The organism is Streptomyces pseudoechinosporeus (genome assembly GCF_054783935.1).
This window is the reverse complement of the sequence record NZ_BAAGPS010000009.1, coordinates 516935-572307: the sequence shown is the minus strand read 5'-3', so window position 1 is coordinate 572307 and position 55373 is coordinate 516935. Positions and strand designations below refer to the sequence as shown.

The 55373-nt window shown below is 70.0% G+C and carries 52 protein-coding genes, 2 pseudogenes and 1 riboswitch; of the genes and pseudogenes, 37 read left to right on the top strand and 17 right to left on the bottom strand.

The features are described 5' to 3' along the window. The first annotated feature begins 331 nt into the window (after positions 1 to 331). A riboswitch (cyclic di-AMP (ydaO/yuaA leader) is annotated at positions 332 to 498 on the top strand. 3 nt (positions 499 to 501) lie between these two features. Then, a complete protein-coding gene (locus ACYVO6_RS14110) occupies positions 502 to 975 on the top strand; it encodes a C40 family peptidase (RefSeq protein WP_461060960.1) in 474 nt (157 codons plus the stop codon). A gap of 77 nt (positions 976 to 1052) precedes the next feature. After that, positions 1053 to 1637, top strand: a complete 585-nt coding sequence (locus ACYVO6_RS14105) for a DUF6328 family protein (RefSeq protein ID WP_461060958.1) — start codon at positions 1053 to 1055, stop codon at positions 1635 to 1637. Positions 1638 to 1651: 14 nt separating this feature from the next. Here the strand turns inward: ACYVO6_RS14105 and ACYVO6_RS14100 are convergent, their stop codons facing one another. Next, positions 1652 to 2275, bottom strand: coding sequence for a LysE family translocator (locus ACYVO6_RS14100; protein WP_461060956.1), 624 nt, complete (start codon positions 2273 to 2275; stop codon positions 1652 to 1654). A 100-nt stretch (positions 2276 to 2375) separates the two neighbouring features. Between ACYVO6_RS14100 and ACYVO6_RS14095 the strand changes: the two genes are divergently transcribed. Next, complete coding sequence (locus tag ACYVO6_RS14095; RefSeq protein WP_461060954.1) at positions 2376 to 3293, top strand: LysR family transcriptional regulator; 918 nt, start codon at positions 2376 to 2378, stop codon at positions 3291 to 3293. 3 nt (positions 3294 to 3296) lie between these two features. On the opposite strand, the gene ACYVO6_RS14090 is transcribed toward ACYVO6_RS14095, so the two are convergent. Continuing rightward, the gene (locus tag ACYVO6_RS14090) at positions 3297 to 3749 is read right to left on the bottom strand and encodes an ATP-binding protein (protein ID WP_461060952.1); all 453 of its coding nucleotides are present in this window, start codon (positions 3747 to 3749) and stop codon (positions 3297 to 3299) included. A gap of 286 nt (positions 3750 to 4035) precedes the next feature. On the opposite strand from ACYVO6_RS14090, the gene ACYVO6_RS14085 reads away from it, so the two are divergent. Next, a complete protein-coding gene (locus ACYVO6_RS14085; RefSeq protein WP_461060950.1) occupies positions 4036 to 4893 on the top strand; it encodes a helix-turn-helix domain-containing protein in 858 nt (285 codons plus the stop codon). A 9-nt stretch (positions 4894 to 4902) separates the two neighbouring features. Further along, entirely contained in the window at positions 4903 to 5130 is a 228-nt protein-coding gene (locus ACYVO6_RS14080; protein ID WP_461060948.1) for a DUF397 domain-containing protein, read from the top strand. On the opposite strand, the gene ACYVO6_RS14075 is transcribed toward ACYVO6_RS14080, so the two are convergent. Next, positions 5111 to 6247 (bottom strand): 8-amino-7-oxononanoate synthase, encoded by a 1137-nt coding sequence (locus ACYVO6_RS14075; RefSeq protein ID WP_461060946.1) that lies wholly within the window; start codon positions 6245 to 6247, stop codon positions 5111 to 5113. The two genes, ACYVO6_RS14080 and ACYVO6_RS14075, sit on opposite strands and share 20 nt — an antisense overlap. 199 nt (positions 6248 to 6446) lie before the next feature. On the opposite strand from ACYVO6_RS14075, the gene bioB reads away from it, so the two are divergent. The 4 genes from bioB (at position 6447) to ACYVO6_RS14055 (ending at position 10385) form a co-directional block, all read left to right on the top strand. Continuing rightward, on the top strand, positions 6447 to 7577 hold the full coding sequence (gene bioB, locus ACYVO6_RS14070) for a biotin synthase BioB (protein WP_461060944.1): 1131 nt from the start codon (positions 6447 to 6449) through the stop codon (positions 7575 to 7577). Then, positions 7570 to 8850 carry an adenosylmethionine--8-amino-7-oxononanoate transaminase gene (locus ACYVO6_RS14065; RefSeq protein ID WP_461060942.1) on the top strand — a complete coding sequence of 427 codons (1281 nt, stop codon included), beginning with the start codon at positions 7570 to 7572 and terminating at the stop codon, positions 8848 to 8850. The genes bioB and ACYVO6_RS14065 overlap by 8 nt, the downstream gene beginning before the upstream one ends. 26 nt (positions 8851 to 8876) lie before the next feature. After that, positions 8877 to 9596, top strand: a complete 720-nt coding sequence (gene bioD / locus ACYVO6_RS14060; RefSeq protein ID WP_461060940.1) for a dethiobiotin synthase — start codon at positions 8877 to 8879, stop codon at positions 9594 to 9596. A 108-nt stretch (positions 9597 to 9704) separates the two neighbouring features. Continuing rightward, positions 9705 to 10385 carry a class I SAM-dependent methyltransferase gene (locus ACYVO6_RS14055; protein WP_461060938.1) on the top strand — a complete coding sequence of 227 codons (681 nt, stop codon included), beginning with the start codon at positions 9705 to 9707 and terminating at the stop codon, positions 10383 to 10385. A gap of 198 nt (positions 10386 to 10583) precedes the next feature. Here the strand turns inward: ACYVO6_RS14055 and ACYVO6_RS14050 are convergent, their stop codons facing one another. Beyond that, positions 10584 to 10928, bottom strand: coding sequence for a fic family toxin-antitoxin system, toxin component (locus ACYVO6_RS14050; RefSeq protein ID WP_461061389.1), 345 nt, complete (start codon positions 10926 to 10928; stop codon positions 10584 to 10586). Between the two features lie 37 nt (positions 10929 to 10965). Continuing rightward, positions 10966 to 11193 carry a hypothetical protein gene (locus ACYVO6_RS14045; RefSeq protein WP_033324966.1) on the bottom strand — a complete coding sequence of 76 codons (228 nt, stop codon included), beginning with the start codon at positions 11191 to 11193 and terminating at the stop codon, positions 10966 to 10968. Between the two features lie 196 nt (positions 11194 to 11389). Between ACYVO6_RS14045 and ACYVO6_RS14040 the strand changes: the two genes are divergently transcribed. The 3 genes from ACYVO6_RS14040 (at position 11390) to ACYVO6_RS14030 (ending at position 15860) form a co-directional block, all read left to right on the top strand. Then, entirely contained in the window at positions 11390 to 12292 is a 903-nt protein-coding gene (locus ACYVO6_RS14040; RefSeq protein WP_461060936.1) for an ABC transporter ATP-binding protein, read from the top strand. An 11-nt stretch (positions 12293 to 12303) separates the two neighbouring features. Then, the gene (locus ACYVO6_RS14035) at positions 12304 to 14871 is read left to right on the top strand and encodes an ABC transporter permease (protein WP_461060934.1); all 2568 of its coding nucleotides are present in this window, start codon (positions 12304 to 12306) and stop codon (positions 14869 to 14871) included. A gap of 83 nt (positions 14872 to 14954) precedes the next feature. Then, complete coding sequence (locus tag ACYVO6_RS14030; RefSeq protein WP_461060932.1) at positions 14955 to 15860, top strand: LLM class F420-dependent oxidoreductase; 906 nt, start codon at positions 14955 to 14957, stop codon at positions 15858 to 15860. On the opposite strand, the gene ACYVO6_RS14025 is transcribed toward ACYVO6_RS14030, so the two are convergent. Further along, positions 15796 to 16503 (bottom strand): nucleoside/nucleotide kinase family protein, encoded by a 708-nt coding sequence (locus tag ACYVO6_RS14025; protein ID WP_461060930.1) that lies wholly within the window; start codon positions 16501 to 16503, stop codon positions 15796 to 15798. The two genes, ACYVO6_RS14030 and ACYVO6_RS14025, sit on opposite strands and share 65 nt — an antisense overlap. A 240-nt stretch (positions 16504 to 16743) precedes the next feature. Here ACYVO6_RS14025 and ACYVO6_RS14020 point away from each other — a divergent pair. Beyond that, positions 16744 to 16953 (top strand): annotated as a pseudogene (locus tag ACYVO6_RS14020) (GNAT family N-acetyltransferase); the annotation flags it as partial. Positions 16954 to 17258: 305 nt separating this feature from the next. Here ACYVO6_RS14020 and ACYVO6_RS14015 read toward each other — a convergent pair. After that, positions 17259 to 18791 carry a flavin-containing monooxygenase gene (locus ACYVO6_RS14015; RefSeq protein ID WP_461060928.1) on the bottom strand — a complete coding sequence of 511 codons (1533 nt, stop codon included), beginning with the start codon at positions 18789 to 18791 and terminating at the stop codon, positions 17259 to 17261. Between the two features lie 192 nt (positions 18792 to 18983). Between ACYVO6_RS14015 and ACYVO6_RS14010 the strand changes: the two genes are divergently transcribed. Then, on the top strand, positions 18984 to 20006 hold the full coding sequence (locus tag ACYVO6_RS14010; RefSeq protein ID WP_461060926.1) for a Rieske 2Fe-2S domain-containing protein: 1023 nt from the start codon (positions 18984 to 18986) through the stop codon (positions 20004 to 20006). A 917-nt stretch (positions 20007 to 20923) separates the two neighbouring features. Here the strand turns inward: ACYVO6_RS14010 and ACYVO6_RS14005 are convergent. Further along, a complete protein-coding gene (locus tag ACYVO6_RS14005) occupies positions 20924 to 21556 on the bottom strand; it encodes a TetR/AcrR family transcriptional regulator (protein WP_461060924.1) in 633 nt (210 codons plus the stop codon). A gap of 95 nt (positions 21557 to 21651) precedes the next feature. Here ACYVO6_RS14005 and ACYVO6_RS14000 point away from each other — a divergent pair, with 95 nt between their 5' ends. From ACYVO6_RS14000 to ACYVO6_RS13990, 3 genes are all read left to right on the top strand, one after another. Next, positions 21652 to 22392 (top strand): SDR family NAD(P)-dependent oxidoreductase, encoded by a 741-nt coding sequence (locus tag ACYVO6_RS14000; protein ID WP_461060922.1) that lies wholly within the window; start codon positions 21652 to 21654, stop codon positions 22390 to 22392. Positions 22393 to 22697: 305 nt separating this feature from the next. Continuing rightward, complete coding sequence (locus tag ACYVO6_RS13995) at positions 22698 to 23090, top strand: ester cyclase (protein ID WP_461060920.1); 393 nt, start codon at positions 22698 to 22700, stop codon at positions 23088 to 23090. 274 nt (positions 23091 to 23364) lie between these two features. Beyond that, complete coding sequence (locus tag ACYVO6_RS13990; protein WP_461060917.1) at positions 23365 to 24591, top strand: IS110 family RNA-guided transposase; 1227 nt, start codon at positions 23365 to 23367, stop codon at positions 24589 to 24591. A gap of 408 nt (positions 24592 to 24999) precedes the next feature. Here the strand turns inward: ACYVO6_RS13990 and ACYVO6_RS13985 are convergent, their stop codons facing one another. Then, positions 25000 to 26148, bottom strand: a complete 1149-nt coding sequence (locus tag ACYVO6_RS13985; RefSeq protein WP_461060915.1) for a DUF4241 domain-containing protein — start codon at positions 26146 to 26148, stop codon at positions 25000 to 25002. Between the two features lie 520 nt (positions 26149 to 26668). On the opposite strand from ACYVO6_RS13985, the gene ACYVO6_RS13980 reads away from it, so the two are divergent. The 6 genes from ACYVO6_RS13980 to ACYVO6_RS13955 all read left to right on the top strand — a co-directional run bounded on the left by ACYVO6_RS13980 (position 26669) and on the right by ACYVO6_RS13955 (position 31560). Then, positions 26669 to 27088 carry a GNAT family N-acetyltransferase gene (locus tag ACYVO6_RS13980; RefSeq protein WP_461060913.1) on the top strand — a complete coding sequence of 140 codons (420 nt, stop codon included), beginning with the start codon at positions 26669 to 26671 and terminating at the stop codon, positions 27086 to 27088. Beyond that, positions 27033 to 27362: a GNAT family N-acetyltransferase gene (locus ACYVO6_RS13975; protein WP_461061387.1), complete on the top strand. Its 330-nt coding sequence runs from the start codon at positions 27033 to 27035 to the stop codon at positions 27360 to 27362. The genes ACYVO6_RS13980 and ACYVO6_RS13975 overlap by 56 nt, the downstream gene beginning before the upstream one ends. Before the next feature lie 184 nt (positions 27363 to 27546). Then, a complete protein-coding gene (locus ACYVO6_RS13970) occupies positions 27547 to 28887 on the top strand; it encodes a hemolysin family protein (protein ID WP_461060911.1) in 1341 nt (446 codons plus the stop codon). After that, a complete protein-coding gene (locus ACYVO6_RS13965; RefSeq protein WP_461060909.1) occupies positions 28884 to 29897 on the top strand; it encodes a hemolysin family protein in 1014 nt (337 codons plus the stop codon). The genes ACYVO6_RS13970 and ACYVO6_RS13965 overlap by 4 nt, the downstream gene beginning before the upstream one ends. Before the next feature lie 108 nt (positions 29898 to 30005). Continuing rightward, entirely contained in the window at positions 30006 to 30845 is an 840-nt protein-coding gene (locus ACYVO6_RS13960; RefSeq protein ID WP_461060907.1) for an SGNH/GDSL hydrolase family protein, read from the top strand. Positions 30846 to 31164: 319 nt separating this feature from the next. After that, positions 31165 to 31560 (top strand): DUF5958 family protein, encoded by a 396-nt coding sequence (locus tag ACYVO6_RS13955; RefSeq protein ID WP_461060905.1) that lies wholly within the window; start codon positions 31165 to 31167, stop codon positions 31558 to 31560. 59 nt (positions 31561 to 31619) lie between these two features. Here ACYVO6_RS13955 and ACYVO6_RS13950 read toward each other — a convergent pair whose 3' ends face one another. Beyond that, positions 31620 to 31940, bottom strand: a complete 321-nt coding sequence (locus ACYVO6_RS13950; RefSeq protein ID WP_461060903.1) for a DUF4253 domain-containing protein — start codon at positions 31938 to 31940, stop codon at positions 31620 to 31622. On the opposite strand from ACYVO6_RS13950, the gene ACYVO6_RS13945 reads away from it, so the two are divergent. From ACYVO6_RS13945 to ACYVO6_RS13930, 4 genes are all read left to right on the top strand, one after another. After that, positions 31939 to 33294: a radical SAM protein gene (locus ACYVO6_RS13945; protein WP_461060901.1), complete on the top strand. Its 1356-nt coding sequence runs from the start codon at positions 31939 to 31941 to the stop codon at positions 33292 to 33294. The two genes, ACYVO6_RS13950 and ACYVO6_RS13945, sit on opposite strands and share 2 nt — an antisense overlap. Continuing rightward, positions 33291 to 34307, top strand: a complete 1017-nt coding sequence (locus ACYVO6_RS13940) for an aminotransferase class I/II-fold pyridoxal phosphate-dependent enzyme (protein ID WP_461060899.1) — start codon at positions 33291 to 33293, stop codon at positions 34305 to 34307. The genes ACYVO6_RS13945 and ACYVO6_RS13940 overlap by 4 nt, the downstream gene beginning before the upstream one ends. Beyond that, positions 34304 to 35113, top strand: a complete 810-nt coding sequence (locus tag ACYVO6_RS13935; RefSeq protein WP_461060897.1) for a class I SAM-dependent methyltransferase — start codon at positions 34304 to 34306, stop codon at positions 35111 to 35113. The genes ACYVO6_RS13940 and ACYVO6_RS13935 overlap by 4 nt, the downstream gene beginning before the upstream one ends. 295 nt (positions 35114 to 35408) lie before the next feature. Further along, positions 35409 to 35747 carry a DUF4326 domain-containing protein gene (locus tag ACYVO6_RS13930; protein ID WP_461060895.1) on the top strand — a complete coding sequence of 113 codons (339 nt, stop codon included), beginning with the start codon at positions 35409 to 35411 and terminating at the stop codon, positions 35745 to 35747. Between the two features lie 15 nt (positions 35748 to 35762). Here the strand turns inward: ACYVO6_RS13930 and ACYVO6_RS13925 are convergent, their stop codons facing one another. Further along, on the bottom strand, positions 35763 to 36533 hold the full coding sequence (locus ACYVO6_RS13925; protein WP_461060893.1) for a DeoR/GlpR family DNA-binding transcription regulator: 771 nt from the start codon (positions 36531 to 36533) through the stop codon (positions 35763 to 35765). Positions 36534 to 36724: 191 nt separating this feature from the next. Between ACYVO6_RS13925 and purB the strand changes: the two genes are divergently transcribed. Together purB and mug are read left to right on the top strand one after the other, a co-directional pair. Further along, the gene (purB, locus tag ACYVO6_RS13920; protein WP_461060891.1) at positions 36725 to 38167 is read left to right on the top strand and encodes an adenylosuccinate lyase; all 1443 of its coding nucleotides are present in this window, start codon (positions 36725 to 36727) and stop codon (positions 38165 to 38167) included. A 44-nt stretch (positions 38168 to 38211) separates the two neighbouring features. Continuing rightward, the gene (mug, locus tag ACYVO6_RS13915; RefSeq protein WP_461060889.1) at positions 38212 to 38709 is read left to right on the top strand and encodes a G/U mismatch-specific DNA glycosylase; all 498 of its coding nucleotides are present in this window, start codon (positions 38212 to 38214) and stop codon (positions 38707 to 38709) included. 173 nt (positions 38710 to 38882) lie between these two features. Here mug and ACYVO6_RS13910 read toward each other — a convergent pair whose 3' ends face one another. Both ACYVO6_RS13910 and ACYVO6_RS13905 read right to left on the bottom strand, forming a co-directional pair. Beyond that, entirely contained in the window at positions 38883 to 39608 is a 726-nt protein-coding gene (locus ACYVO6_RS13910; RefSeq protein ID WP_461060887.1) for an ABC transporter permease subunit, read from the bottom strand. A gap of 2 nt (positions 39609 to 39610) precedes the next feature. Beyond that, positions 39611 to 40543, bottom strand: a complete 933-nt coding sequence (locus tag ACYVO6_RS13905; RefSeq protein WP_461060885.1) for an ABC transporter ATP-binding protein — start codon at positions 40541 to 40543, stop codon at positions 39611 to 39613. Between the two features lie 108 nt (positions 40544 to 40651). Between ACYVO6_RS13905 and ACYVO6_RS13900 the strand changes: the two genes are divergently transcribed. The 3 genes from ACYVO6_RS13900 (at position 40652) to ACYVO6_RS13890 (ending at position 43932) form a co-directional block, all read left to right on the top strand. After that, positions 40652 to 41815, top strand: a complete 1164-nt coding sequence (locus tag ACYVO6_RS13900) for a sensor histidine kinase (protein WP_461060883.1) — start codon at positions 40652 to 40654, stop codon at positions 41813 to 41815. A gap of 191 nt (positions 41816 to 42006) precedes the next feature. After that, complete coding sequence (locus ACYVO6_RS13895; RefSeq protein ID WP_461060881.1) at positions 42007 to 42675, top strand: response regulator transcription factor; 669 nt, start codon at positions 42007 to 42009, stop codon at positions 42673 to 42675. Positions 42676 to 42774: 99 nt separating this feature from the next. Then, on the top strand, positions 42775 to 43932 hold the full coding sequence (locus ACYVO6_RS13890; protein WP_461060879.1) for an ROK family transcriptional regulator: 1158 nt from the start codon (positions 42775 to 42777) through the stop codon (positions 43930 to 43932). Positions 43933 to 44001: 69 nt separating this feature from the next. Here ACYVO6_RS13890 and ACYVO6_RS13885 read toward each other — a convergent pair whose 3' ends face one another. Continuing rightward, positions 44002 to 44763, bottom strand: coding sequence for a GntR family transcriptional regulator (locus ACYVO6_RS13885; protein ID WP_461060876.1), 762 nt, complete (start codon positions 44761 to 44763; stop codon positions 44002 to 44004). 194 nt (positions 44764 to 44957) lie between these two features. Next, positions 44958 to 45857, bottom strand: a complete 900-nt coding sequence (locus tag ACYVO6_RS13880) for an RNA polymerase sigma-70 factor (protein ID WP_461060875.1) — start codon at positions 45855 to 45857, stop codon at positions 44958 to 44960. A 196-nt stretch (positions 45858 to 46053) separates the two neighbouring features. On the opposite strand from ACYVO6_RS13880, the gene ACYVO6_RS13875 reads away from it, so the two are divergent. Next, the gene (locus ACYVO6_RS13875) at positions 46054 to 46923 is read left to right on the top strand and encodes an alpha/beta fold hydrolase (protein ID WP_461060874.1); all 870 of its coding nucleotides are present in this window, start codon (positions 46054 to 46056) and stop codon (positions 46921 to 46923) included. 60 nt (positions 46924 to 46983) lie between these two features. Here the strand turns inward: ACYVO6_RS13875 and ACYVO6_RS13870 are convergent. Continuing rightward, positions 46984 to 47817 (bottom strand): annotated as a pseudogene (locus ACYVO6_RS13870) (DMT family transporter); the annotation flags it as partial. Positions 47818 to 47864: 47 nt separating this feature from the next. Between ACYVO6_RS13870 and pdxR the strand changes: the two are divergent. The 4 genes from pdxR to ACYVO6_RS13850 all read left to right on the top strand — a co-directional run bounded on the left by pdxR (position 47865) and on the right by ACYVO6_RS13850 (position 54399). Further along, complete coding sequence (gene pdxR / locus ACYVO6_RS13865) at positions 47865 to 49409, top strand: MocR-like pyridoxine biosynthesis transcription factor PdxR (RefSeq protein WP_461060872.1); 1545 nt, start codon at positions 47865 to 47867, stop codon at positions 49407 to 49409. A 128-nt stretch (positions 49410 to 49537) separates the two neighbouring features. Continuing rightward, positions 49538 to 51127, top strand: a complete 1590-nt coding sequence (locus ACYVO6_RS13860) for an alkaline phosphatase D family protein (RefSeq protein ID WP_461060870.1) — start codon at positions 49538 to 49540, stop codon at positions 51125 to 51127. A gap of 110 nt (positions 51128 to 51237) precedes the next feature. Continuing rightward, positions 51238 to 52560 carry a GNAT family N-acetyltransferase gene (locus tag ACYVO6_RS13855; RefSeq protein WP_461060868.1) on the top strand — a complete coding sequence of 441 codons (1323 nt, stop codon included), beginning with the start codon at positions 51238 to 51240 and terminating at the stop codon, positions 52558 to 52560. A gap of 147 nt (positions 52561 to 52707) precedes the next feature. After that, positions 52708 to 54399 carry a DUF885 domain-containing protein gene (locus tag ACYVO6_RS13850; protein WP_461060866.1) on the top strand — a complete coding sequence of 564 codons (1692 nt, stop codon included), beginning with the start codon at positions 52708 to 52710 and terminating at the stop codon, positions 54397 to 54399. Positions 54400 to 54444: 45 nt separating this feature from the next. Here the strand turns inward: ACYVO6_RS13850 and ACYVO6_RS13845 are convergent, their stop codons facing one another. Continuing rightward, positions 54445 to 55308 carry an SDR family oxidoreductase gene (locus ACYVO6_RS13845; protein ID WP_461060864.1) on the bottom strand — a complete coding sequence of 288 codons (864 nt, stop codon included), beginning with the start codon at positions 55306 to 55308 and terminating at the stop codon, positions 54445 to 54447. Positions 55309 to 55373 lie beyond the last annotated feature (65 nt).

Below are 55373 nucleotides of genomic sequence, written 5' to 3'. Positions count from 1 at the left end.
ACGAGGCGTCTGGACAAGGGTGAAACGGACCAAATGGCGTACCCCTGAACGGCGCAGGAAGAGCTACGTTCAAAGACCCGCATGACTTGCGCAACGCGCGTACTCCAACGCCGGAATCGGACATTCCGTCGCTGGTACGAGGCTCCTCGACCTCCTCAACGCTCGTTCTGAAGCAGGTCTGTCCACCGAACGGCTGAGTGGTGAGTAAGCCCACAAACCACCGATTCCGCTCGGACTTTCCGACGTTCGTGCGTAAAGATCCCTTCTGACGACAAGCCCCCGCCGCAGTGGCGGGGCGGTCCGGGCGGACGCCGAGTCCTGCCGCCGCTCGGATGACGGGTCGACAGAAGTGGATCGGCAGGAGTGGAGGACCCAAGCACGACGGGCCGCCGGAGAACTTCCGAGTGGTCCTTGGGGTGAAGCCGCACACCGCGGCCGGGCAACTTCGCCAGCCCGAATCCGACAGGTCATCCTTCACAGGCGGCTGACGAAGGGTTGCGCATGTCTGCGCTCAATCGTGTCCCGTCGCTGTTGACCAGGGCCGGTACCGCATCGGCTCTCACCGTCGCCGTTGTCGGCGGCAGTGTTGTGGCCCCCGGCTTCGCATCTGACGCCGAAGCAGTCACCCCAGCGAAGAAGGCGCTTCAGGTGGCGGCCTCCAAGAAGGGGTCCCCGTACAAGTGGGGAGCCGAGGGGCCCAAGCGCTTCGACTGCTCCGGGCTCACTCTCTACGCGTACAAGAAGGCGGGGAAGAAGCTGCCCCGCACGGCCGCGCAGCAATACAACAAGACGCGCCATATCTCGGCTTCGAGCCGCAAGCAGGGAGACCTTGTGTTCTTCCACTCGGGCCGGAACGTGTACCACGTCGGCGTCTACGCCGGGAAGGGACGGATCTGGCACTCCCCGAAGACCGGGGACGTGGTGAAGCTGCAGAAGATCTGGACGAAGAGCGTCTGGTACGGCCGGGTCAGGTGATACGCCTGGGGTGGCGGCGATCATCGCCGCCACCCCACGGGGCGTGACACGGCGGCTGACGGGTTACTCATGGAGCCATGGCCGACCAACCACCCATCGACCGGCAGCCCGGCGACCGACAGCCCGACGAGCGACGTCCGGGCGCCGAGCGTCCGGGCGCCGAGCGTCCGGGCGCCGAAAGCCCGCTCGAGCGGCACGAGACGCCGCTCGAGCGCGCCGACCGCAACTTCATCGAACTGCTCCAGGAACTGAGGGTCACCCAGACGGGCGTGCAGATCCTCTTCGCGTTCCTGCTCAGCCTCGCGTTCACCCCGCGCTTCCCGGACCTCGACTCGGTGCAGCGCGCCACGTACATCACGACGCTGCTGCTCGCCGTGCTGTCCTCCGTACTCCTCACGGCACCGGCCGCCCTGCACCGCCGGCTGTTCCAGCAGGGCGCCAAGCCGCAGATCGTGGCGGTCTCCTCGCATCTCGCCCAGATCGGGATGGGCGTGCTGGCGTTCGCGCTCACCGGATCGGTCCTGCTGGTCGTGGATGTGACGGCGGGCCGGCTGGAAGGGATCCTGTCCGGCGCGGGCACCCTGGCGATCTGCCTCGGCCTGTGGGGCCTCGTACCGCTCCTGATGAAACGCGCCGCCGACCGACGCCCGGACGATTCCTGAGCCCGGGCTCCGGCTCAGGCCAGCAGCGGTTCGAGAACGAGCCCCAGCCCCAGCGCCGTGAGGGCGGTTCCGGTGACGGCCTCGATGGCCCGGGCGGTACGCGGCCTGCGCAGCCACCGGCCGAGCCGGTCCACGAGCAGCGCGACCGCCGGGAACCAGATCAGGGCGAGCGCGACCACGATCAGTGCGAGGACCAGCGTCCGCGGCATCGCGGGACTTCCGGCCGGTACGAACTGCGGCAGCAGACTGAGGAAGGTGATCGTCGCCTTCGGGTTGAGGGCGTTGGTGACGAAGCCCTGCCGCAGGGCTCCGGCGCCGGACACGACCGGCGGATCCTCGGCCCCCGGCGTACGCCTCGCGCGCACCGACTGCAGCGTCCGTACGCCGAGACAGAGGACATAGGCACCGCCCAGCAGTTGGAGCGCCCGGAACAGCGGGGGCACGGCGGTCAGCACCGCGGCCACCCCGACGACGGCGAGCGCCGTGTGGACGAGCAGCGCCGCCGCGATCCCGAGCGCGCACGCGATACCGGCCCGGCGGGAGACCAGGGCGTTGCGGACCACGACGGTGAAGTCGGCGCCGGGCATGGCGACCAGGCCCGCGGCGACCCCGGTGAAGGCGATGAGCTGTCCGTCCATGAGCACCAGCGTGCCCGCTCAGAGCCTTCAGCAGGTATGTGCAATATCCTGGGTCGGCCTTAAGCAGTTCTTTAGCCACCTCTTCAGCTGGGAGCGTCGCATGTACGACCCGACGCGGCTCGCGGCGCTGGTGGCTGTCGCCGAGGCCGGTTCGATCACCCGGGCCGCCGAGCGCCTCGGCTACACCACGCCCGCGCTCTCCCAGCAACTGGCCAAGCTGGAGCGGGAGGCAGGGACGGCGTTGCTCGTACGCCACCACCGCGGCGCCCGTTTGACCGGCGCGGGCGAACTCCTCGTGGCCCGGGCACGCCGGGTGCTCGACGAGATGGACCGGGCGCGGCACGAACTGGCGCGTCTGGCCGGGCTGTCCGGCGGCACCCTGCGGCTCGGCACCTTCCAAACCGCCGGGATCCATCTGCTGCCGCCGGTGCTGAGCGCGTTCCGCAGGGCCCATCCCGATGTGGAGCTGTCCGTGGCGGACTACGAGCCACCGGCCGGCGTCGCCGCGGTGGCCGCGGGCGAGGTGGACCTGGCGCTGACGCACGGCTACGAGCCCGCGGAGCCCGTCCCGCTGCCCTCCGCCGTGTCCGCGGAGCCGGTCCTGGTCGAGGAGTTGGTACTCGTGACCGCTCCCGGGCACGCCCTGACCAGTGGCTCGTCCCGGCTGCCGCTGACCGGTCTTGCCGGCCAGCAACTGATCAGCATGGCCCCGGACCACCCGCCCCGGCAGGGCGTGGAGGCCGCGCTCGCCCGCGCGGGCGCCACGCCCTCGGTGCTCGTCGCGACTCCCGGCTACGCCCTGGTGTGCGCCCTGGTCAGCGCGGGCCTCGGCATCGCGGTGGTCCCGGAGATGGTCGCCAGAACCGCCGCCACCCCGGTGAGCATGCGCCTCCTGGAACCAGGAGACCTGCGCAGGACGATCTCGGTCGCCTACCGCACCGACGAGCAGGCACCCGCGGCCGACGCCTTCCGCGCGCTGCTCCGCGGCGCCTTCGGCCGCGCGGCCCAACAGGGCTGACGGTCAGCGGCCCTCAGTCGGCAGAACCGGCTGAACCGGAGTCGTCCAAGGCAGCATGATCGAGACCGTCTTGCCGCCCTCACGGGTGGGCCGGACCGTCAGCTTCCCGCCGCACTCGGCGGTGAGGAAGCGAATGATCACCATGCCCCGGCCGTTGTCCTGTTGGACGGCCGCGGGAAGCCGTTTCGGGAAGCGCGGGTGGCTGTCGGTCACGCCGATGCGCAGCTGTTCGTCACGGTCGAGAGCGAGATCCACCGTGAAGGTGGGCGACTGCCCGAGGGTGTGCTGCACGGCGTTGGTGGCGAGTTCGGAGACGATGAGCCGGACGGTGTCGGCGACTTCCGTGTCCGGCGGAAGGCCCCATTCGGCAAGGACGTTGACGACGTAGGTACGAGCGGTGGAGACCGAGGCGGGATCGCTCGGCAGAGTGACGGATGCTTCCAGGTGGTCTGCCATGGCGCGGTCGTCCCTTTCCCACGGGACCGGAGTCCGACACGGAGCGGAGGTTCGAGTACGGTCCCGGACTGGTGCTGCGCGCCAGACTGCCACTACCGCGCCGGTCTCGGTGCCGATCCGCCGAGATATGCATATATCTGTCCCTCGAAGCGGTGAACTCTCCGACGACCGACCGTATTCGGGCGAGGCTCAGGGTGGTCATTCGGACGGATGACCGGGTCGTCTTCTGCCGTCGCCGTGACGCCCGACGCTATAGCGTCGGCGCGACGGTCGGAAGGAGACGACCATGCAACATGGACCCGCGGTACACCGCCGCAAGCTCGGCGCCGAGCTACGTACCCTGCGCACCCGCGCGGGCCTCACGAGCGGCGAGGCCGCCCGGCGCGTCGGCTGGCACCAGTCGAAGGTGAGCCGGATCGAGACCGGCCGCAGCGGGGTCAAACCTGCGGACGTACGGCGACTCCTCGACGCGTACGACGTCCGGGACCCGGAGCTGCTGGAGTTGCTCGTCGTGCTCGCGGGCTCCGACGGCGACGGTCGGCACCGCTGGTGGAATGCCTACCGGGGTCTGCTGCCGCCCACGTACCGCGACTTCATCAGCCTGGAGTCGCAGGCGAGCGCGATGCGCACCCTGGAGAACTCCGTGGTCCCCGGGCTGCTGCAGACACCGGAGTACGCCCGCGAAGTGACGCGGGCCGCCCTGGACGGGCTGCCGGACGACAAGGTCGACGCGCTCGTGGAGGTGCGCCTCGCACGCCAGCACGTGCTGCGCTCGGACACGCCGCTCCGGCTGAGCGCGGTCCTGGACGAGGGAGTGCTGCGGCGGTCGGTCGGCGGACCGGGGGTGATGGCACGGCAGTTGAGGTGTCTGCGGGACGCCGCCCGACTGCCTCATGTGCGGATTCAGGTGCTGCCGTTCGGAGTTGGGGCCCATGTCGGGGTGACCGGACCCTTCGTTATATTTTCATTTTCGACCACTTCTGATCTGGATGTGGTTGTTCTCGACCACTTGACGAATAGCCTCTACCTCGAAGGGGAAGAGGACCTTCAGGCCTACACCGAGGCCTTCAACTCCCTTCAGGTCCACGCCCTTTCGCCCAAGGAATCGTTGGATTTCATCGCCGGGTTGGCTGACGGCGAGTAAGGAGGCATCATGCCCACCCCCCTGCCTCGGTACGTACCTTCCAGCACCCGTCTGCACGGTGTGCGGTGGCAGCGCAGCAGTCGCAGCACGGGAATGAACAACTGTGTCGAGACGGCCCGTCCGGGCTCCGGCCCCTGGGCCGGACTGCTCGCGGTGCGCGACTCGAAGAACACCTCGGGTCCCGCCCTGTTCTTCGCCCCCTCGGCCTGGGAGGGCTTTATCGACGCGCTGCGCTGATCACCCGTACGGCACGGTCGAGTTGCCCGTCGGTGAGGTCCGCGCGGGCGGTGAGCCGCAGCCGTGAGATGCCGTCCGGCACCGACGGGGGACGGAAGCAGCCGACGGCCAGTCCCGCCTCGCGGCAGTCCGCCGCCCAGCGCACGGCCTGCTCCGGCGAGGGTGCGCGCACGGAGACGACGGCGGCGTCCGGTCGTACCGCTTCGAGGCCCTCGGCGGTCAGGCCGGAGTACAGGGTCGTGGCCACGGCACGCGCGCGTGCGGCCCGTTCCGGTTCCCGGCGCAGCAGGCGCAGGGCCGCGAGGGCGGCGCCCGCGGCGGCCGGGGCCAGACCGGTGTCGAAGATGAAGGTGCGGGCCGCGTTGACCAGATGGTCGATCACGCGGGCCGGGCCGAGGACGGCGCCGCCCTGGCTGCCGAACGACTTCGACAGCGTGACGGTGGTGACGACGTCGGCCGCGCCCGCGAGTCCGGCCGCGTGCGGTGCGCCCCGGCCGCCGTCGCCGAGCACGCCGAGCCCGTGCGCGTCATCGACGACCAGACCGGCACCGAACTCCCGGCAGACACCGGCTAGTTCGGCGAGCGGGGCCGCGTCGCCGTCCACCGAGAAGACGGTGTCGGACACGACGACGGCGGGTCCGGAGTGCGTGCCGAGCACCTTGCGTACGGCGTCGGGGTCGGCGTGCGCGACGACCTGCGTGGTGCCGCGCGCGAGACGGCAACCGTCGATCAGCGAGGCGTGGTTGCCCGCGTCCGACACGACGAGGGAGCCGTGCGGCGCCAGCGCGGTCACGGCCGCGAGGTTGGCGGCGTAACCCGAGGAGAAGACGAGCGCGGACTCGAAGCCGCAGAACTCGGCCAGCTCACGCTCGAGTTCGGCGTGCAGCTCCGTGGAGCCGGTGACGAGCCGGGACCCGGTGGCGCCGCCGCCCCACACCTTCGCGGCGTACGCGGCGGCCTCGGTGATCTCGGGGTGCCGGGCCAGGCCCAGATAGTCGTTGCTCGCGAGATCGAGCAGCGGGGAGTCCGCGGGGCGTGGGCGCAGGGTGCGGACGAGTCCGGCCCGGCGCCGCGTACGCGCCTGTTCGTCGATCCATGCGAACGGCGATCCGGCCATGTGTCCTCCGGGCCTTGAAGGTCTTGCGTGAGGGTGCCTTGTACAGGCAGTGCTTTGCCAGCGTTGCTTTGTAGGCAGTCCACAGACCCTAGCCGCCCGACCCGCCACCCATGATGTGGAAAAAACCACACCTCGAACTGACTGTGTTGTACGAACTCTCCTTGGCCCGGCCCACTGGGATAGGCCAGGATCTGACTCCATGGACCTGCTGAACACGCTGGTGGACAAGGGGCTTCGGCGCGAGCTGCCGACCCGCGACGAGGCACTGGCCGTGCTGGCCACCTCCGATGACGAACTCCTCGAGGTGGTGGCCGCGGCCGGCAAGGTACGGCGGCAGTGGTTCGGCCGACGGGTGAAACTCAACTATCTGGTCAACCTGAAGTCGGGCCTGTGCCCCGAGGACTGCTCGTACTGCTCCCAACGCCTCGGCTCCAAGGCGGAGATCCTCAAGTACACCTGGCTCAAGCCCGACCAGGCCTCCGAGGCCGCGGCGGCCGGGCTCGCGGGCGGCGCCAAGCGGGTCTGTCTGGTGGCGAGCGGACGCGGGCCGACGGACCGTGACGTCGACCGGGTCTCGGACACCATCAAGGCGATCAAGGACCAGAACGAGGGAGTCGAGGTGTGCGCCTGCCTCGGCCTGCTCTCCGACGGCCAGGCCGAGCGGCTGCGCGCGGCGGGCGCGGACGCCTACAACCACAACCTCAACACGTCCGAGTCGACGTACGGGGACATCACGACCACCCACACGTACGCCGACCGCGTGGACACGGTCCAGAAGGCGCACGCGGCGGGCCTGTCCGCCTGCTCCGGTCTGATCGCGGGCATGGGCGAGAGCGACGAGGACCTGGTCGACGTCGTCTACGCGCTACGTGAGCTGGACGCGGACTCCGTGCCGGTGAACTTCCTGATCCCCTTCGAGGGCACCCCGCTCGCCAAGGAGTGGCATCTCACCCCGCAGCGCTGTCTGCGCATCCTCGCGATGGTCCGCTTCGTCTGCCCGGACGTGGAGGTGCGCATCGCGGGCGGCCGCGAGGTCCATCTCCGTACGATGCAGCCGCTCGCGCTGCACCTCGCCAACTCGATCTTCCTCGGCGACTACCTCACCAGCGAGGGCCAGGCGGGCAGGGCGGACCTGGACATGATCGCGGACGCCGGGTTCGAAGTGGAGGGCACGGACGAGGTGACGCTGCCGGAGCACCGGATCTCCGGCGGGTGCGGCTCACAGGGCGGATGCGGTTCCGCCGCTTCGGATGCGATCCCCGAAGCGCGTACGGACCTGGTCTCCGTACGCCGCCGGGGTGCCGGAACGGATCTCGCGCCCAATGCCTGACCTGCCCGTGAGCGAACTGCTCGACCTCGACCGACGCCACGTATGGCATCCGTACGGGCCGATGCCCGGCCGGCAGGAACCGCTCGTCGTGGAGTCGGCGAGCGGAGTACGACTGACGATCGCCGGTGAGCCGGACGAGCTGGTGGACGGCATGTCGTCCTGGTGGTCCGCCATCCACGGCTACAACCACCCCGTGCTCAACGACGCGGTGCGCGAGCAGCTCGGGCGGATGAGCCACGTCATGTTCGGCGGGCTCACGCACGAGCCCGCCGTACGGTTGGCGAAGCGTCTTGTCGATATGTCACCCGAGGGACTTGAGCATGTCTTCCTCGCCGACTCCGGGTCGGTCTCGGTCGAGGTCGCGGTCAAGATGTGTCTCCAGTACTGGCGTTCGCTCGGCCACCCGGCCAAGCAGCGCCTGCTCACCTGGCGCGGCGGCTATCACGGCGACACCTGGCAGCCGATGTCGGTGTGCGATCCCGAGGGCGGGATGCACGAGCTGTGGCAGGGGGTGCTGCCCCGGCAGGTGTTCGCGGATCCGCCTCCGGTCGCGTACGAGGAGTCGTACGCAGACCATCTGCGCTCGCTGATCGAGCGCCACGCCGATGAACTGGCCGCGGTGATCGTGGAGCCGGTGGTGCAGGGCGCGGGCGGGATGCGGTTCCACTCTCCCGGCTTTCTGCGGGTGCTGCGCGAGGCGTGCGACGCGTATGGCGTGCTGCTCGTGTTCGACGAGATCGCGACCGGGTTCGGGCGTACGGGTGCGCTGTTCGCGGCGGACCATGCGGGGGTGACGCCGGATGTGATGTGCGTGGGCAAGGCGCTGACCGGCGGCTATATGACGATGGCGGCGACGCTGTGTACGTCGCGGGTCGCCGAGGGCATCTCGCGGGGCGAGGTCCCGGTGCTCGCCCACGGCCCGACCTTCATGGGCAATCCGCTCGCCGCCGCGGTGGCCTGCGCCTCCATCGATCTACTCCTCGGCCAGGACTGGCAGACGGAGATCAAGCGCATCGAGACGGGGCTGCGGGAGGGGCTGGCACCGGCTTCGGAGCTCCCGGGCGTTCGGGACGTACGCGTCCTCGGTGCCATCGGTGTCGTCCAGCTGGACCACGCTGTCGACATGACGGCGGCGACGCGGGCGGCGGTGCGCGAGGGCGTGTGGCTGCGGCCGTTCCGCGACCTCGTCTACACGATGCCGCCGTATGTGACGGGCGACTCGGACGTGGCGCGGATCGCGCGCGCGGTGTACGCGGCGGCGCGGGAAGGGTGAGCAGGAAGCGTGAGCGGGGAGATGCCATGCCGGTACTGGTGATCACAGGGACGGGCACGGAGGTCGGCAAGACGGTCACAACCGCGGCCGTCGCCGCGGCTGCGGTCGCCGCCGGACGATCCGTGGCCGTGCTCAAGCCCGCGCAGACGGGCGTACGTCCAGACGAGCGCGGAGACGCCGACGAGGTGGCCCGGCTCGCGGGCCCGGTGACCACGCTCGAACTCGCCCGTTATCCCGAGCCGTTGGCGCCCGCGACAGCTGCCCGGCGGGCCTCTCTCGCGCCGGTGCGGCCGTCCGAAGTGGCGGAGGCGGCGGGCAAGCTGGCCGCCGAACACGAGGTCGTGCTGGTCGAGGGAGCGGGCGGGCTGCTCGTACGTTTCGACGACGAGGGCGGCACTCTGGCGGACGTGGCCCACCTGCTGGACGCATCTGTGCTGGTGGTGGCGTCCGCCGGGCTCGGCACGCTCAACGCGACGGAACTGACCGCCCGCGAACTGCGCGCCCGGCGGCTCGACTTGCTGGGCGTCGTCGTGGGCAGCTGGCCGAACGAGCCGGATCTCGCCTCGCGTTGCAACCTCGCGGATCTGCCCGTGGTGGCGGAGGCTCCGCTGCTGGGGGCGGTTCCCGAGGGAGTGGGACTGCTGCGGCCCGCCGACTTCCGTGCTGCCGCGCCGAGTTGGCTGGCCCGGCCGCTGGGCGGGACGTGGGATGCGGAGGAGTTCGCTGTGGCGCAGGCGGCGGAATAGGCGCGCGGGCGGGCCGACGCAGGGCGCCGCATCGCGGTTCACCGACGGGTGAGTGGGCGCGTGCGGGGGGACAATCGCCGTAGCGCAAGTCGCCCAGGGGAGGTCTCCATGCGACCACGCGGTTCCCGGACCACCAAGTCCGGCCGGATGGCCCCGGCCCCGGTGCACCACCCGTTGTTCGCCCGCTTCTACGTCAAAGTCAGTGTGGCCTCCGAGCCCGCCATCGGCCCGCACCGCGACGAGCTGCTCGCCGGGCTCTCCGGCCGGGTCATCGAGATCGGCGCCGGCAACGGACTGAACTTCGCCCACTATCCGAGCACCGTCTCGGAAGTCGTCGCCATCGAACCCGAGCGCAGCCTGCGGCAGTTGGCGGTGACCGCGGCCCTGCGCTCCGAGGTGCCCGTCGACGTGGTGCCGGGCGTCGCGGAGGGGCTGCCGGTCAAGAGTGAGGCGTTCGACGCGGCGGTCCTGTCACTGGTGCTGTGCAGCGTACGAGACGTGCCGAGGGCCCTGGCCGAGGTACGCCGCGTCCTGCGTCCGGGCGGCGAGCTGCGGTTCTTCGAGCACGGCAAGGGCGGCGGCGCGGCGATGGGCGTCACCCAGCGCGCCCTGGACCGTACCGTGTGGCCGCTGCTGTTCGGCGGCTGCCATGTGAGCCGGGACGTTCTCGGATCGCTGCGGGACGCGGGGTACGAACTGGGCCCGTACCGGCGGCTGTTGGTGCCCGAGAAGGGGCTGCGCATGCCGAGCTCGTACTGCGTGCTCGGCACCGCACGCTCCGCGGGTTAGGCGGTTGAACACTGCGGGTCCGTTGTGGCTGGTCGCTCCCCCACTCTCGAATTCGCTCGAGCGGGGGGACCCCCATCGCGGCGGAGCCGCAAATTGATACAGCCCCGCGCCCCTAAGAGGCCTGCGGCCTCCCTGGGGGCGCGGTGCCGGACCGGACTTCGACGAGTCCGCTCAAGGACGTGCCGGGCCCGGGATTGCTCACGGTTCGAGACTCCACTGGCGCAGTTCCTGCGTGATGTCCTGCACCGTCGCCTCGCCGGTCTTGACCAGGCGGGCCAGGTCGCGAACCTGCTCGGGTGAGGTGACGACCTTCAGGCCGCTGGCGACGAGATAGGCGTATGCGACGGCGGTGGCGAACATCGCGTTGGAGCGTTCGAGCGCCGGGATGTGCAGCAGGAGCTGGAGCAGTGCGGCGGCGCGGGCGTGCGGACTGTCGTAGACGGGGACGCCGAAGATCTCCGCCTCGTGCCGGCTGACGGCGGCGACGAGGGCTCCCCAGTCGGTGACCTGGGGATCTCCGGGAGTGTTCTGTTCGGCGACCATGAGCAGCCAGGCAAGGTCGACTCTGACGTTCAAGGGTTCAGCGACGGCCTTCTCGCTCCGGGCCGAACTCCTCGGCGAACACGGACTCATACTGCTTCATGAAGTCGGCGGCGGCCTCGACGAAGGTGTGGCCCACTTCCCCGGTGTCCTGTCTGACCAGCTCTTCGATGTAGCGGTTGACGCTCATGCCGCGGGCCAGGGCTCGCTCGCGCGCGGCCCGGGCGGTGCCCTCGTCCACGCGTACGTTCAGCTGGGTCTTCGCCATGCTTCGAAGCTAGCGCCCGAGTGCTAGCAGAGGCAAGAGGGCATCCATCGGGAATCCATTAAGGGTGCCCCTTACATCGAACTCAGGGGCACCGACCTGCGCAGGAGACCGGCTCGGACTTCTGGTGGATACCAAGTGTGTGCGGGATCACACTAGGCTCGCCTGCGGACACCGAAGTCCGACCTAGGAGGCGGCCTTGTCCACAGCAGCTGCGGAGCACGCCCTCGGGCGCACGGACGCCGAGGGGATCGCGGCCCGCGCCCGTGGTCTGACCAAGGCATACGGCACGGGTGAGACGACCGTGCTCGCCCTCGACTCGGTCGACGTGGACATCGCGCGGGGCCGCTTCACCGCGGTCATGGGTCCTTCGGGCTCGGGCAAATCCACGCTGATGCACTGTCTGGCGGGGCTCGACACCGTGTCGGCCGGGCAGGTGTGGCTGGGCGACACCGAGATCACCGGGCTGAGAGAGCGCGAGCTGACGCGGTTGCGCCGGGACCGGATCGGCTTCATGTTCCAGTCGTTCAACCTGATCCCGACGCTGAACGCGATCGAGAACATCACGCTGCCCATGGACATCGCGGGCAAGAAGCCCGACGAGAAGTGGCTGGACCAGGTCATCGACACGCTCGGGCTACGCGATCGCCTCAAGCACCGGCCCTCGCAGCTGTCCGGCGGGCAGCAGCAGCGCGTCGCCTGCGCCCGCGCGCTGGCCTCGCGCCCCGAGCTGATCTTCGCCGACGAGCCGACGGGCAACCTCGACTCACGGGCGGGCCTCGAAGTCCTCGGCTTTCTGCGGGAAGCCGTCGACGAACTGGGCCAGACCGTCGTCATGGTCACGCACGACCCGGGCGCGGCGGCCCACTCCGACCTGGTGCTCTTCCTCGGGGACGGACGGATCGTGGACGAGATGGCGCGGCCCTCGGCGGAGGCGGTACTGGAACGCATGAAGCGGTTCGACACCATCCGCGGCACGTTCGAGGACGGCGTCGCGCCCGACCAGGGCATCGCACCCGATCACGGCGTCGCACTCGACAAGGGCATCGCTCGCGACCAAGGCACCGCTCCCGACCAGGGCACCGCCCCCGACCAGGACTGAGGCAGGCCGTCGTGCTGAAGGCGACACTCCGGAGTTTCCTCGCGCACAAGGGGCGGCTGCTGCTCTCGGCGCTGGCCGTCCTGCTGTCCGTGGCGTTCGTCGCGGGCAGCCTGATCTTCTCGGACACGGTCACCCGTACCTTCGACCGGCTCTTCGCGTCCACGTCAGCCGACGTGACCGTGCTGCCGCGCGAGGATCTGGACTCCCAGCTGCCCTCCGGGGCCGTCCAGACCGTGGACACGCGCATCGAGGACCGTATCGCCCGGGTCGACGGAGTCGCCGACACGCATGTGGACGTCTCCGTCGAGGGCGTCACCGTCGTCAACAGCAAGAACGAGTCCGTGGGCCCGACCACCGGCGCGCCCACCATCGCCACCGGCTGGTACGTCACCGAGCGCAGCCCCGTGGAGCTGACCTCCGGCCATGAGCCGCGCGGGTCCGGCGAGGCGCTGATCGACGCGGACACGGCCGACAACAAGGACGTACGCATCGGTGACACGCTCACCGTGATCGCACAGCCGGGTTCGTTCAAGGTGGAGATCGTCGGCATCGCGACCTTCACCACCACCAACCCCGGTGCGGCGCTCGTCTTCCTCGACATCCCGACCGCGCAGACCGAACTGCTGGGCAAGGAGGACGTCGCCACCAGCATCGCGGTGGACGCGGAGGACGGCGTGAGCGACGCCGCGCTCAAGGAGCGCATCGCGCGCACGATCGGCACCGAGACCTACGAGGTGGAGACCGCCGACGAGCAGGCCGAGTCCGCCACCGCCGAACTCGGCGGCTTCCTGGACGTGATCAAGTACGTGATGCTCGGCTTCGCCGGGATCGCCGTACTGGTCGGTGTGTTCCTGATCGTCAACACCTTCTCCATGCTGATCGCCCAACGCACCCGCGAACTGGGCCTGTTGCGCGCCCTGGGCGCCGACCGGCGGCAGGTGCGCCGGTCCGTGCTCCTGGAAGCGGCCCTGCTGGGCCTGGTGGGCTCCACGCTCGGCCTGGCCACGGGGATCGGGCTCGCGTTCGGCCTGATCGAGCTCATGGGCCTGCTCGGCATGAACCTCAAGTCCACCGAGATGGTCATCGGCTGGGTGACCCCCGTCTCGGCGTACGCGGTCGGGGTCGGAGTCACCTTCGTCGCCGCGTATCTGCCGGCGCGACGGGCCGCCGGGGTGTCGCCGATGGCCGCGCTCGCGGACGCCGAAATCGCCGGTGTGGGGCGGCCACTGCGGGTACGGGCCGTGGTGGGGACGGTCGTCGGAGCACTCGGCGCCGCCGCGCTCGTGGGGTGTGTGACCGCGACGGAGACAGGCTCCGCCGCTTCCCTGCTGGGACTCGGCGTCGTCCTGACCCTCATCGCGACCGTGATCGCCGGGCCGCTGCTCGTACGACCCGTGATCCGTGTTCTCGGCGGAGCATTCCCGGCTCTGTTCGGCTCGGTCGGGCGGATGAGCCAGCGCAACGCGCTGCGCAATCCGCGTCGTACGGGTGCCACCGCGGCGGCCCTGATGGTCGGCCTCGCTCTGGTCGGCGGGATGTCCGTGGCCAGCGAGTCCATGACCAAGTCCTTCGACCAGCAGATCGACAAGACACTCGGCGCCGATTTCGTGGTGCAGAACAACAACTTCCAGCCGTTCCCGCAGGAGGTCACCACCAAGGTGGACGAAACGGCCGGCGCCGGAACCCCCGTACGCCAGCGCTTCGCGCCCATCGCGGCCCGGCTGCCGGACGGCGACCGCGTCGAGACGACCGCGGCGGGCTATGACGACCAGCTCGACGAGGTCGCGAACATCACGTACGCGCAGGGCGACACGGCGGCGGCCCTGGCGCCCGGCAACATGGCCATGGATGTCGACTACGCCGAGGACCACGACGTACGCATCGGCAGCGTCATCCCCATCGAGTTCCAGGGCGGGCAGCAGACCGAACTGCGGGTGGCCGCGCTCACCGACCAGGAAGGCGGCGAGGGCTTCGGCGTACAGGGAGCGATGTACTTCGGCCTGGAGACACTCGTGGAGTACGTGCCCGACGGTCAGGACTCGACGCTGTACGTGAACGCCGAGTCGGGCACCTCCGTCGACACGCTGCGCGAGCGCCTGGAGCAGACGCTCGACCCGTATCCGCAGGTGCAGGTGCGCGACCAGGCCGACTACAAGGAGCTGGTCCGCAACCAGATCGCCGTACTGCTCTATCTGGTCTACGCCCTGCTGGGCCTGGCGATCGTCATCGCGGTGCTCGGTGTGGTCAACACCCTTGCCCTGTCGGTCGTGGAGCGCACGCGCGAGATCGGGCTGCTGCGCGCGATCGGCCTCGCCCGGCGGCAGTTGCGGCGGATGATCCGGCTGGAGTCTGTGGTGATCGCGGTGTTCGGCGCGGTTCTCGGGCTCGGGCTGGGGCTTGTATGGGGCGTGTGCGTGCAGCAGGTCCTGGCGCTCCAGGGCATGACGGCGCTCGCGATCCCGTGGTTCATCATCGTCGCGGTCGTGGTGGGCTCGGCGATCGTGGGCATCCTGGCGGCGCTGCTGCCCGCGTTGCGTGCCTCGCGGATGAACGTGCTGGCGGCCATCGCGCATGAGTGACCGAACCGCGCATGAGTGACGGCATCGCGTACGAGTGATGGAATCGGGTACGTGCTCAAGTCCCTTGTCGGCGAGGAGAGTTCATGTCGCAGCCCCAGCCCCTCCGCCCCTTCCGATTCGGCGTCAACCTGGTCACCCCCGCACCCTCCGAGGAGTGGCGCGCGAAGTGCCGTCGGGCCGAGGAACTCGGCTACGACGTGATCCTGGTCCCCGACCATCTGGGGATGGTCGCGCCGTTCCCGGCCCTGGTCGCGGCGGCGGAAGCGACCGAGCGTCCGCGCCTGGGCACGTTCGTGCTCAACGCCGGCTTCTGGAACCCCACGCTGCTGGCCCGTGAGGTCGCCACCACGGACGCGCTGACGGGCGGGCGCCTGGAACTGGGCCTCGGCACCGGATACGTACAGGCGGAACACGACACAGCGGGCCTTCCGTGGGGTTCACCGCGGGAGCGCGTGGATCATCTGACGCGTACGGTCGAAGAGTCGGACCGGCTGCTGGGATCGGCGGATCACCAGCCGCAGCCCGTGCAGAAGCCGCGGGTGCCGCTGCTGATCGGCGGCAACGGCGACCGGGTGCTGAAGCTCACCGCGGAGCATGCCGATATCGCGGCGTTCACGGGCACGCGTACGGTGCCGGACAGCCCGACGGGCACGCTGGCGCCGATCACGGCTGAGGAACTCGAGGAGCGCGTGGCCACGTACCGGCGCCTCGCGGCCGACCGCAAGGAACCCGCCGAGCTCAACCTGCTGATCCAGATGGTGGTCATCACCGAGGACCGCCGTGCGACGGTCCAGGAGTGGCTGCCCCTCGTGCCGCATCTGACCGAGCGGCAGATCCTTGAGCTGCCGCTCATCCTGGTGGGGCCCTTGGAGCGGATCGTCGAACAGGTGCGGGAGCAGCGGGAGCGGTACGGGTTCTCGTATCTCACGGTTCTGGAGCCGTACATGGAGGCGTTCGCGCCGGTGGTCGAGGCGCTGCGCGGTGAGTGACCGGGCTCGGTGGAACTCCGGCCTCGACCGCCACGACGAGGTCGGCGCGGACCCGGCCACGGGCCACCAACTCGGCGTTGCCCTGATCGCTCCCGCAGGCCCAGGCGACGGCCTCGTCATGCCCCTTTCCGTGCGACTCGTGCCGGGCCACCAGCCGCTGCCGTCGAAGATCGTCATCGATCTCCAAGTACCAGCTCTCATCGAGAAGTCCGGCGACCTGGCCCCAGGAGCCCTCATCGGACAGCAGATAGTTGCCCTCCGTCACGACCAACGGGACCCCGCGAGGCACCGGCAGCGCCGAGCCGATGGACTCCTCGATGTCACGGTCGAAGTCCGGCGCGTACACGACCGGTTCGACGCACGAGCGCAGCCGCCGCAGCAGATGGACGTAGCCATCGGCGTCGAAGGTGTCCCAGGCTCCCTTGCGGTCGCGGCGTCCCAGCGCGCACAGCGTGGCGTTGGACAGGTGGAAACCGTCCATCGGGACGAGCACCGCGGTGTCCGGCCCCAACGCCTTGACCAGCTGCCGGGCCAGGGTCGACTTGCCCGCACCCGGCGCACCGGTGATACCGAGGATCCGCCGCCCGCCCCGGTCGGCGAGGGCACGGGCACGTTCGACCAATTCGGCGGCTGTACTGATCATCTGGCCTCCGTGGCAGGGGTGGGACCGCGAGCGGAGGTCGATGGACGGCTCCGACGTTGCCGACCAGGATGTCACCGTCCTGGATGGCTTGGTCATCAATCACGTGGAGCCCGTGAAGCATGGGGATTCGGCCGACGGGCTCGCGGCTTGTACGAACCCGGGCCCAAGCCCACCCCTCTCTCGATTCCTCGGCACGGAATCCGTTCGCCAGGCAGGTCGGCACTCTGCTTGGCTCGCTCCATGAGCGATCTTCATATCCGCTGCGCAACCCTCGCCGACATCGACACCGTGCCGGAGTTCTGGCGCGAAGCCGCGGAAGGAACGAGTATCAGCGACGACCACAACGGAATGACCCGACTGATCACAACAGACCCCGAAGCCCTGCTCCTCGCAGAGCGCGACGGCCTCCTCACGGGGACCGTGATAGCCGGCTTCGACGGGTCACAATGTCAACTCCAAGCCGAATGACAGCAGTTCGTACGAGTCCTCATCGTCCCTGCGAGGAGTCACAACTACTGGTACGGCACCTGGCACCACAGCCAGACCGCAGTCCTCATCGACTCTCCGAGGGGTCACAACTGGAAGCGGCCCCGTGATCCCCGCCTGCGAGGGTGTTCCGTCAGCCCCGCGGTTGGTGACGATGCGGGTGGTGTGCTCCCCACACCGACCACGATTCCCCGGTGTGTCCCCCCGCACCCCGGAGGACAGCGCTGCGGTCTACCCACCACCGCCCTCGACGAGCGCGTGACCGGGACCTACGGGAGTCGGCCCGAGGGACGGGCGGGCAGACCATCCCGCCGGCCGCCAGCCTGGGCCGGCAGCGACCAGGTGTAGACCTCCGGGTCGAAGGCGTGCAGGCGCTTGACGAGCCTGGCGGTCGACCAGGGCCAGCAGAAGGTGTTGATGCCTGGGAGACCGAAGTAGTAACCGGTGCCGTCGGCGGCGTTGTAGACGGTGTCGCGCAGCGCCTCGCGCAGGGCCTGCTGGTGGGCTGCTTCGGCATCGGGCTTGACATCCAGTGCGGACGACCCGCCAGCACGCAGCTGGTCGAGGGCGTCGGTGACGTAGCGGAGTTGGGCTTCGAGGACGGTGGGGACGGCGGTGGTGCCGGTGAGCAGATTCGGGCCGATGAGCAGGAAGAGGTTGGGGAATTTGCTGACGCTGGTGCCCAGGTAGGCACGGCGGCTGTCGGCCCAGGACTGGGCCAATGTGCCCTCGGTGCCGTGCAGATGGGGGGCCAGCGGGATGTCCCCGATGTGATACCCGGTCGCGAGGACGATGATGTTGGCGCGGGTGCGGGTGCCGTCGGCGCCGATGACGTCGGTGCCCTCCACAGCGGTCACGCGCGTGGGATGCAGCCGCACGTTGGGCCGGGTGAGGGCAGCGTAGTAGGTACCGGATGTGATCAGGCGGCGGCCGCCGAAGCGGTAGTCAGGAGTAAGGGCCCGGCGCAGGGCGGGGTCCCGTACCGAGGTACGCAGATGGAAGCGGGCCAGGGCCTCCAAGGGCCGCAGCAGGCGGGGGTGACGCAGGGGTACGCCGATGGCTTCCTGAGTCCAGTGGTGCAGGCCGCGTAGTCCGCGGCGCACTGCTGGGTGGTGCTCGAAGAAGCGGTGGAGCCCCGGCGGGAGCGGGTAGTCAGGTTTCGGAAGTACCCACTGCGGTGTGCTCTGGAAAACGTCGACATGAGCCGCCTTCGGCTGGATCTCGGGCAGGAACTGGACGGTGGACGCTCCGGTGCCCACCACTGCCACGCGCTGTCCGGTCAGGTCGACTTCGTGGTTCCAGCGGGCGGAGTGGAAGGCGGTGCCGGGGAAGGTGCCGAGGCCGGGGATGTCGGGATGTCGGGGCCGGTGCCAGGGGCCGGTGGCGACGATCACCGCGCGGGCGGTGTACGTGCCCGACGTGGTCCGCAGGTTCCAGCGGTGCGCTGCCGGCTCCCAGCGGCCGCTCAGTACCTCGGTGTCGTAGCGGATCGCTTTGTGCGCGCCGTGCGTTGCCGCGGTGGTGTCGAGGTAGTCGAGGATTTCGGACCGGTCAGCGAAGCCCCGGCTCCATGTGTGGGGTGCGAAGGAGTATTCGTACAGCACCGACGGTACGTCGCAGCCGCATCCTGGGTAGGTGTTGTCGCGCCAAGTCCCGCCGAGGCGACCGGACTTCTCCAACACGACGACGTCGTCGAAGCCGGCACGGCGCAGCGCGATCACTGCGGCCACACCGGAGAGGCCAGCCCCGATGACGACGACTTCCGCTTCATGACGATGGTTGTCGATACTGTCGTCGGCCACCAGCGCCGCCCCCTGTCTGCCTCGTGGGCATCCCGGCGCTGATGCCGAACCGCCCCTGACCACTTACTCAGAGCGACCGATCGTAGGATCACCCGCGATCACCTGTGGTGATATGGCCGGTAGATACCTCATAAGGGTGATCTTGCTGGGTGGGCTGCATGCGGTGCGTTTCCCTGTGTTTGGCTGCCAGCCATGACGACGAGGGACGAACTGCCCAGGTCTCCCGGTCCGCACGCCGCCGTCGACGAGCCGGGGCGGCATCTTCCCTACCCCAGTGGCTGGTTCTGCCTGGCGCGTTCACGAGAACTGGCCCCCGGCAATGTCCTGACCCGCCGTTTCATGGACGAGGACATCGTCCTCTACCGCACCCGCGACGGCCGGCCCCGCGCGGTGCATCCCTACTGCCCGCACCTGGGCGCTCATCTGGGGGCGGGCGGCACCGTGGAGGGACAGAACCTGGTATGCCCCTTCCATCGCTTCGCCTTCGCCCCCGACGGCACCTGCGTCGGCACGCCCGCTGGCCCGCCCCCGCGCGCCCGCCTGCAGCACCACACCATCAGCGAGCGCAACGGCTTCCTCTTCGCCTGGTACGAACCGGATGGTGCTCCACCCGCCTGGGAAGTCCCCGGCACCGCCCAGGCGGGGGTCGTTCCGACGGCCGCCTGGAGCACGGAAGTGCACACCTACGCCCAGGAGATCATCGAGAACACCCTCGACTACCGGCATCTCCCGGTCCTGCACCAGGTGTCCGTGCAGGAACTCGGCCCGCCGACGGCCCATGGCCCGCTCCTGCGCATGCGTCTGCGCCTTGGGCCGGACCGGCCTCCCGCCCTCAAGCAGAAGATCCAGGCCGACCATACGTTCCTCCTGGCCGGGCTGGGATATCTCCGCGTCGAGCTCCCGCTGCCCTCGCTCGGACTCGTCAGCTACCTGTGGGCGATGCACACGCCGACCGGCCCGCGACGCAGCCACATGCTGGTCGCGACGGCCTGTGCAGACATCCACAAGCAGGACGCCACTGAAGCGTCGCTCCCACGGCGTGGCCTGCACCGGGCCTTCGCCCACGCGATGCTGCGCACCGCGGTCAGCAAGGTCCATCAGGACCTGAGGATCTGGAACACCAAACGCTACGAGCCACGCCCCCGCCTCGCCGCGAGCGACGAGGCCATCGGCTTGTTCCGCCACTGGGCCCGCCAGTTCTACCCGGCGCCCTGAGGAAACGTGATGGTGCTGCTGATCCCGCCGAGAGTGACCGCGCAGCCCAGGAGAGGCGAGTTACTCCGATGCGGGTCGGCGGCAGGTGGCGCGCTTCGTGGGGGCTTTGGTCGGCGAGAAGTAGCCCGCCAGGAGCGACTCCCCAGCGGTTGGGGCCCTTCGGTGTGCGTGATGCAGCCGACCCGTCTCAGGGGCGGTTGACGTCCTCGCATACGGCGAGCAACCCGCACACCGCCCCGCCGACAGCGGCGACGTGCGTCACGAGCGTCACTTCAGCGTCAAAACATCGCTCGTAACGCCCACACCGGGCATCGCCGAGGATGCGCGCGGCCGAACGCCCCACCCCCGGCAAGGGCGTACCGACGAAATGGGGCTGTGTGGGTGACGAAACGCAGTCCGTCGTCGGCCGGGCGATTGGGCTGACGCCGATCCTGTTCCGTCGCAGCGAAGGTTGAGCGTTCTCACCGAAGGTTGGTCGGCAGGGCGGAGTGCCCCCCCTGTGGGCGGTCGTGGACGGTCGGTGTCGAGCAAGCGTGCCCAGCGGAGCACTTCGACGCGGTGCCGGGTGCGGGCCTGCCGACGGCGGCGTCACGCGATGGCGTTGCGGCAGCGGCGCAGCCGAGGGGCTCGGTAGACTCAGCCGCCTCGTGCCTCGTTCAGGGGTGAGTCCTCCTTTCGCTTTCTCCTCGCGCCTGCGGTCGGGGCTCGTGTCCGCGTCACGGTGTGAGGTGACTCGGGCCGGTGCGCTGTTGACGGCCATGCCGAATGGTCGTCCCCCGGTCCGCCCTTCGAGGTGGGGGTCGTAGTGGAGCGGGTGGGCAACGTCACCCGGGCTCATTGCGTGGGGAACTGGTCGCCCAGACGCGGGAGTTGGACGAAGGTGCCGTCATTGCCCGGACGAGGCGGACAGCGCCGGCTCAGCCGCTCGGCTGAGCCGGGCTCGTGGCTGGTGGCCAGCTTCGCAGGGTCATGTCGGCCACCTGCTGGAGGTCGTCGCGGGTGGTGCCGCTGGCGGCTTGGACGGCGATGCCGTTGGCCACGGTCATGAGGTAGCGGGCGAGTAGGCCGGGATCGGTGCCCGGGGGCAGGTCGCCTTCCTCGACGGCTTGCCGGAACCGGTCGCGGAGGAGGGAGGTGTGCTCGTTGCGCCAGACGATGAGATCGTCGCGGGCGTTGCGTCCCGGGTCGCCGGCGGCGAGGGACCCCTGGACGCCGAGGCATCCGGTGGGGCAGCCGGGGCGTGTGGTGGCCCGGACGGAGCCGTTCAGGAACGCGGTGGCCACCTGCCGGGCGGTCGGCTCCTGCAAGGCACGCGCTCCGTACGAGGCGGGGCCTTCGGTGTAGCGCTCCAGGGCCTTGCGGAACAGGTCCTCCTTGTTGCCGAAGGCCGCGTACATGCTGGTGCGGGTGATGCCCATGGCGCTGGTCAGGTCGGTGAGGCTGGCGCCTTCGTAGCCCTGTTCCCAGAAGACCCGCATGGCCTGTTCAAGGGCTTGGTCGGTGTCGAAGCCTCTCGGTCGGCCGATCGGTGCCTTCCGTCGCGTCTCCATGCAATCGATCATACCTCTTTTGCACTGGTCGGTACGGAAGGTGTTACAGTCTCATTCGGTACCGATCGGTACTTGAATTTGTGGAGGTCATAGCCATGGGGCAGCTTGAGGGTAAGACCGCAGTCGTCACCGGCGGCAGCACCGGGATCGGCCTGGCGACTGCGAAGCGGCTTGCGGCCGAGGGCGCGCACGTGTTCATCACCGGCCGGCGCGAAATCGAGCTGGAGAAGGCCGTCGCCGCCATCGGCAACGCCACCGCGGTGTCCGGTGACGTCAGCGTCGCGGCCGACGTGGACCGCCTGTACAAGCGCGTGCGGGAGCACGGGCAGGGCCTGGACGTGCTGTTCGCCAACGCGGGCATCAACCACCTCGCGACGTTGGACGAGCTCACCGAGGACATCCATGACGCAGTCTTCGACATCAACGTCAAGGGCACCTTCCTCACTGTGCAGAAGGCCCTCCCGCTGCTCAACGACGGCGCCTCGGTGATCCTCACCGCTTCCACCGCAGCCGAGGGGGGCGCGGCGGGTATGAGCGCCTACGGAGCATCGAAGGCGGCCGTGCGGGCTTACGCCCGCGCCTGGGCCGACGAGCTCGGCAGCCGGGGTGTCCGGGTCAACGCGATCTCGCCGGGCCCGGTGAACACCCCGATGTGGGACGCGGCTTTCGGCGATCGCGCCGGGGAGATGCTGGAGGCCGTCGCGGCCGGCCTGCCCCCCAAGCGGTTCGCCGACCCGGACGAGATCGCCGCCGCTGTGACCTTCCTCGCCTCGTCGGGCAGCAGCTTCGTCTACGGCGCCAATCTCTACGTCGACGGCGGAATGAACCAGATCTGACCGGACCGCCGGGTGGCACGCAGGGAAGCGGATAACCGGGGAAAGGCAGCGCCGTGCTCACCTCCATACACGGCGAGCCCGGCGCACGTACGTCCCGCGCCGATCGACCCAACCGGCAAGCCGCACAGGGACACTGCTGCGGCGCCGCACCCTGGGGCGCGACGTGAATTCCGGGCCGCCCAGAGCTGAGGTAGCCGCAGTCGGGATTCCTGCCTTCAGCGACGGCTGCCACGGCAAGACCGTGGAAGGGCATCGCACTTCATCACCATCCGGAAACACCCCGATCCGGGGACTGAGAGGCAATCATGTCTGACGCCGAACTGCGCGATTTCTTCCAGCGCTACATCGACGCGCTCAACGCTCATGAGTTTCACCGCATGACCGAGTTCATCCACGACGAACTCATCATGAACGGCCACCCGGTCACGCGGGACGACGTCATCGCGGACCAGGAGGACCACACCGACGCGGTCCCGGACTTCACCTGGCGGGTCAAGGACCTCGCCATCGACGGTGATCGAGTGGCGGCCCGTCTGTTCAACAAGGGCACGCCCGCGAAGGAGTGGTTCGGCGTGCCCCCCACCGGCGCCACGGTCGAGTATGCCGAGTACGCCTTCCACAAGGTTCGTGATGGGCGCTTCTATGAGATGAATTATCTGATCGACGCCCAGGCAGTGCAGCGACAGCTGGTCGCCTAATGGGAGCTGCCGGGTCGGAGAGATTCGGTGCCGTAGCCGCCAGTAGGTGAGCACTTTCGTCGCCGGAAGCATTCGACTTCTGAGGTCAGACCGTGCCCCTGCTGGTCGGCCGGGAGGCCAGACCGTTGATGGGGTGGCGTGCCCGCCGGGCAGTGGGGCGTGAGCACTGGATCCTCCCCCACTCTCGGCTCCGCTCGAGCGGGGGGACCCCCATGGCCGCGTGCCGCGCCTTCCGCAGGCTGCAAGGAGCGAAGTACCTGACCAGGAGGACGAGTTGCTGCTGATCGGCGATGACTGGGCCGAAGACCACCATGACGTCGAGATCCAGGACGAGACAGGCCGGAAACTGACCGCGGTGAGACTGCCCGAGGGTGTGGAGGGGATTGCAAAGCTGCACGAGCTGCTCGCGCAGCACGGCGGCCAGGACCTGGAAGCCGCCGGGGTGGTGGTCGGCATCGAGACCGACCGCGGCTCCTGGGTGCAGGCCCTGATCGCCTCCGGCTACCAGGTCTACGCCATCAACCCCCGGCAGGTCGCCCGGTTCAAGGAACGCTATGCCTCCTCCGGCGCCAAGAGCGACAAAGGAGACGCGCACGCGCTGGCCGACATGGTCCGCATCGACCGGGACCAGCTGCGGCCGGTGGCCGGGGACAGCGAGCAGGCTCAGGCCGTCAAGGTCGTCGCCCGCGCCCACCAGAGTCTGATCTGGGAACGCACCCGTACCTACCAGCGGCTGCGCAGCACGCTGCGCGAGTACTTCCCCGCCGCCCTGAACGCCTACGCGGACCTTGCCCTGACCAGCACGGACGCCCTGGAACTGCTGATCAAGGCCCCCACGCCGGCGGCCGGGGCGAAGCTGACCCGCACCCAGATCACCGCTGTCCTGGCCCGCGCCCGTCGGCACAACCGGGATGCGAAGGCGGCCACGGTCCAGGCCGCGCTGCGCGAACGGCAGCTCGGCCTGCCCGAGCCGGTCACGGCCGCCTACGCGGCCACCGCCACCGCCCACGCGAAGCTGCTGATCGCACTCAACGAACAGATAGCCGACCTGGAAAAGCAGGTGAAGGCCCATTTTCTGAAGCACCCGGACGCTGAGATCTACCTCTCGATGCCCGGCATCGCGCACATCACCGGCGCCCGGGTGCTCGCCGAGTTCGGAGACGACCCCACCCGCTACGTGTCCGCGAAGGCGCGCAAGAACTACGCCGGCACCAGCCCCATCACCCGGGCCTCCGGCAAGAGCCACACCGTCCAGGCCCGCTACGTCCGCAACAACCGGCTCGCCGACGCGTTGCAGACCCAGGCGTTCTCCGCCCTGCGGGCCTCGCCCGGCGCCCGCCGCTACTACGACAAACAACGCGCCCGCGAAGCGGGCTACAACCCAGCCCTGCGACAAGTCGGCAACCGCCTCGTCGGCATCCTCCACGGATGCCTCAAGACCCGCACCGTCTACGACGAAGCGACCGCCTGGTCACACCACGCCCACACCCCTGCCCCTTGACACCAAACGACATGGGGTGTCTGACCTGCCTCTGGCGGCCCGTCCGGGCCATCTGCGCCGTGCGCTCGCTCAACCTTCGATGAGAACCGCTCAACCTTCGATGCGACAGGTCAGATCCCACCGAAGGCGGCTCCCGTGTGCGGGAACTTCTGCGTATCTGCGCGGGATACACGCCCTGCTGGACTTGCTGGCCCACCATGCCAGCGCATTGCGTCGGTGGCCCTATCGCCCATGTGCATCGACGCGTAGTACCGCTGGCGAGCTTCCTTGACGTCCTCCGGGAAGGCGTCCACCAGGCCGAAGTCGGTGATCGAGTTGTCGAGCTTCTCAATCGCCGTGTGCACTCTGGAGGTTCGCCGCGGTCCCAGTCTCGGGCAGTGCGGCCTCGCGCCGATGGTCGGCGGCTCCTTACTCTCCCCCGTCGGCGGAATGGAGCTGGAAGTCGACGACGACGCAACCAACCTGTCCGTCATCGGTGCGGCCGATCCAGACGGGGTAGGCCCCGTCGCCCCGGCCGGCACGGAAGGCGATGAGGTTCGGCTCGGGCTCCGTGCTGGGCAGTTCGACGGTGAAATGGCTGTCGAGGGGTATGAACAGGTCCTCGTCCAGCTGGTCTTCGATCACCGTCCGAGTCGCATCCATGAAAGCCGCTGTGCCGGTATCCACGCCAACCCCGTAGAACTGGCCCTCGCCGAGCAGCCCCAGGTCCTCGTCGGGCCGGAGGGCCATTTCCCACTCGCGGGGCGGGATGTCCAGGAACGTCACCCTGGCCGCGGCGACACCGGCCCCGCGTGTCGTGCGCAAAAGCGACAGCGTGACCGGGAACTCGCCCGGTGGCACAGCGACGGTCCGCGGGGTCTCTCCGATCCAGCCGGGGTCCGAGACCGCCAGCTGCCCTGACGTGATCCGCAGCAGGCCGGCGTCAACGGGCTCGACGACGGCCGACCCATCCGGAGTGTCGCACGCGCCCGGACTGAACAGTTGCTCGATTCCGGTGGCGCGCAGCGGTCCCGATCCTTCGTCCACCGACACGTCGCTCAGGACTACGGTCGTGGCGGGCTCGTGGCCCTGCTGGGCGAGGAACGGCGCGAACACCTGCCAGTCGCCGAATTCCGGTACGGGGCAGAGGAAGCTTTCGACGGGCGCCGGGAACCGCCGCACGGGGACGCTCGACGGGCCGGATGTTCGAGCGTGCAGTGGCTCCGTCGACGCTCCCCTCGGCCCGGCGAACTCGGACCTCACCTCGACCTGCCCGTCGGCCGAGACGGTCGTGGTCTCCTGAACATCCCACTTCCCGGACGAGTGCTCCTGCTCGTTGGAAAACTGCCATCGGGTGTTCCGGTGAGCCAACAACATCCCCGTGCTGTGCGGCTTGAGGTCGATCATCTGCATGCGCCAGGACCTGTCGTCGAACAGATACACACGCCACATCCGGCGCGGCCAGTACTCGACCAGTGCCAGCGGTCGCTCCCGCGCGGACAGCAGAACCGCGTACTCCATCCCGGCAGCATGTCTGCGTGCCGCGACCGCGCGCGACATCGGGTCCGGATGGGTCATTCCCCGATGGGAACCCCACATGTCGCCGTACGACACATCAAGACTGTCGAAGATCACAGCCGCGCATCTCCCCCCGCGGCACCAGCCGCCCCCGAGCAGTGACGCTCGACGGGTGACCCTGCCGCATCGCCCTGCCCTTCCGGAGCTTCGTTGTGCCGCCAGTCTGCCACTGAGGTGTGACACACAGGATCGTGGGAGGCCAGCAACCTGGGGTTACCGACGAAATGGGCCGCCCCAGGTGACGAAACACAGTCGGTTCGGCGGGCCCCATCGGTGATGCGTGCGTTCGCGTCAGCGCCGACGCTCAGGAGCGGGAACGTGGGCACTCCTGCGCGGGAATCCAACCCGGCGGAAGCCACGTTACGGCTGGTCAACGAATTCCGTCGGTTGTCAGCAAGGCGCCGCTGAACGGATTGACCCTCAACCCGGTTGACTTCCCGGGACCAAGCCCACCCCTCAGTCGATACCTCGGCACGGAAACCGGTCGCCAGACAAGCCAGCGCTCTGCTTGGCTCACCCCATGAGCGATCTCCACATCCGCTGCGCCACCCACTCGGATATCGACACCGTGCTGCAGTTCTGGCGCGACGCCGCGGAAGGAACCAGCATCAGCGACGACCACCACGGAGTGGCCCGACTCATCACACGAGACCCCGAAGCCCTGCTCCTCGCCGAGCGCGACGGCATCCTCACCGGAACCGTCATAGCCGGCTTCGACGGATGGCGATGCTCCGCCTACCGACTGGCCGTACACCCCGACCACCGTCGGCAAGGCATCGCCACCGCCCTGCTGGAAGCAGCCGAACAACGCTTCACCGCCCTGGGCGGACGACGCGTCGACGCCATGGTCCTGGAAGCCAACGAACAGGCCCACCACACCTGGGCTGCGACTGGCTACCATCGCGAGGACCACTGGCGACGCTGGGTCAAACCGCTGTAGGCACGCGGCCGGATGCGCGGATTTTTGTGAGCAGCCAAGACTCGACGGCTGGCGCTGTCATCTGTACCGGCTGGCGGTACATCCGTCGCAGCGACGGCGGGGCGTCGGTTCGGCGCTCCTCGCCGCGGTCGAGGAGCGGTTCGTACGGCTGGGTGGGCGCCGGGGCGACGCCATGGTGCTCAAGCGCAACGAGAGTGCGCATCATGCGTGGCGGGCGGCGGGGTACACGCCCGAGGAGCACTGGCGGCGGTGGGTGAAGCCGCTCGGTGAGTGACCGGAGTACGGGCGACTTTGCTGACCCTTTACTATGTGAGGATCAGGTCTTCTTCTTCCTAGGAAAGGTGTGAGCGTCCGCCCATGGGCGAGCCTCCCAGTCCCGGCAGCCCGCGCGGTCTCGCGCCGCGCAGGCATCGTGCGATCCCCCCGCCCCTGTCCGACCATGGGACGGAGGTGACCCGATGACCGAAGTGCTCCTCCTCGCGGTGGCCGTTCTGCTCTCCCTGGCCTGTGGCGCCTTCGTCGCGGCGGAGTTCTCGCTCACCACGGTCGAGCGCGGCGAGCTGGAGCGGGCCGTCGAGCGCGGCGAGGTCGGCGCCTCGGGTGCCCTCAAGGCCGTACGGAATCTGACCTTCCAGCTGTCCGGCGCACAACTCGGCATCACCGTCACCAACCTGATCGTCGGCATGCTCGCCGAGCCGTCCATCGCCAAGCTGATCGCGGGCCCGCTGGAGGCGGCCGGCATGGGCCCCTCGGTGGCCTCATCGACCGCGCTGGTCATCGGTACGGGTCTGTCGACGGTGTTCCTGATGGTCGTCGGCGAGCTCGTGCCCAAGAACTGGGCGATCTCCTCGCCGCTCTCGGTGGCCAAGAAGGTGGCGACGCCGCAGCGCTGGTTCAGCACGCTGTTCCGGCCGTTCATCACCCATCTCAACAACACGGCGAATCGTGTCGTACGCCGCTTCGGTGTCGAGCCCACCGAGGAGCTGGCCTCGGCCCGTGGGCCGCAGGAGCTGATGGCCCTGGCCCGGCACTCCGCGAAGGAGGGCGCGCTGGAGGCCGACACCGCCGAGCTGTTCGTCCGCACGCTGAACCTCGCGGACCTGACCGCGGAGAACGTGATGACGCCGCGCGTCCAGGTCATCGCCTTGGACGTGCAGGCGACCTGCGAGGACGTGGCGAACGCGACGCGGGCGACCGGTCTTTCGCGCTTCCCCGTCTACCGCGGCAACCTCGACTCGGTCGTGGGAGTCGCGCACATCAAGGACGTACTGGCGGTGCCCGCCGAGCGCCGTAGCCGCAGCTCCGTCGCGCAGCTGATGCGCGAACCCCTCCTCGTACCGGAGTCGCTGACCGTCGACCGGCTCCTGGACCGGATGTCCGGGAAGCGCACGATGGCCGTCGTCATCGACGAGTACGGCGGCACCGCCGGGGTCGCCACCCTGGAGGACATCGTCGAGGAGGTCGTCGGCGAGGTGCGGGACGAGCACGATCCGCACGAGGTGCCCGACCTGGCCCTGGCCGGCAAGGACGACGACGGCCGCGCGCTGTACTCCGCCGACGGCGCGGCCCGCACCGACCAGCTCGCGCGGGTGGGGCTGCGGGTGCCCGAGGGGCCGTACGAGACGCTGGCCGGGCTCGTCGCGACGGAACTCGGGCGCATTCCCGCGGTCGGCGACACCGTGGATGTCGTCGGCTGGCGGCTCGAAGTGACGGACGCATCGGGGCACCGGGCCGCGCGGGTGCTGCTGCACGCGCCGCTGCCGCTCATCGAGGGCATCGAGGAAGAGGGGACGCTGTGACCGCCGTACAACTGCTGATCGGTCTGGCGACGCTCGTCGTGAACGCCTTCTTCGTGGGCGCCGAGTTCGCGCTGATCTCGGTGCGCCGCAGCCAGATCGAGCCTTACGCCGAAGAGGGCGACAGGCGGGCGAGGAGCGTGCTGTGGGGTTTGCAGCACGTCTCCGCGCTGATGGCCGCCGCGCAGCTCGGCATCACGCTGTGCACGCTGATCCTGGGTGTGGTCGCGGAGCCCGCGATCGAGCATCTGCTGGAGCCGGTGTTCCACGCGGTGGGGGTGCCGGAGGGCGCGGGGCACGTGATCTCGTTCGTGATCGCGCTGACCTTGGCTACGTATCTTCACATGCTCCTCGGCGAGATGGTGCCGAAGAACATCGCGCTCGCCGAGCCGGTGCGCACGGCACTGCTGCTCGGCCCGCCGCTGGTCGCCCTCTCCCGGGCGCTGCGTCCGGTGATCTTCACCATCAACGCCTTCGCGAACGGCCTGCTGAAGCTGATGCGCGTGGAGGCTCGGGACGAGGTGACCGCGACGTTCTCGGACGACGAGCTCGCCCGCCTCGTCCAGGACTCCAGCGCCGCGGGCCTGATCGACGACCGGGCCCAGGAGCGGCTGCACGACGCCCTGGAGCTGGGCCGCCGCCCCGTGCGGGACGTCGTCCTCCCGCTGGAACGCGTCGTCTACGCGCGCGTGGGCGTCACGCCCGAGCAGTTGGAGGCCCTGTCCGCCGAGTCCGGCTTCTCCCGCTTCCCCGTCGTGGACGACGGCCGTCGCATCGTCGGCTACCTCCACGTCAAGGACGCACTGGACGCGATGCCGCGCGATCTCCCGTTCCGGGTCGCGGACATGCGCTCGATCGCCCGCGTACGGGAGAGCACACCGCTGGACGACGTGCTCACGGCGATGCGTCGCAGTCGTACGCATCTGGCGGCGGTGATCGGTGGGGACGGGTTGCTGGCGGGGGTGGTGACGATGGAGGACGTGTTGCGGGAGTTGTTCGGGCAACCGGCGTGAGGTGGCAGGGCCGGTGGGTGGCCACCACCGGCTGACCGGCGGGGGCCGGCAGGCCCCAGTCGGTGGCCGACCGCTGGGTATGTGCCTCGGGATACCATCGCTCCTGCCATGGAGACGAATGCCACCTACACCAGTCTTGTCGCGGTCGGCGACTCCTTCACCGAAGGCATGTCGGACCGGTTGCCCGACGGCTCGTATCGCGGCTGGGCCGACCTGCTGGCGGGGCGGATGGCCGCTCGGACGCCGGGCTTCCGGTACGCCAACCTCGCCGTGCGCGGCAAGCTGATCGGGCAGATCGTGGCCGACCAGGTGGGCGCGGCGGCGGCCATGCAGCCGGACGTGATCACGCTGGTGGGCGGGCTGAACGACACGCTGCGGCCCAAGTGCGATATGGGGCGGGTACGCGGGCTCCTGGCGGAGGCCGTCGAGCGGCTCGCCCCGTCCTGCAAGCAGCTCGTGCTGATGCGCAGCCCCGGCCGCCAGGGCCCGGTGCTGGAACGGTTCCGGCCGCGCATGGAGGAGCTGTTCGCCTGCGTGGACGACCTCGCGGCCCGGCACGGCGCACTCGTGGTCGACCTCTACGGCGCCCCTTCACTCGCCGACCCCCGTATGTGGGACGTGGACCGGCTGCACCTGACGGCCGAGGGCCACCGCCGCGTCGCGGAGGCGGTGTGGCAGACACTCGGCTACGAGGCGCAGGACGCCGAGTGGCGCACCCCGATGCCCGCGAGCGCGCCGCCCGGCTGGATCGCCCGCCGGACCGCAGACGTCCGGTTCGCCCGGCAGTACCTGCTGCCGTGGATCGGACGGCGGCTTACGGGGCGCTCCTCGGGGGACGGCCGGACAGGCGCCCAGTTTAGCGCTGAGCTGGGCAAAGCCTTTTGGGTCACCCCTGTGGACCACACAAACCCCGGCCCTGTGACGGACTGGCGACGAGTGAGGCCCTAACCCGGAGCCCCGCCCGGCTGCCATGCACCGATTAAACGCGGGGCGCCGCCGCCCTCCCTGCACATGGCCCGCGGTTGTTGTTGCGGGACGTCACGGGTGAGCTCAGACCACTTGCCCCGGGAGAAGAGCCTCCAGTACGCGCGCGCCGCCATGCTGGCGTTGGCTTCGTCCTGGCACGCGAGGGCATCCTCCTCGACCAGGTGCACCCGCTTCAGACCACCCGCTGGGCCGACGATGCCGAAGGCGCGGCCGATCTGGCGGTGCTGCTCGGCATCCTGATCACCGCGGCGGAGAGGCGTCCGTCCCACGGGAGGCAGTCATGAACGAACGCGACGTCCTGCTCAACGAGCTCGCGCAGGGGCTGCGCCAGATGTCAGAGGGCATCGAATGGTTCGACAGCCTCGGCCACGAAGAGCAGTCCGAGGTGCTGCTGTTCCTGCGCCATCACTGCGTCCAGGCGCGCGCCGTCGCAGAGGATGCACCGGAGAGCATCCGCCGTGCCGGGCTGCGCCCGACGCATACGCCCGCAGTGCTGATCTCACGAGGCCGGATGGACGAGCAACTGGGAAAGATCGCCGGTCTCGCGCCTCTCGACGAACGCCGCAAGGCGTTCAGGCTGCTGATCGCGGTGCTCACGATTGCCGACGCGCGGCGCCGCGAGCGCTTCTGCTCCGGCGGCTGCAATCACTGGTGGCACAGACTGTCCGTCGCCTGACAACCCAGCACCGCACTCCTGAAAGTCAGTTCCCGGTTGAGCGTCTTCTGCGGAGCGGATCAGTCCCACCAGAAATCCCAGTGATGAGCCCCGGTGATCCGCTCAGAGTACGCGGCCAGCGTGTACGGCCTGCTGCCCTGCCAGATGTTGTCCGGGCAGAAGGCAAAGTGCTCGGCCGCAACCAGGAGAGCCTCATGCTCGTTGGCCGGTGGCGCGGCGACGCTGAGGTGCAGCGTGGAAAAGCCGACCGCGACGACACGGGCGCCGAACCGGTGCTCCCAGTCACGGACGACCGCGGAGAACTTCGCGGTGTCGTTGTCGTAGTTGCAAGGTCCCGCCCATCCCGCGCAGTTCGGCCCATGTCGTCTGGGCCCGTTCATGCATGATGACGGGATGAACCATAGCGACCAGCGCTTCCACGTCATCGTGCTGTCGAACTTCGCGAAGGGCTTCGACAAGTACGCGTTCGCTTACGGTAAGGCGGGGATTCCGGAGAGTACCTATTCCGACCGGTTCCACTTGCTGACCCGTGCGGAGTTGGGAATCGGCATCGGCAAGGCGCGACGCTTGCTGGACCGTCTGGCCATTCCGGGCGACCGGCTGCTGGTGCTGGAAACCATGGTGGACCCCGACAAGCTGGTGCCCAACGTGTCGACCGGCCTCGGCATGGAACTGCACGAGGCTCGCATCCGGTTGTCAGCAGTCCACGAGCTCGACCAAGTAGGCGACGAGTTCACTTTGCGCCCGACGACCGTCGAGGATGCGATGGCGGCCTCCCTGCACCTGCACGGATCGGCACAGCGTCGCTACGCCGACACGCGACCGCGCTCGGTTTCGCTTCTGCCGGTCGCCTCCGCCTGCCAAGCCCGGTGTTCGTTCTGCTTCTCCTCGGCTTCGATCTCCAGCGACCAGGCGCCGGCACGGGTCCCGTGGGACGCGGTCGCCCACTGGCTGGAGCGCGCCCGTGCGGCGGGTGCCGAGCGTGCAGTGATCACCGGCGGCGGGGAGCCCACGCTCATACCGTTCGAACAGCAGCTGCGACTAGTGTCCGCCTGCTCGGCGGCCTTCCCGAAGGTCGTCCTGATCACCAACGCGCACACCCTGGCGAAAGGCCGGCACGATGGCCGGGCCGACCGCCTCGCAGCCCTGAGCGCCGCAGGCCTGAGCGTGCTGGCGGTCTCCCGGCACCATCACGACGACGCCGTCAGCGAGCGGCTGATGATGCTGCGCACACCGGTGAGCTCCGTGATCGACACCTGGCGCGTGGAACGTCACCGCTGGCCGGGGCTGCGGATGAGGCTGATCTGCGTGCTCCAGCACGGCGGCGTCGCCGACGCGGCCGAGGTCGCCGACTACCTTTCGTGGGCCGCGGCTCTCGGTGTCGAGGAAGTCTGCTTCAAAGAGCTCTACGTATCCACCAGCACCGAGTCGCTCTACTTCGACCGCGCCGCCAACGTCTGGAGCCGAGAGCACCAGGTTTCGCTGTCCATCGTCACCGGGTTCGCCGAGCAGCACGGTTTCGAACTGGCGAGCCGCCTGCCCTGGGGCGCGCCGGTCTACCACGGCAGCTGGGACGGACGGCCGATGCGGATCGCCGCTTACACCGAGCCCAGCCTGCTCTGGGAACGCACCAGCGGGATCGCACGCAGCTGGAACGTCATGGCCGACGGACGCTGCTACGCCTCCCTGGAAGACCGGGCCAGCGAGATCGTGCCGGAAGGCGCAGCGGCATGAGGTTCGAGGAGTTCCAGGAATTCCGGCAGCGGCAACTCAGTGCTTCCTCGTCGCTTCTGGACGCCGCCGAGACCAACGTGTACCGGGCGCTTGCTCCAGTGCGGCCGGAACCGCCGACCGACATGAGTACGGTGCACCGGTGCGATCTCGCCCGAGCCTGGCTGCGGCGCTTCGAGCTGCCGGAAGAGTGGTCCGGCCACGCCATGGTCTGTCGAGGGGTCCGGCACGGGCTCGGTGTGGTGTTCCACTGGCTGCGCGCCGTGCACGCGCGGTTGTGGCTGCCCAGCGACGTGTACCCGGTTTACTTCGAGCTGGCCCGCGCTGCGGGCCTCGAGCCCATGTCCTACCCGACGCTACCGGCGCCGGCCCTGCCGAGGTCGTCGGCGGACCACCGGCCCGAATACCTGCTGCTCGCCAACCCCAGCAAGCCGCTCGGCCGTTACCTGTCCGATGCCGAGTGTGCCGCGGTGATTTCGTGGTTGCGGGAATCACCACGCCGCCACCTGCTGATCGACAGCGTCTACGACCTGGGAGCCCCGTTCGCTGCCGGCACACGGCGATTGCTGGACACCGGTTGTGCGGTCCTGCTGCATTCGGTCACCAAGGGATGGCTGTGGCCACGCACATTCGGCGTGGTCCTGCTGGGCTCGGCGCACGCCGAATTGGCCGAAGCGTTCCGCGCGGATCCGCCGACGCCGGCACAGCTGAGGCTCGCCGACCGTCTGCAGACCGAGCACAGCGACGTGCCCCGGCAGGTCGTCGACGAACTGGCCGCACGGGCTGAGCGGTTGTTCGAACGGTTGCCGGACGAGGTGCTCGGGGCGATTCCCACGGCGAGCCGGACGTGTCCCGGCAACTATTTCTTCCCGGTTGAAATCCCAGCGGAGACGCTCCAGCGTGAGTGCGGCGTGCTCGCCATGCCGGTCAGCGTGTTCGGGGAGAGCAGTTGGTCCGGCTCCATCCTGACCAGCCTTGCTGACGCTTTCGGCCCGACGCCGACGGTGGCGCGATGAAGCCACTGGAGGACCTGGCCGTATACGACGATGCGGACTTCTACGATCAGGAGTTCACCGCGCGCACCCACGACATCCCGTTCTTCCTCGGCCAAGCGGTCCGGGCGGGCGGTCCGGTCCTGGAGGTGGCCTGCGGAACCGGGCGCATCACCCTGCCGATCGCGCGGGCGGGTGTCGAGGTCACAGGGCTTGACATCATGCCCTCGATGCTTGCGCGTGCCCGTCAGCGGGCCGAGGACGAGCGACTGCCAGTCGAGTGGCTGGAACAGGACTGCCGAGACATCCGCTCTGACAGGCGCTTCGCCCTGGTGTTCTCGGCAACCAACGCGATGCAGCACCTGCACGACCTGGATTCCGTGGTCGCGTTCCTCGCCTCGGCGCGAAACGTGCTGCGACCAGGCGGGACCCTGATCCTGGACGTGTTCAACCCCGACATGGCCAAGCTGTGCCGGCTCCCCGAGTCGCCCTACCACCACAAGTCGGTCGCGGACCGGGACGGGGCGAGGCTCGACGTGCGAGCGACGACCAGCTACGACGCCGCCGCCCAAGTGCTGCGCTTCACGCTGGACTACCTACGCGACGGCGTGTGTGTACGCACCAAGAAAGTCAGCATGCGCTGCTTCTTTCCCGAGGAACTCTTGGCGCTCTGCCGGCTGGCCGGTCTCGACGTCGCGCAGCGCTACGGGGACTACGATCAATCCCTGTTCACGAGCACCTCGCCGAAGCAGCTCCTGTTCTGCCACTCCCAAACCGCCAACGGCCAGATCGGCGATCCGCCGTCGGTACCGGTCAAGCATCCGAGCTAAGCCAGCACCGCATTCCGGGCAACATGCCTGTTCGGAGGCCGCACGAGCGGTGATCCTCGCTGTCGCCCCCGCGTTCCGGACCAGTTAACCCCATGAGTACACCGTCCGGGCACGGCCGTCCGGCAAAGCGGCCCGAGTTGCTGCCGTACGAGGGGCCGGGGGCGTAAGCGTACGTAGGGGTGGTGGCGTCGGCGTACGAAGGCCGACGGCGTAGGCGCACGAAGGGCCGGTGGCGTGCGTCGCCTGCGCGCCGGATGATCGGAAGCGTCGCCGGGCAACGCGAAGGGAGCCTCGCGTGACCACCACCGTGATCAACCTCAAGGGCCATATCCAGGAATTCGGGCCCCGCCTGGAGAACGCCCCCTCGGACCTCGTGTACGTCGGCCGCCGCTGGATCAGGGGCGGCTGGGACCTCCCCGAGCACCCGCTCAACAACCCGTTCGTCCCCGACACCGCCAAGAAGAAGCACAACGGCACGCGCGCCGAGGTCATGGCCAAGTACCGGGCGTACCTCCTCGAACGCCCCGACCTCCTCGACCTGGTGCCCGAACTGCGCGGCAAGACCCTGGCCTGCTGGTGCGCTCCGGAGCTGTGCCACGCCGACATCCTGGCGGAGCTCGCCGACGCGCCTTGACCGCGCTCGTAGCCGTTATCCGTTGCCCGTGGTCGGAGTCGTCCGGACCACTCGCACGCCCGCCTCCTCCAGTGCCGTACACGTCGCAGCGTCCGACGAGGCGTTGGTCACAACGACGTCCAGGTCCTCGGGACCGCAGATCTTCACCATGCCCGTGCCGGGGAACTTGCTCCGGTCGGCGAGGAGTACGACTTTCTCGCCGGCGGCGATCATGGCGCGCCGGGCGGGAACCTCGCCGGCGGTGGTGTCCATGACCTGGCCTCCGGAGCGGACACCACAGGCGCCCATGAAGAGCCAATCGGCCTGCACATGACGGAGGTTGTCCTCGGCCATGAAACCGTCCGTCATGCGCGACTCGCGTATGACCATGCCGCCGAGAAGCATCAGTTCGATGGACTCATCCTGGACGAGTTCCTCGTACACGACGAGATTGTTGGTGATGACGGTGACTCGGCGCCCGTGCAGTTGGCGGGCCAGCCGGTGGACCGTCGTGCCGGAGTCGAGGATGACCGACTGACCGTCCTTGATCATCGTGGCGGCCCGGGCCGCTATCGCGTCCTTTTCGGGCACCTGGACTTCAGCGACCTCGGCGAAAGGCGCCGGGTCCTCCTCGATGACCGCTCCCCCATGGACGCGGGTGAGCAGCCCGTAATCCTCCAGCTTCAGGAGGTCACGGCGGACGGTCGCCGCACTGGCGCCCAGCTGGTCCGCGAGGTCGGCCACGGTGGCGTGGCCGCCGGATCGCAGGGCCCGCAAGATGAGTTGGTGTCGATGTTCAGCCAGCACGCAACCGAACACTACACGTCACGCCCAGACACAACTTGCTTGCTTTTCAGTGGACTTGGAGCAACTCGCGGGCAGCGAGGCGCAGCGTCGCCCGGACCCCGAGGGCGGCGGGCGTGGCGTCTCTGACCTGCGCCTTAGGGACTGCGCCGACGTGCATGGCCCGCTCCGGGCGACGGGTAAACTCCGTACACGTGACTCCCGCGCCCGTAAAGCCCCGTATCCCGAACGTCCTCGCCGGCCGCTACGCCTCCGCCGAGCTCGCCGTCCTGTGGTCCCCCGAGCAGAAGGTGAAGCTGGAGCGGCAGCTCTGGCTCGCCGTGTTGCGGGCCCAGAAGGATCTCGGGATTGAGGTGCCGGATGCCGCACTCGCCGACTACGAGCGCGTGCTCGACGAGGTCGACCTGGCCTCGATCGCCGAGCGCGAGAAGGTCACGCGGCACGACGTCAAGGCGCGGATCGAGGAGTTCAACGATCTCGCCGGGCACGAGCACGTCCACAAGGGCATGACCTCGCGTGACCTCACGGAGAACGTCGAGCAGCTGCAGATCCGGCTCTCGCTGGAGCTGATGCGCGACCGTACGGTGGCGGTCCTGGCGCGGCTCGGCAAGCTGGCCGGTGAGTACGGCGAGCTCGTCATGGCGGGCCGTTCGCACAACGTCGCCGCCCAGGCCACCACCCTCGGCAAACGCTTCGCGACCGCCGCCGACGAGCTGCTCGTCGCGTACGGCCGGGTCGAGGAGCTGCTCGCCCGTTACCCGTTGCGCGGCATCAAGGGCCCGGTGGGCACAGCCCAGGACATGCTCGACCTGCTGGGCGGCGACGCGGCAAAGCTCACCGAGCTGGAGCAGCGCATCGCCCAGCACCTCGGCTTCGCGCAGGCCTTCACCTCCGTCGGCCAGGTCTATCCGCGCTCGCTCGACTACGAGGTCGTCACCGCCCTGGTGCAGATGGCCGCGGCTCCGTCCTCGCTCGCGAAGACGATCCGCCTGATGGCCGGGCACGAGCTGGTGACCGAGGGCTTCAAGCCCGGTCAGGTCGGCTCCTCGGCGATGCCGCACAAGATGAACACCCGCTCCTGCGAGCGCGTCAACGGCCTGATGGTGATCCTGCGCGGCTATGCCTCGATGACCGGCGAGCTCGCGGGCGACCAGTGGAACGAGGGCGACGTCTCCTGCTCGGTGGTGCGCCGGGTCGCGCTGCCCGACGGCTTCTTCGCGCTCGACGGACTGCTAGAGACGTTCCTCACCGTCCTCGACGAGTTCGGCGCCTTCCCCGCTGTCGTCGCGCGTGAGCTGGACCGCTATCTGCCGTTCCTCGCGACGACGAAGGTCCTGATGGGTGCCGTACGGGCCGGAGTCGGTCGCGAGGTCGCGCACGAGGCCATCAAGGAGAACGCCGTCGCCTCCGCTCTCGCGATGCGCGAGCAGGGCGCGGAGCGCAACGAACTGCTCGACAAGCTGGCGGCGGACGGGCGTATCCCGCTCGACCGGCCCGGACTCGACGCGCTGATGGCCGACAAGCTGTCCTTCACGGGTGCCGCCGCCGGCCAGGTTTCCGCAGTCGTCGGCCGGATCGAGGAGATCGTCAAGCAGCACCCGGAGGCGGCGGGTTACACGCCGGGGGCGATCCTCTGACCCGCTTCACCCCCGCGGACCTGGAGGCCGCCCGTGACCGGCTCGTGCCGGATGTCGTCGCGGACGGCCTCCGCGTTCTGTTCTGCGGCATCAACCCCGGCCTCATGACGGCCGCGACCGGCCACCATTTCGCCCGCCCGGGCAACCGCTTCTGGCCGGTCCTGTACCTCTCCGGTTTCACACCTCGGCTGCTCAAGCCTTCGGAACAGGGCGAGTTGCTGTCGTACGGGCTCGGCATCACCAACGTGGTGGCGCGGGCGTCCGCGCGAGCCGACGAGCTGACCGCGGACGAGTACCGGGAGGGCGGGCGGCTGCTGAGCCTGAAGGTGGCGCGGCTGCGTCCGCGCTGGCTTGCGGTGGTCGGCGTCACCGCGTACCGGGCGGCCTTCGACAACCGCCGGGCCCAAGTGGGGCCGCAAGAGCGAACGATCGGTGACACACGCGTGTGGGTGCTGCCCAATCCCAGTGGCCTGAACGCGCACTGGACGGCGGAGACGATGGCGGAGGAGTTCGGGCGGTTGCGGGTGGCCGCGCAGCACTAGCCGTTCACGGCGGGGCTGTCTCGGTGCCCACGTCCGACCGGCCGTGCTCCACGGGAAAAGGGCGGGAGCACAGCTCAACGATCGTGGCGAGTTGCTGCGCGAGGGTCATGAGATCCGGTGAACCCGGCGGCACTGACAATGGGTGGCCCCGTCAGCCGTGACTCAGCCGCTGTTCAAGCGTCCCGGCGGCGAACACTCCAGGCACCCGCCACCAGCGCCGCCCCTGCCCACACCCCCGTCACCGCGAGCCCCGTCCACGGCCCGAGGGACCCCTCCGCCGTCTCGTGCAGGACCACCTGTCCCGCCTTGTCGGGCAGGAAGTCGGCGACGGTCCCGGACACTCCTCCGATCACGAACGACACGAGGAGCAGGAACGGGACGAGGATGCTCAGCGTGGCGACGCCGCTGCGCAGCAGCGCGGTCAGCCCGGCCGCGAAGAGGGCCATCAGCGCGAGGTAGAGCCCGCAGCCGACGACACCCCGCAGTCCCTCGCCCCAGCTCAGCCCACTCCCCCAGTCGCCGAGGACTGCCTTGCCCACGGCCAGGCTCACGAACCCGGTGACCAGCCCGACGGCCAGGGCCGGTACGCCGACAGCGACCGCCTTGGCCGCGAACCACCGCCCCCGATGAGGCACCGCGGCCAACGAGACCCGCAGCGCACCGCCCTGGAACTCCGACGAGACGGCCTGCGCGCCGAACGTGATCGCCGCGATCTGCCCGAAACTGACGCCGAAGAACGCCGAGAACAAGGGGTCGAAGTCCTCGTCCGAGGAGGCGTCGAGCCCGGCGATCGCGGAGAAGGCCGCCGTGACGAGTACGACGGCGGCCAGTCCGGTGACGAGGGACCGCAGCGTACGGATCTTGAGCCACTCGGAGTGGAGTACGGGTGCGAACGGCACGGTCAGGCCTCCTGCGGCTGCGTCGGGGACTGGGCGGCGAACTCGGCCTCCGTGGCGGTCAGATCGAGGTACGCCTGCTCCAACGTGCCCTCCTCTGCGGCGAGTTCCAGGATGGGCACTCCTGTGCCCGATGTGAGGCGGCCGATGTCGTCCACGCGCGCGTGGTGCACGACCCACCGTTCGTCCTCACCCTCCACGGCGTCGTATCCGTGCCGGGCGAGCAGCTCCCGAAGTGCCGCACCGTCGCTGGTGCGCACGCGTACGCGTGGCTGCACGCGCGCGTGGATGAACTCCCGCATCGGCATGTCGGCGAGCAGGCGTCCGCGACCGAGGACGACGAGGTGGTCGGCGAAGGACGCGGTCTCGTTCATCAGGTGGCTGGAGACGAGCACGGTGCGGCCCTCGCGGGCCAGTCGGCGCATCAACTCCCGGATCCAGATGATGCCTTCGGGGTCGAGCCCGTTCGACGGCTCGTCGAGCAGGACCACCGGCGGGTCTCCCAGGAGCGCGGCGGCGATGCCCAGGCGCTGGCGCATGCCGAGGGAGTACGTCCTGACGCGGCGGCGGGCGACCGAGGCGAGCCCCGCTTCTTCCAGGACCTCGTCCGCGCGGCGCTCCGGGAGGCGGTTGCTCGCGGCGAGCACGCGCAGATGGTCCCGTGCGGTGCGCGCGCCGTGCGCGGCCTGCGCGTCGAGCAGGGCGCCGACGTGGCGCAGCGGCTCGTCGAGAGTCGCGTAGGGGCGGCCGCCGATGGTGGCGGTGCCGGACGTCGGCCGGTCCAGGCCGAGCACGAGCCGCAGGGTGGTGGACTTCCCGGCGCCGTTGGGACCGAGGAAGCCGGTGACCCGGCCCGGCTCGACGCTGAAGGTCAGCCGGTCCACGGCGCGAGTGCGGCCGTACTCCTTGGTGAGGTCTTGGACGTCGATGCTGGTCATGGCCCAAGACTGGCCGCAGGGAGGGAGCCCGGGCCTCCCCCGCCCGGGGATACCGTCTCCCTCGCTCGGGGGAAGCTCGTTGTCAGTGGCGGCTGCCACCATGACGGAATGGCCCGCCTGCTGCGCCCGCTGATCCGCGGGACGACGTACACCCGCCTGCTGCATCTGTGGATTCCCATGCTGTTCGTCAGCGTGTGGATGTTCATCGACCAGACCACGCCGTGGGTGCCCGCGCTGATGCTGCTTCCGGTGGCGCTGATCCCTGCCGTGCGCCTGGGCGAGGGTGTACAGGCTCAGTTACTGCTGACGCCTGGCGAACGGGGCGGCCAGGACGCGTCGATCACGGTCGCGCCGTCGGCCACCTGGCGGGACCGGCTGCGGACAGTGCTGTGGCTGGAGGCTCGCATGGCTCTCGGGGCGGTGGCGATGGGGGTCAGCGTCTGGCTGCCGGTGCTCGCATTGGTGCTGGCCCAACTCTCGTTCGGCCAGGTGCCGGACGACATCTGGGTCCTCTCGCAGGCGCACCCCCACTGGGCATTCGCACTGCTCGTACCGTTACCGCTGATCGCCCTCTACGGCGCGGTGGTCGGTCTCGGCGAGCTGATCACGGCCATCGCTCGCCGCCTCCTCGGGCCCTCGGCCGTCGAGCGGCTGACCGCCCTTGAGGAGCGCACCGAACGGCTCCTGGAGCGCACGCGCATCGCTCGTGAGCTGCATGACTCGATCGGTCACGCGTTGACGGTGGCGGTGGTGCAGGCGGGTGCCGCGCGGGCGGCGGGCGATCCGGAGTTCACCGACCGGGCCCTGGGCGCCATCGAGGACACGGGCCGGGCCGCGCTGGAGGACCTGGAGCGGGTGCTGGGCGTGCTGCGCGAGTCGGAGCGGCCCGCGAGCCGACGCCCGACGCTGGCCGAGGCCGACCGGCTCCTGGAGTCGGCACGCACCTCCGGGGCGAAGGTCGACGCCGAGGTGACGGGCGCCCTGGAGACCGTGCCCGGTCCGGTCTCGCGCGAGGGCTATCGCATCCTCCAGGAGTCGCTCACGAATGTGCTGCGGCACGCGGGGTCCGTACCCGTCCGGGTCCGTATCGCGGTCGAGGACCAGGCCCTCTCCCTGGAGGTGCGCAATCCGCTGACGGCTGCGATATCCGGGCCCGGCCGGGGCAGCGGTCTGCGGGGCATACGGGAGCGCGCGGCGCTGCTCGGCGGCCGTGCGCGGACCGGCCCGGACGACGGCGACTGGCAGGTGCACGCCGAGCTGCCGCTGCGCTGACCTAGGTCCTGTCGTCAAACTCCCGTCGTCCGCCCGGAGGGCGGGCCCTGCGGCGTCAGGTGCGTGCTCTCGGCGCGCCGGGCGCAGGCCCTCGTACTGGACGTACTTGGGTCTGTGCCCGGTGCGGCGAGAGTGCGTGCATGGCGTCGCGGGGCAGACGGGAGTTTGACGACAGGACCTACGCTGGCCGGATGCCGGTCACCGTTCTGCTCGTCGACGACGAACCCCTCGTACGAGCGGGACTGCGTGCCGTTCTGTCGGCGCAGCCCGACATCGAGGTGGTCGGTGAGGCGGCCGACGGTGCCGCGGTGATCCCTCTGGTGCGGCAGCTGCGCCCGGACGTCGTCGCCATGGACGTACGCATGCCGCTCCTGGACGGCATCGAGGCCACGCGCGCGGTGCTGCGGACCGTCGACCGGCCGCCGAAGATCCTCGTGGTGACGACCTTCGAGAACGACGAGTACGTGTACGAGGCGCTGCGCGCGGGTGCCGACGGTTTCCTGCTGAAGCGGGCGCGGCCCGCGGAGATCGTGCACGCAGTGCGGCTGGTCGCGGAGGGCGAGTCGCTGCTGTTCCCGGCGTCGGTGCGGCAGCTGGCCGCCGAGTACGGGGACGGTGACGGTCGTGGGAATCCCGCGGCGCGGGCGGCGCTGGAGCGGGCCGCGCTGACCGAGCGCGAGGCGGAAGTACTGCGGCTGATGACCCGGGGCTTGTCGAACGCGGAGATCGCCCAGCGGCTGGTGGTCGGGACCGAAACGGTGAAGTCCCATGTCAGCGCCGTACTGGCGAAGTTGGGGGCGCGGGACCGGACGCAGGCGGTGATCGCGGCGTACGAGTCGGGATTCGTGGCACCCGGTTGATCCGGGGCAGGTGAGAAGGGGCTCGTGTCAGGCACTCGCCGGGTCCGGCCGTGCCGAGTACGATCCGGCCAACACGCGCACGAGCTGGGAGGACATACGTTGGGGCAACTGACCGGCGGGGATCCCTCTCTGCTGCGGAGGATCAACTCCGCGGTGGTGCTGCACGCGCTGCGGGCCACGGACTTCGCGACTCTCACCGAGATCACCCGGGTGACCGGACTGTCCCGGCCCACCGTCGAGGGCGTCATCGAGGGGCTCGTGGCAGGCGGCCTCGTCGTCGAGACCGCGGCCGAGGAGGGCGCCGCGCGACGCCAGGGGCGGCCCGCGCGGCGGTACCGGTTCCGGGCGGAGGCGGGTCATCTGCTGGGGCTGGAGATCGGCTCGCACCGCGTCGCCGCGCTCCTCGCGGACCTGGACGGCCGGATCCTGGGCACGATCGCCAAGGACGTCTGTGAGACGGCGTCGGCGGACGAGCGGCTTGAGCGGCTGCGTACCGCCGTCGCCGAGCTGCTGCGCCAGGCCGGAGTCGCGCGCGGCTCCCTGCGCGCCGTCGGCGTGGCCACGCCCGGCATCGTCAAGGCCGACGGCACCGTGCGCCTGGGCGCGGCGCTGCCGGAGTGGACGGGCCTGCACTTGGGCGAGCGGCTGCGGCGCTCCTTCAAATGCCCGGTGCTTGTGGAGAACGACGCCAACGCGTGCGCGGTCGCCGAGCACTGGAAGGGCGCGGCCATCGACTCCGACGACATGGTGTTCGTGCTGGCCGGGCTGAGTCCGGGCGCCGGGTCGTTGATCGGCGGGCGGCTGCACCGGGGCTATGGGGGCGCGGCCGGCGAGATCGGCGCGCTGCATCTGCTGGGCCGTGAGGCGACTCCGGAGACGCTGCTGTCCACGACCGACGAGCCGCTGCATCCGCTCGACGAGCAGGCGGTCGCGGAGGTCTTCGCGCAGGCGCGTGAGGGCGACCAGCGGGCCCGGGCGGCTGTCGACCGCTTCATCCAGCGCCTGGTGCACGATGTGGCGGCGCTCGTCCTGGCCCTTGACCCGGAGCTTGTCGTGGTCGGCGGCTGGGCGGCGGGGATCGACGGCGTACTGGAGCCGCTGCGCAAGGAGTTGTCGCGCTACTGTCTGCGACCGCCTCGGGTGGCCCTGTCGGTCCTGGGCGAGGCGGCTGTGGTGATGGGGGCGTTGCGGCTCGCTCTCGATCACGTGGAGGAGCAGCTGTTCGCGGTGGAGGGGACGGTTACGGCACGGCGGTGAGGCCTGGCCGCGCGATCCGCCGCGCCCTGGAGCCGTCCAGGGCGCGAGCCGTCCCGTGGTGCCGGGCCCTCAGGACGCCCGGCGCTCCGAATCGTGGTGGATCTCCACCCCGCCCGTGTCGCCGAACGTCAGCCGGCACGTGTCGGCGCGGTACGTGGCGACCGAGACCGCCGCGGTCCGGCCCTCGGCGTAGAAGCGGGTGGTGACAACGAGGACGGGGGCGCCGGGGAGGCGGTCGAGTTCCTTGGCGTCGTCCGCGCGGGCCGAGCCGAGTTCCACGGCGCGGTCCTGGGACTCCAGGTCCAAGTGCTGGAGTTCGCGGAGCACCGCACGCGCGCGTGCGGCTCCCGAGGGCGCGTCGATGGCGGAGAGGGCGGGAACCGAGGAGACAGGGACGTAGAGCAGTTCGGCGGCTACGTGCTGGCCGTGCGTCACGCGGGAGCGGCGTACCGTGTGCACCTTCTCCTCGCGGCCGGTCTCCAGGATGTCGGCCACCGCCGCGGGCGGAACCGCCACCGTGCAGTCCACGAGCTGCCAGGCGTCACCGGCCGCGCCCGGCCACGCGTGCTGCTCGGAACCCACGGCCACGCCCATGCGGGGCGGCGCCACGGTCGTGCCGACGCCGCGGCGGCGCTGGAGCCGGCCTTCGAGTTCGAGCTGCTCCAGGGCCTGGCGGAGCGTGGCCCTGGCGACTCCGAACCGCGCGGCGAGATCACGCTCGTTGGGCAGGATCTCACCCACCGAGAACTCGGAGTCCAGTGCCTCACTGAGGACGGTCTTGAGGTGCCAGTACTTGGGCTCCTGCACCGTATCCAACTGCGTGGTCCCCACCCTGTCCTCCGCAATCGCCGTGACCCGGCAGGCTTTCAGCGCCCTTGTTTATTAAAGGTTCTTGCACTATCTCCTGCGACCATAAGACGGCCCCCATCCTTGGTCAAGACCAATCCGCGATCGAGGCGGTGCCTTCCGGCCATGGGCCAGGCCCGTTGGACACGGGCCTGACACGGCCCTCACACAAGCTGGACTCAGGCCTTTCCGACGTCGGCCAGCGACAGCAGCTTGTCCGGGTTGCGCACGATGTAGACGCACTGGATCCGGCCGTCGGCGACGTCCAGCTGGAAGACGCTGTCGGGCTTGCCCGCGGACAGGACGAGCAGCGCGGGGCCTCCGTTGAGTTCCACGAAGCGGAACGTCGCGTCCTGGATGCCGCCGCCCTGCCGGGCGGCGCCGATGACGAAGCGGCTCACCTTGTCGGCCGACTCGATCGCGCGCAGCGGCGCCTTGACCCGGCCGCCGCTGTCGCCCACCAGGCGTACGTCCGGGGCCAGCAGGGACAGCAGCCCCTCCAGGTCGCCCTCGGTCGCCGCGGCGATGAACCGTTCGGTGAGTTCGCGTTGCAGCGCGGGGTCGACCTCGTAGCGCGTCCGCCTCTCGTCGACGTGCTTGCGGGCCCGCCCGGCCAGCTGGCGCACCGCGGGCTCGCTGCGGTCGAGGGTGGCGGCGATGTCGGCGTACGGAAATCCGAAGGCCTCCCGGAGGACGAACACCGCGCGTTCCAGGGGTGACAGGGACTCCAGGACGACGAGGACGGCCAGCGAGACGGAGTCGGCGAGCACGGCCCGCTCCGCCGCGTCCGGGACGGTTTCGGCGAAGTCGGTGGCGTACGGCTCGGGCAGCCACGGTCCCACGTAGGCCTCGTTGCGCGACTGGATCTGGCGCAGCCGGTCGATGGCGAGGCGGGTGGTGATGCGTACGAGGTAGGCGCGCGGTTCGCGCACCTCGGCGTGGTCGGCGCCGGACCAGCGCAGCCACGCCTCCTGGACCACGTCCTCCGCGTCGGCCACCCGGCCGAGCATGCGGTAGGCGACGCCCATCAGGACGGGACGGTGCTCTTCGAAGACCTCGGTCGCGGTGTCGGTAGTCACGGCACCATCCCAACCGACGCGTCGGACCGTGTCCAGGCGAGCGGAGGCCAACCCGGTGGCGCGCGGAACGCGTTGAGGGGCGTACGGCCGTCAGGTTGGCATCGCTGGGGGCTACCGGCGGGTAGTAGTTGCTGACAAACTGTCTAGGAGACGGTCGTGTGCACGTCCGCCCTGTCCCGAGACGAGGAGCAGTCCCATGTCCGCCCCGGTCAGCCACCCCGTCCCCGCCTCGCGCGGCCCCCAGTCCGTGACCTTCCCCGTCCCCTCTCCGCTCGGCCCGCGGTCCGTCACCCTCGCGTACACGCGCGTGGGCAGCGGCGAACCGCTTCTGCTGCTGCACGGGATCGGCCACCACCGGCAGGCCTGGGACCCGGTCATCGACATCCTGGCCGTCGAGCGTGACGTGATCGCGGTGGATCTGCCCGGCTTCGGCGAGTCCCCCGCGCTGGCCGACGGGCTCGTCCACGATCTGTCGACGATGAACGCCGCGCTCGGCGCGCTGTGCCAGGCGCTGGAGATCGAAAGGCCGCATGTGGCGGGCAACTCGCTGGGCGGGCTGCTGGCCCTGGAGCTGGGCCGCGAGAAGCTCGTACGGTCCGTGACGGCGCTGGCGCCCGCGGGGTTCTGGTCGCCCATCGAGCGGCGGTACGCCTTCGGGGTCCTGCGGGGGATGCGGCAGACCGCGCGCCGTATGCCGTTGCCGGTGGTCGAGCGGCTGTCGCGTACGGCGGCCGGGCGCAGCGTGCTGACGAGCACCATCTACGCCCGCCCGGGCCTGCGTTCACCCGAGGCGGTCGTCGCCGAGACGCTCGCGCTGGCCCATGCCCAGGGATTCGCCGAGACGCTCCGGGCCGGCACCGCCGTCCAGTTCACCGACGACATCCCCGGACTGCCCGTCACGGTGGCGTGGGGCATGCGGGATCGGCTTCTGGTGCGCCGTCAGGGGGTCCGTGCCAAGTACGTCATCCCGCGCGCCCGGCTCGTGCGGCTGCCCGGCTGCGGACACGTCCCGATGAACGACGACCCGGCGCTCGTCGCACGCGTCATCCTCGACACCAGCCGCTGAGACGGCAGCCGCTGACCTCCGCGCCCGAAGCCTCAACGCGCCTGATCCCAGGGCGACTCCGGCGCCCACCAGGGCACTGCCCGCGGCCTGGGCCGGCCCGTAGGAGCCCGTGCCGACGAGCGGGGCGGTGCAGGCGGCGGCGACGGGGATGAGGCCGGAGAAGAGGGTGGCGCGCTCCGCGCCGATCCGCTGCATGCCCATGTACCAGCAGATGAAGCCGATGACCGTGACGATCACCGCCTGCCACAGCAGCGCGGCGAGTTCGGTGGTGTCGGGCGTACGCAGCCACGCGCGGCCCTCGACGATCAGCCCGGCCAGCGCCGACTCGACCGCTGCGAGCCCGCACACCGTGGCGGCCAGCAGCCGAGGACCGAGCGGCCGCAGCACGGGCACGGCGAGGACCGCGAAACCGACCTCTCCGAAGAGCGCGCACACGGAGAAGGCAATGCCCGCGCCGTCGGTGTGTCCCCAGCCCTGGACGGTGAAGGCGCCCACGGCCACGATCAACGCGCCGTACAGGACGGGGCGTTGGGGCCGACGGCCGTCCAGGAGAGGCATGAGTACGGCCACCAGCACCGGGGCGCAGCCCACGAAGACTCCCGGAACCGCCGGCTCCGCGGTGCGTTCGGCGGCGAGCACGGCGAGGTTGAAGCCGACCATGCCGACGGCCGCGACCAGCGCGAGCCGTATCCACTGTCGTACCGTCAGCCCGCGCAGGGGCGCCATGCCGCCTCGGCCGACCAAGGGCAGGAGCAGCAGACAGGCGAGGCCGTAGCGCAGGAACTGGCCGCCCGCGTACGGGTATTCGCCCAGGACGCTGTTGGCGGTGAAGGAGCCTCCGACAAGGACGCAGGCCAGGGCGGCGAGCAGGGAACCGCGGGTGGTGGCGTTCATGGAGGCGACGCTATGAACGCCACCGGTCCGGTTTAAGGTCCACTTTCATGACGCCATCGGGGACCAATTCGAGTCGGCCTCCGGATACGCCCGGATCAGCCTCGGGTCCGTCCGGATCATCAGGTGCGTCCGGATCAGCGGCCTGGGCCGCCGCCTGGGAGCTGCTGCTGCCGGTCGCCTCGGCACCGGCACGCGCGCGTGGACGCTCTTTGCAGGCCGCGTTGCGGGAGGCGGTCCGCTCGGGGCGGCTCGCGCCCGGCACCCGGCTGCCCTCCAGCCGTGAACTCGCCGCCGATCTCGGGGTGTCCCGGGGGCTGATCACCGAGGCGTACGAGCAGTTGACCGCGGAGGGCTATCTGCGCAGCGACCGGGGAGCCGGAACGTGGGTCGGCGGCGCCGTCCGGGCCGCCGGCCCACGCGCGCGTGATCTCGCGCCCCGCTCCCCCGGTGCCCGCGTCGACTTCCTGCCCGGCACCCCGGATCTGGCGCTCTTCCCGCGCGCGGCCTGGGCGGCCGCACAGCGCGGAGTACTGGCCGAACTGCCGCACCACGCGCTGGGTTACCCCGATCCGCGCGGGCTGCCCCGGCTGCGTACGGCCCTCGCGGAGTTGCTGGCCCGGCGCCGTGGCGTGGTCGCGGACCCGGAGCGGGTGCTGGTCGTCTCGGGCGTGGCGCAGGCGACGACGCTGCTCGGTTTCGTGCTGCACGCGCGCGGGGTGCGTGCCGTCGGTGTCGAGGACCCCGGCACACCCGAGCACGGCGCGCTGTACACCTCGGCCGGCGTCCGCACCGTACCGCTGCCGCTGGACGACGAGGGGCTGGCCATCGGGCCGCTGCGGGAGTCGGGCGTACGGGTGGTGGTGACGACGCCCGCCCACCAGTTCCCCTCAGGGATCGCATACTCCGCGCGGCGCCGGGCCGAGCTCCTCGACTGGGCGCACTCCGTGGACGGGCTCGTCGTGGAGGACGACTACGACGGGGACTTCCGCTACGACAGGGCGCCGGTCGGTGCCCTTCAGGGACTCGATCCGGAGCACGTCGCATACACGGGGTCCGTCAGCAAGTCGCTGGCACCAGGGCTGCGGCTCGGCTGGCTGCTGGTGCCGGCATCGCTGACCGAGGAGGTCGTCGAGCGCAAGCGCACGATGGATCTCGGCAATCCGGTCGTCGACCAGGCGCTCCTCGCCCGTTTCATGGAACGCGGCGACTACGACCGGCAACTCCGGCGCTGCCAACGCGCGTACAAGGAACGGCGCGACACCCTTGTGGCCGCTCTGGAGGAGCACTTTCCCGGCACACGAGTGTCCGGGATCGCCGCCGGGCTGCACGCGATCGCCTCGCTGCCGGGGCGGTACGGGCCGCCCGAACGGTTCTTGGCATGTGCGGCTGCGGCGGGAGTGGCGGTGCGCCCGCTGACGGACTTCGCGTACAGCGACAGCGGCAAGACTGAAGGCGGCGTGGTGCGGCTGGTGTTGGGGTACGCGCATGTGTCTCCGGCGCGTATCAGGGAGGGGGTGCGGTTGATGGCGGGGGCGGTTGATGGCGGGGGCGGTTGGCGCCTGACGGTCTCTTCACCCCGCCGCCCATGCTGACACCGGCCCGTGCACACCAGTTCCCCAGTCGCCGCGGGCAGTTGTTCACTTGCGGTTTGTGTGTGCGCTGTGGTGCACCAGTAGTTGTGATCCTGCACAGTGGCCGTACCCGTCCCAGGAGGCGTTCCATGTCCCACCGTCCGTCGAGCCCGTTCCCCGCTCGCCGCAGCGTTCTGCGCGGCTCGCTCGCCGCGTCGGCGGCACTCGCTGTGCCGGCCACCGTCGGCACGGCGCCGGCCTTCACTCTGTCGGGGCGGCCGAAGGCCGGGTGGGGCGTGCAGAGCGGAGACGTGAGCGCGCACTCCGGCCTGGTGTGGGTGCGTTCGGACCGGCCGGCTCGGATGGTTGTGGAGACCTCGGCGACCGAGTCGTTCCGTAAACCGCACAGATGGCACGGTCCGCTTCTGGGCCCCGACACGGACTTCACCGGCAGCACCCGGCTGCGCGGACTGCCCGCGGGCGAGCAGATCCACTACCGCGTCCTGCTCGCCGACCCGGACGACCCGCGCCGCACCGGCGAGCCGGTGACCGGCACCTTCCGTACGGCGCCCCTGGGACGGCGTGACGATGTGCGCTTCGTGTGGTCCGGCGACCTGGCGGGCCAGGGCTGGGGCATCAACCCGGACTTCGGCGGCTACACGATCTTCAAGGCGATGGCCGGGCTCGACCCGGACTTCTTCCTCTTCAGCGGCGACACCATCTACGCCGACGGGCCGCTGGCCGCGACCGCGCCCCTGCCCGACGGCAGCACCTGGCGGAACATCACCACCGAGGAGAAGTCCAAGGTCGCCGAGACCCTGGCCGAGTTCCGCGGCAACTTCCGCTACAACCTGCTGGACGAGCACCTCAAGCGGTTCAACGCGCAGGTGCCGTCGATTGTCCAGTGGGACGACCACGAGGTCACCAACAACTGGTATCCGGGTGAGATCCTCACCGACACCCGGTACACGGAGAAGAACGTCGACCTGCTGGCGTCTCGCGCACGGCGGGCGTTCAGCGAGTACTTCCCGATGTCCACGCTGCGGCCGGGCGCCCGGGACGGCCGGGTGCACCGGGTGCTGCGGCACGGTCCGCTGCTTGACGTGTTCGTGCTGGACATGCGGACGTACCGCAACGCCAACTCCCCCGGTACGCAGACCACCGACCCGCAGGGCATCCTCGGTGCCGAGCAGCTGGAGTGGCTCAAGCGGGAGCTGTCACGGTCGCGCGCGGTGTGGAAGGTGATCGCCTCCGACATGCCGCTCGGCCTGGTCGTACCGGACACCGGGGACGGCAAGCCGAACATCGAGGCCGTGGCCCAGGGCGACCCGGGTGCGCCGCTCGGCCGTGAACTGCAGATCGCCGAGCTGCTGCGGTTCATCAAGCACCGGAAGATCACGGGCACGGTGTGGCTGACGGCCGACGTGCACTACACCTCGGCTCAGCACTACCAGCCGTCGCGGGCCGCGTTCACCGACTTCGAGCCGTTCTGGGAGTTCGTCTCCGGTCCGCTGAACGCGGGTGCGTTCCCGGCGAACACGCTGGACAACACGTTCGGTCCGGAGCGGGTGTTTGTGAAGGCGCCCACGGTCGCGAATGTCTCGCCCGCCGGTGGTTACCAGTTCTTCGGCGAGGTCGACATCGACGGCGGCAGCGGGGAGCTGACGGTTCGGCTGCGTGAGCAGGACGGGACCGTGCTGTTCACAAAGGTGCTCCAGCCAGGCCGGGTCGGGCAGTAAGCCCACAAATATAGTTCTAAATAGGACAGAGACTGTCTTAATCGCTCAGTCACAAAGCGTTCGTGATCACGCAACACCCTTCCTGCACAGTGGTTTGCATGACTCCAGACATGACTGACGTAGCACGTACGAAGAAAGACCGTCCGGACCAGCACGGGAGCCGCGGCCTCGTGGCGCGGTTCCGCAGCTGGTGGGAACGACGCCACGATCACGCCCCTCCGAAGGGTCATACCGACGCCCGGCCGCCCGCCGAAGTGCGGGACGCCGGGCCCTTGGAGGCGGCCCCGGCTCTGCCGGAGGCCGTCAGCGCGGAGGCCGTGCTCTGGCGGATGCGGACCACTGTGCGGGACGAGCCGGGTTCGCTGGCCGCGCTGTGCACGGCGCTCGCGGGGCAGCGGGTCGACATCCTGAGCCTGCAGACGCATCCGCTGGCTGAGGGCACGGTGGACGAGTTCCTGCTGCGGGCCCCCGCGGAGGTGGATGCGAACGAGGTCACCCGGGCGGTCGCGCAGGCGGGCGGTGCCCGTACCTGGATCGAACGGGCCGACGCGCACGACCTGGTGGACGCGCCCACACGCATCCTGGGCCTGGCGACGCGCACGGCACTGGACTCGGCCGAACTGCCGCTGGCCTTGCGGCAGTTGCTGGGCCGGTGCAGCATCCGGTCGCTGCCCGCCGGGGCCGTGAGCGTGAACGGCGCCGACGCGGAGGTACCTGTCGAGGGGGCTCTGGCTCATGCCGAAGGGGCGCCCGAGAACACCATGATGCGGCTGCGCGCACCCGAAGGCGGAGTGATCACCGTGGAGCGGCCATATCTGCCGTTCACGCCCACCGAGTTCGCGCGGGCCCGCGCGCTGGTCGAGCTGGACGCCCAGCTCGGTCCGCGCCTCCCGCGCCGGCAGGACGTACTGACGCTGCCTCAGGGCAACGCCATCACCGTGCGCCGCGCCGGCCCCCATGACATCGATGCCGCGAAGGCCATGCACGAGCGGTGCTCGCCGCGCACGCTCAGCCTCCGGTACCACGGCCCGGTCGGTGACGCCGACCGCTACCTCAAGCACCTCCTCAGCCCCCGCTTCGGGCGGACGCTCGCCGTGCAGACCGCCTCGGGTCGCATCGTCGGGCTCGGCCATCTCCTCTGGGACGGCGACGAGACGGAGGTCGCTCTGCTCGTCGAGGACGCGTGGCAGCGGCACGGCATCGGCAGCGAGCTGCTCGGCCGACTGGTGACCATGGCCGCCGAGGCCGGCTGCGACAGTGTGTACGCCGTCACGCAGTCGTCCAACACGGGAATGGTCGCCGCCATGCGAGGCCTCGGCCTCCCCCTCGACTACCAGATCGAGGAGGGCACCCTGGTCATCACGGCCCGCCTGGACGTGACTCCGGTGAGTTCCCGACTCCCGTACGACCAGGAGCAGCCCGTACGGGATTAGACCGGCGACACCGAACGGTTCGGCCGGCCCGGCGCAACCCGTCGGGCCGGCGCCGTGGAGGTGCGGGCCGCTGCTGCCGCCCGCGCCTCGCACGATCAGCGTGGAATCCGGCTGACGCGCACGGCCTCCCCGTATGAGGATGTCCGCATGTCAGAGACGAAGAGCCCGCTGCCCCGCGAGGTCGCCGACGCGTACGTCGACGACCTCATCGCCATCGACCCGGTCACCGGTACATATCTCGGCGTAAAGGAGAGTTCCAGCAAGTTGCCCGACCTCTCGCCCGCCGGTCAGGAGGCGCTTGCCGAGCTGGCGCGGGCGACGCTCGCGCGGCTCGACGAGGCGGAGCGGCAGCCGGGTGCGGACAGTGATATCGAGCGCCGCTGCGCGCGGCTGCTGCGCGAGCGGCTCTCCGCCGAACTCGCCGTGCACGGGGCCGACGAGGGACTGCGCTCCGTCGGCAACCTGGCCACGGTCGCACACTCGGTGCGCGAGGTGTTCACCGTGACGCCGGCCCAGACGGAAGAGGACTGGGCCGCGATAGCGGAGCGGCTGCGCGCGGTGCCGACCGCGCTGGCCGGCTACCGCGCATCCCTCGCCCTCGGCCTGGAGCGCAAGCTCTACGCCGGCCCCCGCCCCACCGCGACCTTCATCGGCCAGCTCACCGAGTGGTCGGACACGGACGGTTCGGGCCGTGGCTGGTTCGAGGACTTCGCGTCGGCCGGTCCCGAGTCCCTGCGTGCGGAGCTGGACGAGGCCGCCCGCTCGGCGACCGCGGCCGTCGTCGAACTGCGCGACTGGATGCGCGACGTGTACGCGCCCACGATCGAGGGCGCGCCGAACACGGTGGGCCGCGAGCGGTACGCCCGCTGGTCGCGCTACTTCAACGGTACGGATCTGGACCTCGACGAGGCGTACGCGTACGGCTGGGCCGAGTACCACCGCCTGCTCGCCGAGATGAAGCAGGAGGCCGAGAAGGTCCTGCCCGGCGCCGAGACCCCGTGGGTTGCGCTCGCGCATCTCGACGTGCACGGCCGGCACATCGAGGGCGTCGACGAGGTCCGCGCGTGGCTGCAGGGCCTGATGGACCAGGCGATCGAGGCGCTCGACGGCACGCACTTCGAACTCGCCGAGCGGGTACGGAAGGTGGAGTCCCGCATCGCCCCGCCGGGCAGCGCGGCGGCCCCGTACTACACGCCGCCGTCGGAGGATTTCTCCCGCCCCGGCTGTACGTGGCTGCCGACGATGGGGCAGACCCGCTTCCCGGTGTACGACCTGGTGTCGACCTGGTACCACGAAGGCGTTCCCGGCCATCACCTCCAACTGGCGCAGTGGGCACACGTCGCCGAGAACCTCTCCCGCTACCAGGCGACGATCGGCGGTGTCAGCGCCAACTGCGAAGGCTGGGCGCTGTACGCGGAGCGGCTCATGGACGAACTCGGCTTCCTCACCGATGCCGAGCAGCGGCTCGGCTACCTGGACGCCCAGATGATGCGCGCGACCCGCGTCATCGTCGACATCGGCATGCACCTGGAGCTGGAGATTCCGGCCGACTCGCCCTTCCACCCGGGCGAACGCTGGACTCCCGAGCTGGCCCAGGAGTTCTTCGGCGCGCACAGCAGCCGCCCCGCGGACTTCGTGGAGAGCGAGCTCACCCGCTATCTCTGCATCCCCGGCCAGGCCATCGGCTACAAGCTGGGCGAACGCGCCTGGCTGCTCGGCCGCGAGAACGCCCGCCGCCGCCACGGCGCCGCCTTCGACGCCAAGGCCTGGCACATGGCGGCGCTGTCGCAGGGGTCGCTGGGTCTTGACGACCTGGTGGACGAGTTGTCGCGGCTGTGATGGTTCGCCGGGCGCGTACAACATGTTGTACGCGCCCGGCCGGCCTCACATGGGACGAGCCTCCCACTGCCGGAACCCGCCCACCGAGTCGACAACCTGCCCGGTGATCCACTCGGCCTCGTCCGTCGCGAGCCAGGAGACGAGGCGGGCGGGGTCGTCGGGCATGCCCCAACGGCCCGCTGGGAACATCGCGGCGATGGCCGCGTAGTCGTCGCCGGTCATGTAGTCCGTGTCCACAGGGCCGGGGTTGACGGCGTTCACGGTGACGGCGAGGTCGGCGAGAGCGGTTGACAGGGTGCGGGTGATCGAGGCGAGGGCGCCCTTCTGGAGGGCGTACGCGATCTCGCCCGGCATGCCGCTCGCGATGTCCTGCCCGGAGGTCATCATCACCACGCGCCCGCCCGGAGTGCGCGGCGGGAGAGCGGCCCGTATCCGGGCGTAGGCCTGGATGAGCAGCAGCACCGAGCGGGTGTCGACCGCCCAGTGGGCGTCGAGCATCGCGGTGTCGATGGTGTCGAGAGTGCCGTCATCACCGGAGAGGGCGTGGTTGGCGACGAGGATGTCGAGGCGCCCGCCGAGTGCGTCCGCGGCCCGTGCGACCAGTTCGGCGGGCACGGTCGGGTCGGACAGGTCGCCCGGACCGTCGGCCACCCGCGCCTCCGGGTCGCCGAGCACCTCGCGCACGCCCTCGGCCACCTCCTCGGGACGGTCGGCGCCCCAGGGCATGGCGGCGTCGTGCGGCACATGGTGGTGCAGATACAGGCTCGCTCCGTACGCGGCGAGTCGCCGGGCCACGGCGTAACCGATGCCTCCGCGTCTGCTGGCGCCGGTGACGAGGGCGGTTCGGCCGCGCAGCGGCAAGGGGTCGCGGCGCAGCGATTCGGCGGTGGGGTGCGGGAGTTGGGGCATAGCCGACCATGATGGTGGGGCGGGCGCTTGGACGGCCATGTTTTATTCCGCGGCCAGCCGCGGAT

Coding starts and splice junctions, on each gene's coding strand:
- ACYVO6_RS14110 (WP_461060960.1), top strand. CDS start 502: ATGTCTGCGCTCAATCGTGTCCCGTCGCTGTTGACCAGGGCCGGTACC.
- ACYVO6_RS14105 (WP_461060958.1), top strand. CDS start 1,053: ATGGCCGACCAACCACCCATCGACCGGCAGCCCGGCGACCGACAGCCC.
- ACYVO6_RS14100 (WP_461060956.1), bottom strand. CDS start 2,275: ATGGACGGACAGCTCATCGCCTTCACCGGGGTCGCCGCGGGCCTGGTC.
- ACYVO6_RS14095 (WP_461060954.1), top strand. CDS start 2,376: ATGTACGACCCGACGCGGCTCGCGGCGCTGGTGGCTGTCGCCGAGGCC.
- ACYVO6_RS14090 (WP_461060952.1), bottom strand. CDS start 3,749: ATGGCAGACCACCTGGAAGCATCCGTCACTCTGCCGAGCGATCCCGCC.
- ACYVO6_RS14085 (WP_461060950.1), top strand. CDS start 4,036: ATGCAACATGGACCCGCGGTACACCGCCGCAAGCTCGGCGCCGAGCTA.
- ACYVO6_RS14080 (WP_461060948.1), top strand. CDS start 4,903: ATGCCCACCCCCCTGCCTCGGTACGTACCTTCCAGCACCCGTCTGCAC.
- ACYVO6_RS14075 (WP_461060946.1), bottom strand. CDS start 6,247: ATGGCCGGATCGCCGTTCGCATGGATCGACGAACAGGCGCGTACGCGG.
- bioB (WP_461060944.1), top strand. CDS start 6,447: ATGGACCTGCTGAACACGCTGGTGGACAAGGGGCTTCGGCGCGAGCTG.
- ACYVO6_RS14065 (WP_461060942.1), top strand. CDS start 7,570: ATGCCTGACCTGCCCGTGAGCGAACTGCTCGACCTCGACCGACGCCAC.
- bioD (WP_461060940.1), top strand. CDS start 8,877: ATGCCGGTACTGGTGATCACAGGGACGGGCACGGAGGTCGGCAAGACG.
- ACYVO6_RS14055 (WP_461060938.1), top strand. CDS start 9,705: ATGCGACCACGCGGTTCCCGGACCACCAAGTCCGGCCGGATGGCCCCG.
- ACYVO6_RS14050 (WP_461061389.1), bottom strand. CDS start 10,928: ATGGTCGCCGAACAGAACACTCCCGGAGATCCCCAGGTCACCGACTGG.
- ACYVO6_RS14045 (WP_033324966.1), bottom strand. CDS start 11,193: ATGGCGAAGACCCAGCTGAACGTACGCGTGGACGAGGGCACCGCCCGG.
- ACYVO6_RS14030 (WP_461060932.1), top strand. CDS start 14,955: ATGTCGCAGCCCCAGCCCCTCCGCCCCTTCCGATTCGGCGTCAACCTG.
- ACYVO6_RS14025 (WP_461060930.1), bottom strand. CDS start 16,503: ATGATCAGTACAGCCGCCGAATTGGTCGAACGTGCCCGTGCCCTCGCC.
- ACYVO6_RS14010 (WP_461060926.1), top strand. CDS start 18,984: ATGACGACGAGGGACGAACTGCCCAGGTCTCCCGGTCCGCACGCCGCC.
- ACYVO6_RS14005 (WP_461060924.1), bottom strand. CDS start 21,556: ATGGAGACGCGACGGAAGGCACCGATCGGCCGACCGAGAGGCTTCGAC.
- ACYVO6_RS14000 (WP_461060922.1), top strand. CDS start 21,652: ATGGGGCAGCTTGAGGGTAAGACCGCAGTCGTCACCGGCGGCAGCACC.
- ACYVO6_RS13995 (WP_461060920.1), top strand. CDS start 22,698: ATGTCTGACGCCGAACTGCGCGATTTCTTCCAGCGCTACATCGACGCG.
- ACYVO6_RS13985 (WP_461060915.1), bottom strand. CDS start 26,148: ATGACCCATCCGGACCCGATGTCGCGCGCGGTCGCGGCACGCAGACAT.
- ACYVO6_RS13980 (WP_461060913.1), top strand. CDS start 26,669: ATGAGCGATCTCCACATCCGCTGCGCCACCCACTCGGATATCGACACC.
- ACYVO6_RS13970 (WP_461060911.1), top strand. CDS start 27,547: ATGACCGAAGTGCTCCTCCTCGCGGTGGCCGTTCTGCTCTCCCTGGCC.
- ACYVO6_RS13960 (WP_461060907.1), top strand. CDS start 30,006: ATGGAGACGAATGCCACCTACACCAGTCTTGTCGCGGTCGGCGACTCC.
- ACYVO6_RS13955 (WP_461060905.1), top strand. CDS start 31,165: ATGAACGAACGCGACGTCCTGCTCAACGAGCTCGCGCAGGGGCTGCGC.
- ACYVO6_RS13945 (WP_461060901.1), top strand. CDS start 31,939: ATGCATGATGACGGGATGAACCATAGCGACCAGCGCTTCCACGTCATC.
- ACYVO6_RS13950 (WP_461060903.1), bottom strand. CDS start 31,940: ATGAACGGGCCCAGACGACATGGGCCGAACTGCGCGGGATGGGCGGGA.
- ACYVO6_RS13940 (WP_461060899.1), top strand. CDS start 33,291: ATGAGGTTCGAGGAGTTCCAGGAATTCCGGCAGCGGCAACTCAGTGCT.
- ACYVO6_RS13935 (WP_461060897.1), top strand. CDS start 34,304: ATGAAGCCACTGGAGGACCTGGCCGTATACGACGATGCGGACTTCTAC.
- ACYVO6_RS13905 (WP_461060885.1), bottom strand. CDS start 40,543: ATGACCAGCATCGACGTCCAAGACCTCACCAAGGAGTACGGCCGCACT.
- ACYVO6_RS13900 (WP_461060883.1), top strand. CDS start 40,652: ATGGCCCGCCTGCTGCGCCCGCTGATCCGCGGGACGACGTACACCCGC.
- ACYVO6_RS13895 (WP_461060881.1), top strand. CDS start 42,007: ATGCCGGTCACCGTTCTGCTCGTCGACGACGAACCCCTCGTACGAGCG.
- ACYVO6_RS13875 (WP_461060874.1), top strand. CDS start 46,054: ATGTCCGCCCCGGTCAGCCACCCCGTCCCCGCCTCGCGCGGCCCCCAG.
- pdxR (WP_461060872.1), top strand. CDS start 47,865: ATGACGCCATCGGGGACCAATTCGAGTCGGCCTCCGGATACGCCCGGA.
- ACYVO6_RS13860 (WP_461060870.1), top strand. CDS start 49,538: ATGTCCCACCGTCCGTCGAGCCCGTTCCCCGCTCGCCGCAGCGTTCTG.
- ACYVO6_RS13855 (WP_461060868.1), top strand. CDS start 51,238: ATGACTGACGTAGCACGTACGAAGAAAGACCGTCCGGACCAGCACGGG.
- ACYVO6_RS13850 (WP_461060866.1), top strand. CDS start 52,708: ATGTCAGAGACGAAGAGCCCGCTGCCCCGCGAGGTCGCCGACGCGTAC.
- ACYVO6_RS13845 (WP_461060864.1), bottom strand. CDS start 55,308: ATGCCCCAACTCCCGCACCCCACCGCCGAATCGCTGCGCCGCGACCCC.